The sequence below is a fragment of the Mitsuaria sp. PDC51 genome, from assembly GCF_900113225.1.
Classification (GTDB): Bacteria; Pseudomonadota; Gammaproteobacteria; order Burkholderiales; family Burkholderiaceae_C; genus Roseateles.
Map to the genome: position 1 here is coordinate 1,356,625 of NZ_FOZE01000002.1, position 55,278 is coordinate 1,411,902.

50 protein-coding genes and 1 tRNA gene (1 of these 51 only partly in view) are annotated in these 55,278 nt (G+C 70.7%); 19 read left to right on the forward strand and 32 right to left on the reverse strand.

Features of this window, described 5'->3' with window-relative positions; all coding sequences use genetic code 11:
- Positions 1-894, forward strand: partial view of a YheT family hydrolase gene (locus BM393_RS17370; RefSeq protein ID WP_091729144.1) — the 3' portion only. It extends 141 nt beyond the left edge of the window; 894 of the gene's 1,035 nt are visible here — the last part of the coding sequence; the start codon falls outside the window, past its left edge; it ends in the stop codon at positions 892-894.
- A 31-nt stretch (positions 895-925) separates the two neighbouring features.
- The gene (locus BM393_RS17375) at positions 926-1,465 is read left to right on the forward strand and encodes a DUF2946 family protein (protein ID WP_091729147.1); all 540 of its coding nucleotides are present in this window, start codon (positions 926-928) and stop codon (positions 1,463-1,465) included.
- A 63-nt stretch (positions 1,466-1,528) separates the two neighbouring features.
- Here BM393_RS17375 and BM393_RS17380 read toward each other — a convergent pair whose 3' ends face one another.
- A complete protein-coding gene (locus tag BM393_RS17380) occupies positions 1,529-2,116 on the reverse strand; it encodes a cytochrome c5 family protein (protein ID WP_091729152.1) in 588 nt (195 codons plus the stop codon).
- A 286-nt stretch (positions 2,117-2,402) separates the two neighbouring features.
- On the opposite strand from BM393_RS17380, the gene BM393_RS17385 reads away from it, so the two are divergent.
- Positions 2,403-2,477 (forward strand) — tRNA-Arg (locus BM393_RS17385).
- Positions 2,478-2,599: 122 nt separating this feature from the next.
- Positions 2,600-3,586: an NAD-dependent epimerase/dehydratase family protein gene (locus BM393_RS17390; RefSeq protein ID WP_091729155.1), complete on the forward strand. Its 987-nt coding sequence runs from the start codon at positions 2,600-2,602 to the stop codon at positions 3,584-3,586.
- Here the strand turns inward: BM393_RS17390 and BM393_RS17395 are convergent.
- The 7 genes from BM393_RS17395 to BM393_RS17425 form a co-directional block, all read right to left on the reverse strand.
- Complete coding sequence (locus BM393_RS17395) at positions 3,573-5,126, reverse strand: methyl-accepting chemotaxis protein (RefSeq protein WP_217648461.1); 1,554 nt, start codon at positions 5,124-5,126, stop codon at positions 3,573-3,575. The two genes, BM393_RS17390 and BM393_RS17395, sit on opposite strands and share 14 nt — an antisense overlap.
- Before the next feature lie 138 nt (positions 5,127-5,264).
- Positions 5,265-7,247: a patatin-like phospholipase family protein gene (locus BM393_RS17400; protein ID WP_175538387.1), complete on the reverse strand. Its 1,983-nt coding sequence runs from the start codon at positions 7,245-7,247 to the stop codon at positions 5,265-5,267.
- A gap of 35 nt (positions 7,248-7,282) precedes the next feature.
- Positions 7,283-7,981, reverse strand: a complete 699-nt coding sequence (locus BM393_RS17405; RefSeq protein WP_091729162.1) for a sulfate/molybdate ABC transporter ATP-binding protein — start codon at positions 7,979-7,981, stop codon at positions 7,283-7,285.
- Positions 7,978-8,646: a molybdate ABC transporter permease subunit gene (modB, locus tag BM393_RS17410; RefSeq protein ID WP_091729165.1), complete on the reverse strand. Its 669-nt coding sequence runs from the start codon at positions 8,644-8,646 to the stop codon at positions 7,978-7,980. Before modB ends, BM393_RS17405 begins: the two co-directional genes overlap by 4 nt.
- A 21-nt stretch (positions 8,647-8,667) precedes the next feature.
- Positions 8,668-9,435 carry a molybdate ABC transporter substrate-binding protein gene (gene modA, locus BM393_RS17415; protein WP_091729170.1) on the reverse strand — a complete coding sequence of 256 codons (768 nt, stop codon included), beginning with the start codon at positions 9,433-9,435 and terminating at the stop codon, positions 8,668-8,670.
- Between the two features lie 285 nt (positions 9,436-9,720).
- Entirely contained in the window at positions 9,721-10,098 is a 378-nt protein-coding gene (locus BM393_RS17420) for a winged helix-turn-helix domain-containing protein (RefSeq protein WP_404932654.1), read from the reverse strand.
- 56 nt (positions 10,099-10,154) lie between these two features.
- Positions 10,155-12,290: a diguanylate cyclase domain-containing protein gene (locus BM393_RS17425; RefSeq protein ID WP_175538388.1), complete on the reverse strand. Its 2,136-nt coding sequence runs from the start codon at positions 12,288-12,290 to the stop codon at positions 10,155-10,157.
- A gap of 234 nt (positions 12,291-12,524) precedes the next feature.
- Between BM393_RS17425 and BM393_RS17430 the strand changes: the two genes are divergently transcribed.
- The 4 genes from BM393_RS17430 to BM393_RS17445 all read left to right on the forward strand — a co-directional run bounded on the left by BM393_RS17430 (position 12,525) and on the right by BM393_RS17445 (position 16,699).
- Positions 12,525-13,955, forward strand: a complete 1,431-nt coding sequence (locus BM393_RS17430; protein ID WP_091731745.1) for a circularly permuted type 2 ATP-grasp protein — start codon at positions 12,525-12,527, stop codon at positions 13,953-13,955.
- A gap of 79 nt (positions 13,956-14,034) precedes the next feature.
- Positions 14,035-15,003, forward strand: coding sequence for an alpha-E domain-containing protein (locus BM393_RS17435; RefSeq protein ID WP_091729180.1), 969 nt, complete (start codon positions 14,035-14,037; stop codon positions 15,001-15,003).
- Positions 15,004-15,058: 55 nt separating this feature from the next.
- Positions 15,059-15,913, forward strand: coding sequence for a transglutaminase family protein (locus BM393_RS17440; protein WP_091729183.1), 855 nt, complete (start codon positions 15,059-15,061; stop codon positions 15,911-15,913).
- A 51-nt stretch (positions 15,914-15,964) separates the two neighbouring features.
- Positions 15,965-16,699: a proteasome-type protease gene (locus BM393_RS17445; protein ID WP_091729188.1), complete on the forward strand. Its 735-nt coding sequence runs from the start codon at positions 15,965-15,967 to the stop codon at positions 16,697-16,699.
- Positions 16,700-16,716: 17 nt separating this feature from the next.
- On the opposite strand, the gene BM393_RS17450 is transcribed toward BM393_RS17445, so the two are convergent.
- The 8 genes from BM393_RS17450 to BM393_RS17485 all read right to left on the reverse strand — a co-directional run bounded on the left by BM393_RS17450 (position 16,717) and on the right by BM393_RS17485 (position 22,858).
- On the reverse strand, positions 16,717-17,187 hold the full coding sequence (locus tag BM393_RS17450) for a DUF4440 domain-containing protein (RefSeq protein ID WP_091729191.1): 471 nt from the start codon (positions 17,185-17,187) through the stop codon (positions 16,717-16,719).
- A gap of 95 nt (positions 17,188-17,282) precedes the next feature.
- Entirely contained in the window at positions 17,283-18,101 is an 819-nt protein-coding gene (locus BM393_RS17455) for an amino acid ABC transporter ATP-binding protein (RefSeq protein ID WP_091729194.1), read from the reverse strand.
- Positions 18,085-18,738 carry an amino acid ABC transporter permease gene (locus BM393_RS17460; RefSeq protein ID WP_091729197.1) on the reverse strand — a complete coding sequence of 218 codons (654 nt, stop codon included), beginning with the start codon at positions 18,736-18,738 and terminating at the stop codon, positions 18,085-18,087. The genes BM393_RS17455 and BM393_RS17460 overlap by 17 nt, the downstream gene beginning before the upstream one ends.
- Positions 18,735-19,460, reverse strand: coding sequence for an amino acid ABC transporter permease (locus tag BM393_RS17465; protein WP_091729201.1), 726 nt, complete (start codon positions 19,458-19,460; stop codon positions 18,735-18,737). Before BM393_RS17465 ends, BM393_RS17460 begins: the two co-directional genes overlap by 4 nt.
- Positions 19,461-19,532: 72 nt before the next feature.
- Positions 19,533-20,342: a transporter substrate-binding domain-containing protein gene (locus tag BM393_RS17470; RefSeq protein WP_091729206.1), complete on the reverse strand. Its 810-nt coding sequence runs from the start codon at positions 20,340-20,342 to the stop codon at positions 19,533-19,535.
- Entirely contained in the window at positions 20,339-21,130 is a 792-nt protein-coding gene (locus BM393_RS17475; protein WP_091729210.1) for a GntR family transcriptional regulator, read from the reverse strand. Before BM393_RS17475 ends, BM393_RS17470 begins: the two co-directional genes overlap by 4 nt.
- A gap of 143 nt (positions 21,131-21,273) precedes the next feature.
- Positions 21,274-22,134 carry a carboxylating nicotinate-nucleotide diphosphorylase gene (gene nadC / locus BM393_RS17480; RefSeq protein WP_091729214.1) on the reverse strand — a complete coding sequence of 287 codons (861 nt, stop codon included), beginning with the start codon at positions 22,132-22,134 and terminating at the stop codon, positions 21,274-21,276.
- A gap of 25 nt (positions 22,135-22,159) precedes the next feature.
- Positions 22,160-22,858, reverse strand: a complete 699-nt coding sequence (locus BM393_RS17485; RefSeq protein ID WP_091729217.1) for a fumarylacetoacetate hydrolase family protein — start codon at positions 22,856-22,858, stop codon at positions 22,160-22,162.
- 98 nt (positions 22,859-22,956) lie between these two features.
- Between BM393_RS17485 and BM393_RS17490 the strand changes: the two genes are divergently transcribed.
- The 3 genes from BM393_RS17490 (at position 22,957) to BM393_RS17500 (ending at position 26,759) form a co-directional block, all read left to right on the forward strand.
- Positions 22,957-24,225: a septal ring lytic transglycosylase RlpA family protein gene (locus BM393_RS17490; RefSeq protein WP_091729220.1), complete on the forward strand. Its 1,269-nt coding sequence runs from the start codon at positions 22,957-22,959 to the stop codon at positions 24,223-24,225.
- A gap of 175 nt (positions 24,226-24,400) precedes the next feature.
- Positions 24,401-25,555 (forward strand): diguanylate cyclase, encoded by a 1,155-nt coding sequence (locus BM393_RS17495; protein ID WP_091729223.1) that lies wholly within the window; start codon positions 24,401-24,403, stop codon positions 25,553-25,555.
- Between the two features lie 25 nt (positions 25,556-25,580).
- On the forward strand, positions 25,581-26,759 hold the full coding sequence (locus tag BM393_RS17500; RefSeq protein ID WP_091729226.1) for a GGDEF domain-containing protein: 1,179 nt from the start codon (positions 25,581-25,583) through the stop codon (positions 26,757-26,759).
- Positions 26,760-26,766: 7 nt separating this feature from the next.
- Here BM393_RS17500 and BM393_RS17505 read toward each other — a convergent pair whose 3' ends face one another.
- The 5 genes from BM393_RS17505 to BM393_RS17525 form a co-directional block, all read right to left on the reverse strand.
- A complete protein-coding gene (locus BM393_RS17505) occupies positions 26,767-27,501 on the reverse strand; it encodes a hypothetical protein (protein WP_217648462.1) in 735 nt (244 codons plus the stop codon).
- Positions 27,485-29,155, reverse strand: a complete 1,671-nt coding sequence (locus BM393_RS17510) for an N-6 DNA methylase (protein ID WP_217648463.1) — start codon at positions 29,153-29,155, stop codon at positions 27,485-27,487. Before BM393_RS17510 ends, BM393_RS17505 begins: the two co-directional genes overlap by 17 nt.
- Positions 29,156-29,513: 358 nt before the next feature.
- A complete protein-coding gene (locus BM393_RS17515) occupies positions 29,514-31,784 on the reverse strand; it encodes a TonB-dependent siderophore receptor (RefSeq protein WP_175538389.1) in 2,271 nt (756 codons plus the stop codon).
- 268 nt (positions 31,785-32,052) lie between these two features.
- The gene (locus BM393_RS17520) at positions 32,053-33,708 is read right to left on the reverse strand and encodes a diguanylate cyclase (protein WP_175538390.1); all 1,656 of its coding nucleotides are present in this window, start codon (positions 33,706-33,708) and stop codon (positions 32,053-32,055) included.
- A gap of 101 nt (positions 33,709-33,809) precedes the next feature.
- Positions 33,810-35,345 carry a CoA-acylating methylmalonate-semialdehyde dehydrogenase gene (locus BM393_RS17525; RefSeq protein ID WP_091729235.1) on the reverse strand — a complete coding sequence of 512 codons (1,536 nt, stop codon included), beginning with the start codon at positions 35,343-35,345 and terminating at the stop codon, positions 33,810-33,812.
- A gap of 100 nt (positions 35,346-35,445) precedes the next feature.
- Between BM393_RS17525 and BM393_RS17530 the strand changes: the two genes are divergently transcribed.
- A complete protein-coding gene (locus BM393_RS17530; protein ID WP_091729238.1) occupies positions 35,446-36,408 on the forward strand; it encodes a LysR family transcriptional regulator in 963 nt (320 codons plus the stop codon).
- A gap of 4 nt (positions 36,409-36,412) precedes the next feature.
- Here BM393_RS17530 and BM393_RS17535 read toward each other — a convergent pair whose 3' ends face one another.
- Complete coding sequence (locus BM393_RS17535) at positions 36,413-37,576, reverse strand: MFS transporter (protein WP_091729242.1); 1,164 nt, start codon at positions 37,574-37,576, stop codon at positions 36,413-36,415.
- Positions 37,573-38,385 carry a DeoR/GlpR family DNA-binding transcription regulator gene (locus BM393_RS17540; RefSeq protein WP_404932656.1) on the reverse strand — a complete coding sequence of 271 codons (813 nt, stop codon included), beginning with the start codon at positions 38,383-38,385 and terminating at the stop codon, positions 37,573-37,575. Before BM393_RS17540 ends, BM393_RS17535 begins: the two co-directional genes overlap by 4 nt.
- A gap of 233 nt (positions 38,386-38,618) precedes the next feature.
- Between BM393_RS17540 and BM393_RS17545 the strand changes: the two genes are divergently transcribed.
- From BM393_RS17545 to BM393_RS17555, 3 genes are all read left to right on the forward strand, one after another.
- Complete coding sequence (locus BM393_RS17545; RefSeq protein WP_175538391.1) at positions 38,619-41,024, forward strand: S8 family serine peptidase; 2,406 nt, start codon at positions 38,619-38,621, stop codon at positions 41,022-41,024.
- The gene (locus BM393_RS17550) at positions 41,021-41,443 is read left to right on the forward strand and encodes a hypothetical protein (protein ID WP_217648464.1); all 423 of its coding nucleotides are present in this window, start codon (positions 41,021-41,023) and stop codon (positions 41,441-41,443) included. Before BM393_RS17545 ends, BM393_RS17550 begins: the two co-directional genes overlap by 4 nt.
- A gap of 79 nt (positions 41,444-41,522) precedes the next feature.
- Complete coding sequence (locus tag BM393_RS17555) at positions 41,523-42,032, forward strand: DinB family protein (RefSeq protein ID WP_091729258.1); 510 nt, start codon at positions 41,523-41,525, stop codon at positions 42,030-42,032.
- A gap of 9 nt (positions 42,033-42,041) precedes the next feature.
- On the opposite strand, the gene BM393_RS17560 is transcribed toward BM393_RS17555, so the two are convergent.
- A complete protein-coding gene (locus tag BM393_RS17560; RefSeq protein ID WP_091731754.1) occupies positions 42,042-42,500 on the reverse strand; it encodes a GNAT family N-acetyltransferase in 459 nt (152 codons plus the stop codon).
- A 422-nt stretch (positions 42,501-42,922) separates the two neighbouring features.
- On the opposite strand from BM393_RS17560, the gene BM393_RS17565 reads away from it, so the two are divergent.
- Positions 42,923-43,744: a YecA family protein gene (locus tag BM393_RS17565; RefSeq protein WP_091729261.1), complete on the forward strand. Its 822-nt coding sequence runs from the start codon at positions 42,923-42,925 to the stop codon at positions 43,742-43,744.
- A gap of 3 nt (positions 43,745-43,747) precedes the next feature.
- Here BM393_RS17565 and BM393_RS17570 read toward each other — a convergent pair whose 3' ends face one another.
- The 4 genes from BM393_RS17570 to BM393_RS17585 all read right to left on the reverse strand — a co-directional run bounded on the left by BM393_RS17570 (position 43,748) and on the right by BM393_RS17585 (position 49,845).
- Positions 43,748-46,309: a S9 family peptidase gene (locus BM393_RS17570; protein ID WP_091729265.1), complete on the reverse strand. Its 2,562-nt coding sequence runs from the start codon at positions 46,307-46,309 to the stop codon at positions 43,748-43,750.
- Between the two features lie 114 nt (positions 46,310-46,423).
- A complete protein-coding gene (locus BM393_RS17575) occupies positions 46,424-47,743 on the reverse strand; it encodes an Hsp70 family protein (RefSeq protein ID WP_091729270.1) in 1,320 nt (439 codons plus the stop codon).
- Positions 47,744-47,856: 113 nt separating this feature from the next.
- Positions 47,857-49,170, reverse strand: a complete 1,314-nt coding sequence (locus tag BM393_RS17580) for a D-amino acid dehydrogenase (RefSeq protein WP_091729274.1) — start codon at positions 49,168-49,170, stop codon at positions 47,857-47,859.
- A 54-nt stretch (positions 49,171-49,224) separates the two neighbouring features.
- Positions 49,225-49,845 (reverse strand): LysE/ArgO family amino acid transporter, encoded by a 621-nt coding sequence (locus tag BM393_RS17585; protein WP_091729280.1) that lies wholly within the window; start codon positions 49,843-49,845, stop codon positions 49,225-49,227.
- Positions 49,846-49,966: 121 nt separating this feature from the next.
- Between BM393_RS17585 and BM393_RS17590 the strand changes: the two genes are divergently transcribed.
- Positions 49,967-50,929, forward strand: coding sequence for a LysR family transcriptional regulator ArgP (locus BM393_RS17590; RefSeq protein WP_091729285.1), 963 nt, complete (start codon positions 49,967-49,969; stop codon positions 50,927-50,929).
- A gap of 31 nt (positions 50,930-50,960) precedes the next feature.
- Here BM393_RS17590 and BM393_RS17595 read toward each other — a convergent pair whose 3' ends face one another.
- Entirely contained in the window at positions 50,961-51,173 is a 213-nt protein-coding gene (locus BM393_RS17595; protein WP_091729289.1) for a hypothetical protein, read from the reverse strand.
- 274 nt (positions 51,174-51,447) lie between these two features.
- Between BM393_RS17595 and BM393_RS25325 the strand changes: the two genes are divergently transcribed.
- Positions 51,448-51,666, forward strand: a complete 219-nt coding sequence (locus tag BM393_RS25325) for a hypothetical protein (protein ID WP_141225378.1) — start codon at positions 51,448-51,450, stop codon at positions 51,664-51,666.
- 48 nt (positions 51,667-51,714) lie between these two features.
- Here the strand turns inward: BM393_RS25325 and BM393_RS17600 are convergent, their stop codons facing one another.
- Positions 51,715-52,137, reverse strand: coding sequence for a universal stress protein (locus BM393_RS17600; RefSeq protein WP_091729294.1), 423 nt, complete (start codon positions 52,135-52,137; stop codon positions 51,715-51,717).
- 195 nt (positions 52,138-52,332) lie between these two features.
- Between BM393_RS17600 and BM393_RS17605 the strand changes: the two genes are divergently transcribed.
- Positions 52,333-53,175: a metallophosphoesterase gene (locus BM393_RS17605; RefSeq protein ID WP_091729299.1), complete on the forward strand. Its 843-nt coding sequence runs from the start codon at positions 52,333-52,335 to the stop codon at positions 53,173-53,175.
- On the opposite strand, the gene BM393_RS17610 is transcribed toward BM393_RS17605, so the two are convergent.
- Both BM393_RS17610 and BM393_RS17615 read right to left on the reverse strand, forming a co-directional pair.
- Positions 53,162-54,022 (reverse strand): citryl-CoA lyase, encoded by an 861-nt coding sequence (locus tag BM393_RS17610; protein WP_091729304.1) that lies wholly within the window; start codon positions 54,020-54,022, stop codon positions 53,162-53,164. The two genes, BM393_RS17605 and BM393_RS17610, sit on opposite strands and share 14 nt — an antisense overlap.
- The gene (locus tag BM393_RS17615) at positions 54,019-55,221 is read right to left on the reverse strand and encodes a CaiB/BaiF CoA-transferase family protein (protein ID WP_091729308.1); all 1,203 of its coding nucleotides are present in this window, start codon (positions 55,219-55,221) and stop codon (positions 54,019-54,021) included. Before BM393_RS17615 ends, BM393_RS17610 begins: the two co-directional genes overlap by 4 nt.
- Positions 55,222-55,278 lie beyond the last annotated feature (57 nt).

Consider the following 55,278-nt stretch of genomic DNA (forward strand, 5'->3'; position numbering starts at 1 on the left):
GTCGAGTGGCTGGTCGATCCGGCCGCCCCCACCGATGCCACCCCTCCCGCCGCCACGGCTGCCGCGGGCACGACCGCTCCGCATGCCGCGGGACCGGAGCGGCCCTTGCTGGTGCTCTTCCACGGGCTGGAGGGCTCGGTCGACAGCCAGTACGTGCAGGCCTTCGCCGCCGTCGCGCAGCGCCGCGGCTGGGCCTTCGCGATGCCCTACTTCCGAGGGTGCTCGGGGGAGCTCAACCTCGCGCCGCGGGCCTACCACTCGGGGGACTACGTCGAGATCGGCTGGATGCTGTCCCAGTTCCGCGCGGCCCACCGCGGGCCGATGATCGCGGCCGGTGTCTCGCTGGGCGGCAATGCGCTGCTGCGCTGGGCGCAGGAGGCCGGCGACACGGCCGCGGACACCGTCAAGGCGGTCAGCTCGATCTGCTCGCCGCTGGACCTGACCGCCGCCGGCCATGCGATCGGCAAGGGCTTCAACAAGCTGGTCTACACCCGCATGTTCCTGCGCACGATGATGCCCAAGGCCATGAGCAAGCTGAAGCAGCATCCGGGGCTGTTCGATGCGGAGCGGATGCGGCGGGTGCGCAACCTCTACGAGTTCGACAACCTCTTCACCGGGCCGCTGCACGGCTTCCGGGATGTCGACGATTACTGGCTGCGCGCCTCCGCCAAGCCGCACCTGGCGCGCATCCGCGTGCCGGCGCTGGTGCTGAACGCGCGCAACGACCCGTTCGTGCCGGCCCACAGCCTGCCGGCGCAGAGCCATGTGGGCGCGCACGTGACGCTGTGGCAACCCCGCGAGGGGGGCCATGTCGGATTCCCGTCGGGTCGCCCGCCGGGCCACGTGCGCACGATGCCCGAACGGGTCACCGACTGGCTGGCGATGCGGCTCTGAGCCGCCCCGCACAAGGACCGAAGGAGCGCCCATGGATGCGATCGTCGAGGCCGCGCTGAAGAAGTGGCCCAACGTGCCGCACTGCTACGGCTGGCTGGCGCTGGATGCGCGCGGCGACTGGTACATGCGCGACGAGCGCATCCAGGCGGCGGGCCCGTTCCCGGCCGTCAAGGGCAGCCGCATCGTGCATGACAAGCTGATCGGCTTCATCGACCGCAATTACGGCGTCGACGACACGGGGGCATGGTTCTTCCAGAACGGACCGCAGCGGGTTTACGTGCAGCTGGAGGCGGCGCCCTGGATCTGGCGGCTGCAGCCCGACGGCCGCGTGCTGAGCCACACCGGCCGCGAGGCGCAGGTCACCGGCGCGGTGCTGGACGATGCCGATCGCCTGTTCCTCGAGACCGACCTCGGCCTGGGGCTGGTCCACACGCAGGACATGGGGCCGGCGGCGGACGCGATCGAAGCCGGTCGCTGGTCGATGACGAACGCGACGCACGCCGAGCTCGTCACCCGTCATGGGGTGGTGCTGTCCCCCCTCGACACGAAGGGGGCCGTCACCCGGGGGTAAGGCCGGCGACGCACGTGAAAAAGCCGACCCGCGGGTCGGCTTTCCTGTTGGCGCGCGGAGGGCTTACTGCGAGGCCGCGTTCGCCGGCGCCGAGGCGCCGGAAGCGGCCGCGGCGGGCAGCTTGGGGTCGTCGAACTTGGCGCCGCCCTGGTTGGCCATGTAGACCACCGCGCGGGAAATCTCGAAGTCGCTGAAGTCGCCGCCGCCTTGCGGGCCCATGTTGCCCTTGCCCTTCAGGGCGGAGTGCACCAGGGTGTCGAAACCGGACTTCACGCGCGGGCCCCAGGCGTCATGGTCGCCCAGCTTGGGCGCGCCGGCGGCGCCGGTGGCGTGGCAGGCGGCGCATTGCGCCTGGAAGACCTGCTCGCCGGACTTCATCGCGGCGGGGTTGGCCAGGTCCTTGAGTTCGATCGAGCCCACCGGCTGGATGCGGGCGGCGACGGCCTGCTCCTCGAGTCCGGTGCCGCCGGCGCCGGGCTTGATCTCGCTGGACACGTAGTTCGCGAGCATCACGATGATCACGATCGGGATCACGAACGCGAAGAAGACCGCGACGATCAACTGCTTGGGTGTCTTGATGGGCCCTTCGTGGGCGTCGTGACCGTCGGCGTGCGTGTCCTGGGCGTTGGCGTGGTCCTGGGTTCCGCTCATGAATTCCTCGTGAATCGAATCGACTACGGCAGAAGCGCGTCCGTGTTTCGCAGGGGGTTTCGCGGCTTGATCGGCCCTCGGGAAACCGGACGGGGGAACAGCAAATCGGCGCAGTATAGCCAGCCCCCTGGCGCCCCACCCTGGGGCTTTCGTCAAGGTCGGCACGAGGGCGGGCCAGGTGTTGCGCGAGGGTCGCGCAGCGGCTTCGCCCTGGTGCCGTTTCAACGACTTGAATCGGCTTGGATCGAGCGGGGCCAGAACGAGGCTAGAATGCGCGCTTCCCATGGCGACCGTGGTGAAGTGGATATCATTGGGCCCTCCGAAGGCCTAGTCGCAAGTTCGATTCTTGCCGGTCGCACCAGAACACCGAGAAGCCGGTTGTCACACGCGTGGCAACCGGCTTTTTCATTGCCACTCGTCGTTGCGAAGGCGTGCCGCCGGCGGCGGATACTGCGCCCTGTCCCATCGCGACGCGAGCTCCCCATGCGACTGCTCATCCTCGGCGGCACCGTCTTCCTCGGGCGCCACGTCATCGACGCCGCGCTTGCGCGAGGCCATGCGGTCACGATGCTGAACCGCGGCCGGCACGGCCGCGGGCTGTTCCCCGAAGTGGAGCGCTTCGTCGGCGATCGCGACGGCGACATGAGCGCCCTGCGCGGCCGCGCGTTCGACGCCGTCATCGACTGCACCGCCTTCACCCCCGCGCAGGTCGAGCGCAGCCTCGCCGCGCTCGACACCGGCGCACCGCATGTGGTCCTGGTCTCGTCGATCTCGGCCTACGGCGTGTTCCCGCCGCACCGGGTCTTCGACGAATCGGCGCCGCTCGCGCCGGGCCACGAGGGCTACGGCCCGCTCAAGGCCCGCGCCGAAGAGGCGCTCGCGCGCGCCCTGCCCGATCGTCACGCCATCGTCCGTCCCGGGCTGATCGTCGGCCCGCACGACCCGACCGGCCGCTTCACCTACTGGCCGACGCGCGTCGCGCGCGGTGGCGAGATCCTCGCGCCCGGCCGGCCGGAACGTCCGGTCCAGGTCATCGATGTCCGCGACCTCGCGGCGTTCTGCCTGGCCCTCGCCGAATCGCGCGTCACCGGCAGCTTCAACGCCGTCGGACCGCGGATGCCGATGCAGGCGCTGCTCGACGCCTGCGTCCAGGCCGCGCCGGAGGCCGGCGCGCGATTCACCTGGCTGCCGGACGACCAACTGCTGGTGCTGGGCATGGCGCCCTGGACCCAACTCCCGCTCTGGCTGCCGGAGAACGACCCGACCCATGGCGGCATGCTGCTCGGCGACGCCACCCGCGCGGCGGCGGCGGGCCTGACCTGCCGCGCCATCGAGGACACCGCCGCCGACACGCTGGCCTGGGCGCTGGCACCGCGCGAACCGGACCGGGACACCAGCAAGCTCGTCGCCACGCTGACCCCGGCGCGCGAGGCCGAGTGCCTCGGCGCCCGGCCGGTCACGCCAGCCTGAACACCGCGATCGCGGCCGACAGCCGCTTCGACTGGTCCTTGAGGCTCTCCGCCGCCGAGGCGGCCTGCTCCACCAGCGCCGCGTTCTGCTGCGTCATCTGGTCCAGGTGGCCCACCGCGGCGTTCACCTGGTTGATGCCGTCGCTCTGCTCCTGCGAGGCCGCGCGGATCTCCGCAATGATGTCGGTCACGCGCTGCACGCTGGTCACGATGTCGGTCATCGTCGTGCCCGCGTCGGTCACCAGGCGCGAGCCCGATTCCACGCGGTCCACGCTGGTCGCGATCAGCGACTTGATCTCCTTGGCCGCTTCCGCGCTGCGCTGCGCGAGCGAGCGCACCTCGCCCGCCACCACCGCGAAGCCGCGGCCCTGCTCGCCCGCGCGCGCCGCCTCCACCGCCGCGTTCAGCGCCAGGATGTTGGTCTGGAAGGCGATCCCGTCGATCACGCCGATGATGTCGGCGATGCGCCGCGAGCTGTCGCTGATCTCGCCCATCGTCGTGACCACCTGCCCCATCACCGAGCCGCCGCGCTGCGCTGTCTCCGCGGCCGAGCTCGCCAGCTGGTTGGCCGTCAGCGCCGCATCCGCCGTCTGCCGCACCGTGCCCGTCAGCTGCGTCAGCGAGGCCGCCGCCTGCTGCAGGTTGGACGCCGTCTGCTCGGTGCGCGCCGACAGGTCCATGTTGCCGCTGGCGATCTCGGCGCTGGCGGTGCCGATGCTGTCCGTCGAGCCGCGCACCTCGCCGATCAGCCGCAGCAGGGATCCCTGCATGGCATCCAGCGCGCGCAGCAGCTGCGCGGTCTCGTCGCTGCCGCGGGTCTCGATGCGTCCGGTCAGGTCGAAGCGCGCGATCGCGTCGGCCACCTGCGCCGCCTGGCCCAGCGGCCGGGTGATCGAACGCGTCAGCCACACCGCGAGCGCGCCGCCCGCCGCGAGCGCCACCAGCCCGAACACCACCAGCGCGATCCGGGCGCGTTCGTTGGTCGCGGCCAGCGCCTGGATCGCCTGGTCCAGCTGGTCGCGCTGCTGCTGCGCCACGGCGCGGATGCCGTCCAGGTAGGCGCTCGACGCCTTCTGGAACTGCTCGTCGAAGATCTGCTTGGCCTGCGCCATGTCGCCCTGTTTCTTCGCCGCGGTGATGGCGTCCCGCACCGTCAGGTAGGTCTTGCGCAGCTCGGCCACCTTGTCGAAGGTGGCGCGTTCCTCGGGCTTCGTCAGCAGCTTGTCGAGCCGCTGCTGCAGTTCGGTCGAGACCTTGGTCGCCTCGGCGGCGGCCTGGGTGAAGAAGGTCGCCAGGCCCGGGTCCGCGCTGACCGCGATCGCCGTGGTGCGCGTCGTGCCGTTGAACACGTTGCGGTACCAGTCGGACGCGGCGCGCTCGGTGACGATCGCGTCGGTGTACATCGCGGCGGTCTGCTCCGCGACGCGGTTCAGGCCCCAGTACCCCAGCGCCGATCCGATCAGCGCGATCACCAGGACGCCGGTCTGGACCATTCCCAGACGACGACCGATGGACCCCCGGGCGTTCGTGTTGGACATCATGTGGTTCTCCTCGGACGCCGGCCCGAAGGGAGATCGGACCTCGACGCGGCACGATGTGGCACGCGCAACCGTACTCCGATCTCCGGCCGGCGTTAAGAGGCCGGCGTCACGGCCCCGGCGGACCGGGGCGGCTGTCACTCAGACGCGTGGCACGAGGCGCACCTGCGGGATCGGCTTGAGCGAGCCGACCTCCAGCGTGCGCGGTTGTCCCGACTGCTTCAGCGGCACGGCCGCGCCCAGGCCCTGCAGCCCGGTGAGGAACCGGGTCGCCTCCGCCCGCATCGCCGACGAGCGCCGATACCGCGGATCGTCCTTGAGCAGCGCCAGCCAGTCCGCCGGCGCGCCGGCCGCCACCACCTCGAGCGTGGCCGGCTGCATCACGCCCAGGAAGGTCGTGAGCCGCGCGCGGCGATGGTCGTCCCAGCCCGCGCCGCCTTCCGCGCCCAGCGGATGGAAACGCGCGATCAGGCGCTGCGCCGCCAGGCCGCCCGCATCCGCCAGGGCCGCGATCGTTCCGGAGGCCATGGTCAGGTTGAGCCCGCCCTCGTCGGGCTTCTGGCTGATCTGCACGATGCGGTCGCGGAAGCCGGGCGTCGGGAACAGGATCTCGTCGCGCCAGTTCTGCATCGTCCCGACGATGCTCCAGAGGAAACCCGCCAGCCCCGCCAGCGGCGTCTTCTCGCGCGCGGCCGCCTCGCGCTCCTCCCAGTCGGGGACCAGGTCGGGCTCCGGCCAATAGCGCAACCGGCCGCCGCGATCGTCCTCGGGCAGGTAGACGCGGCCGCCCTCGTTGCCCGCGACGGCGGGCTGGATGCCATGGTCCGGATGCGGCGGCTTCAGGCTGACCGCGAAGGTCGGGTGCCGCGGCAGCATCGCGTCGAAGAGGTGCAGCGGCATGTTGCTGCCGATGCCGCCGTCGGAGAACCAGATCCGCGTGGCCCGCAGGCGCAGCTGGCGCCGGGCCTCGGCCGTCTCCGCGGCGCGCACCTGGGCCTGCGCGCGCTGGTTCGCGGTGCGCGACCAGTCCACCGCGTACAGCGGCACCGCCGACAGCAGCAGCGGGAAGCTCAGGCTCATCCGGACCGCGACGACGACCGGCAACTCGCCATGCCGCGGCAGCGGTCTCAACTCGCGCCCCTGCGCGTTCTCGATCACCGGCCCGTCGTTGCCGCCGGCGAAGGGCGCCGCCAGCGCGGCCATCACCGCGGGCGGGAACAGCCTCGACCACTCCTGGGGGTCGTAATAGAACATCGGCGTTCCCGGCCGGAACGGGATGCTGTAGACCATCTGCCGGCTCACCGCGCTGGTGATCACCTCCAGATGGATGCGCCGCGTCGTGGGGTCGGGCCCCCATAGATCGCCGAAGCTCAAGGGCGGCCCATCGATGCTTTTGCCCGCCAGTTGGTTGAAGTAGCCGTGCAGCCAGTCGGTGAGCGCGGTCCGGCCGCCCTGGTCCGGCTGCGTCAGGCCGCTGCACAGGCCGTAGCCGTTGTCGCGCAGGCCGCGCGCCAGCCCACGGACGAACAGCGCGGCCGTCGCCCCGACCGCGGCCGCGGCGGTCAGCGCGGCAATGCCCGCCACAGCCACCGCGGCCAGCCAGCGCAGGCCCGGCGACGCGCCAGTCCCGTCGATCAACAGATGCAGCGCCGGCCAGGCCAGCAGCAGCCCGCCCGCAGCCACCCCCAACGCGGCCCTCGCATGGACGGTGAGCATGCCGCCCACCACCGCGGCGACGGCCTGGCCGCGGGACTTGCCCAGCGCGCGCGACAGCACGTCGAAGTGGCGACGCAGTGCGGGCACCGGCTGGAACAGGGTGAACAAGCGGCTGCGGCCGGGCTGGCGCCGATCCGCGGCGACCTCCGCGCCCAGTTCCTCGGGCAGCTTCGCGAGCTGGTCGAAGGCGCCGACATGGCCGCGCTGGCGGCCGAGCTCCGCGGCCGCGCTCGCCCCGGCCGCGATCGCGCCGGCCGAGGTGCCGCCGATGTTCTTGAACCGGTACCGGTCGGCCAGCGCCGCCACCAGTCGCGGATAGATCACGCCACTGGTCACGCCGCCCTTCATGACGAGGTCGCAATGGCTGACGTCGTCCGCCTCCGGCTGCCGCTGGTCGTCGCTGTGCATGAGGCCGATTCTCGGCGCCCTGGCGACCATCGGTGTCAGGAGCGCTCCGACCCGTCCCCGGACGTCGCCAGCACCTGGACGACGCCTTCGCGCAGCATCACGCGCCGGTCGCCGAAGCGGGCCACGTCCTCCGGATCGTGCGTGATCATCAGCATCGGCATGCCGATGCGCGCCAGCAGCGTGTCCAGCTCCGCGCGCATGCGGCCGCGCAGTTCCGGATCGAGCGCCGAGAACGGCTCGTCCAGCAGCAGCGCACGCGGCTCGTTGACCAGCGCGCGGGCCAGCGCGGTGCGCTGCCGCTGGCCGCCGGACAGCTGGTGCGGCCGCTGCTGAGCGACGCGTTCCAGCTCGAAGGCTTGGATCCAGCGGTCCACCGCCTCGCCGCCCTCGTGGCGCGACGGATTCAGCCAGCCCCGCTTGAGCGCGAACGCGATGTTCTGCCGCACGGTCAGCTGCGGAAACAGCGCGTAGTCCTGAAAAAGGAAACCGAGGCGGCGCTCGCGGGCGGGCACGTCGATGCCCGACGCGCTGTCGAAGACCGGCTGGCCGTCGACGCGGATCGACCCCTCGTCCGGCTTGAGCAGCCCCGCGATCGCCAACAGCGTCAGGCTCTTGCCGGCGCCCGACGGGCCGTGGATCACCGTGCGGCGAGCGTCGGTGGTGAAGGCGACATCGAGCTCGAAGCGGCGGCCGCCGCCTTCCACGTGCTTGCGGATGCGCACCTCGAAACTCATGCGCCACTCCTTGGACCCGCCAGCCGGCCCGCCACCAGCAGCACCGCGACGCAGGTCAGCGACACGATCAGCACCAGCAGGTTGGCGGTGTCGTCCTGCCCGGCCTGCACCGCCTCATACACCGCCACGGACAGCGTCTGCGTCTTGCCCGGGATGCTGCCCGCGACCATCAGCGTCGCGCCGAACTCGCCCAGCGCGCGGGCGAAGGCCAGCAGCACGCCGGCCAGCACGCCGCGCCAGGCCATCGGCAGCGTCACGCGGAAGAACAGCGCCCACTCGCCCAGGCCGAGCACGCGGGCGGCGCGCTCGAGCTGCGGATCCACGCCCTCGAAGGCCGCGCGGGCCGACTTCATCACCAGTGGGAACGCCACGATCGTCGCCGCGATCACCGCGCCCTGCCAGGTGAAGATCAGGTTGATGCCGAAGCTCTCCCACAGCCAGGCGCCCAGCCAGCCGCGCTTGCCGATGATCACCAGCAGGTAGTAGCCCAGCACCGTCGGCGGCAGCACCATCGGCAGCGTCAGCACCGCGTCCAGCAGTTCTCGTCCCGGGAAGCGGAAGCGCGCCAGCGCGAAGCCGGTCCCCACGCCCAGCAGCAGGTTCAGCGCGGTCGCCCAGCCGGCGACTTTCAGCGACAGCGCGAGCGCGATCCAGGCGGGTTCCACGTGCGCTGCGCTCCCGGCCGATCAGGGCTTCTGGAAGCCGTGCCGGGCGAGCACCGCCTGGCCGGCCGCCGAGGTGACGAAGTCCAGGAAGCGCTTGCCGCCCTCGGCATTCGCGCCGCCGGAGGTCACGGCGATCGGGTAGGAAATCGGCGCTGGGGTCGGCACGCCGAACAGGACGCGCACCTTGTCCTTGAACACCAGCGCGTCGGTCATGTAGACGAAGCCGGCCTCGGTCTCGCCGCGCGACACGTAGTCCAGCGCCTGCCGCACGTTCTGCGCGAAGACCGCCTTGGGCTCGATGGCCGACCACAGCCCGGCCTGCTCCAGGGCGGCCTTGGCGTAGCGGCCGGCGGGCACGCCCTCGGGCCGCCCGACCGCGACGCGCTTCACGGCGGACTGCTGCAGGTCGGAAAGGGTCTTCAGCGCCACGCCGCCTTCCGCAGGCGTGATCACCACGAGTGCGTTGCTGACGAAGTTGCGCCGCGTGCCTTCGACCAGCAGCTTCTGTTGCTGGGCCTTGTCCATCGTCTCCTGGTCGGCGGAGGCGAAGACGTCGACTGGCGCGCCCTTGGCGATCTGGGCGAGGAGTGCGTCCGATGCGGCGAAGTTGAACTGGAGCTTCGTGCCCGGATGCGCGGCCTCGAAGGCTGGTGCCAGTTCCCTGAACGCGTTGGTCAGGCTGGCGGCTGCGGAGACGGTGATCTCGGCCGCCTGCGCCAGGCCCGAGGCCATCAGCGCGAGGGCCAGCGCGGCGACGCGTCGGGTGATCGAAAGGGAAGTCGAGCGCATGGCGATTCCTCGTAGGAGCCGTCGACAAAACGAGCCCCGCAATATATCCCAGGATATTGCGCCCCCTTCGCCGACCGACTCCCTCCCCCGCACTGCGCCTCGTTGAAGGGCTCCCCCACCGCACTGCGCTTCGTTGAATGGCTCGGTGTGTCGACGCTGGCGGCGCCGGTGCCCCTCCGAGCGATTGCCGAGCGTGCGGAGGCGCTTGAGCGAGGAGGGGCACCGGCGCTGCCAGCGTCTGCTCGGTCTGCGCCCAGCCTCCCCGCGCCGCGTCGGAGCCATGGCTCAAGTCGCCAGCAGCTTCATCAACTGCCGGATTTCCGGCTTGGCAGCTTGAAGTGCGGTGTCCTCGATCTGTCGATAGAGCGTGATCAGCGCCCGTCCCGAGTCGGTCAGCGCGCTGCCACCGCCTTTGGCGCCGCCGGCTGCGGTGGCGACGGCGGGCGTCTTCAGTGCGCGGTTGAGTTCATCGATCAGCAGCCAGGCGCGTCGATAGGACATGTCCAGCGACTTGGCGGCTGCCGTGATGGAGCCGGTTTCGTCGAGCGCCTGGAGCAAGGCGATTTTTCCGGGCCCGATGGCGATGATGTCTCCGACGGTCACGCGCATGCGGAGTTTGAGGCTTGGCTTGGGCGCGAGCTTGGGCGCCGGTTTGGGCTTCACGAGAGGAGGAGTCGAGCGGGCCACCATGCCGCGCATTAAACCTGATGCCGAGGCGCTCAATCGGCCAGCCGCCAGCAGCCGCGGCCGGCGGCCTTCGCCGCATAGAGCGCATCGTCCGCGCGGCCGAGCAGCGCCACTTCGCCTTCCTGGCCGCCGTCGTGGCAGGCGATGCCGATGCTGGTGGACAGCTGCAGCTGCTGCCCCTGCAGCGTCAGCGGCGCCTTCACCGCGTCCAGCACCTTGCGCGCGACACCGGTGGCTTCGTCCGGCGCGTTCAGGTTCTCGAGGATCAGCACGAACTCGTCGCCGGCCAGGCGGCAGAGCTGGTCGGTCTCGCGGATCGCGCCGCGCACCCGGTCGGCGAAGGCCCGCAGCACCGCGTCGCCGGCCGCATGCCCCAGCGAATCGTTCACCTGCTTGAAGTGGTCCAGGTCCAGGAACATCAGCGCCAGCGTCCGGCCGCTGCGGCGGTTGCGCGCCAGCGATTCCGACAGGCGGGACTCGAACTGCCGCCGGTTCGGCAGCCCCGTCAGCGGATCGACGCGGCTGAGCTGGTCCAGCTCCCGCTCGACCTGCTTGAACGCGGTGATGTCGGTGGCCAGCGTGTAGACGCCGGCCACGCGGCCATCGGGCTGCACGTCGGGCACGTATTCGGCCAGCAGGTCCCGCACCACGCCGTTGGCTTCGGAGCGCGTCTCGAAGCGCTGCCGCGCGCCGGCCAGCGCCGCCTTCAGGAAGGGCAGCCGCTGCTCGTGCAGCACCGGCCCGATGACGTCGGCCAGCGGCCGGTCCAGCGCCTCCTCCGGCGCCATGCCCATCCAGGCGCGGAAGGTCGCGTTGAGGAACCGGAGCCGGTGCTCCGAGTCGATGTAGGAGATCAGCACCGGCAGGTTGTCGGCGATGGTGCGCAGCCGGCGCTCGATGGATTCCTGGCGCAGCAGCGCGTCGTGCAGTTCCAGCGTGCGCGCCTGCACCCGCAGCTCCAGCGAGGCGTTCAGCTCGGCCAGCGAGCGGTCCTGATCGGCCTGGCGGTGCGCCAGGTCGTTCAGCGCCTGCGACAGCACCGCCGCCTCGCGGTAGCCGCCGACGGCGGGCAGGTGGTCCTCGCTGAGATGACGGCGCTGCGCGATCGCGGCGGCCAGCTCGCGCAGCGGCCGGCTCATGCGCCGGGCCAGCCACCAGCTCAGCGGCACCGCCAGCGCCAGCATCAGGATCGCGCTCAGCGCGATCTGACGCCGCAGGCCGTAGTAGTCGGCCAGCGCCACGGCCACCGGCTGGCGCACGAGCACCGTCCAGCCCAGTCCCGGATACGGGCCGTAGCCCTGGCTGGGCACGCTCACCGCGAAGTACTCGACGCCGCCGGCCTCATGGTGACGCAGGCCCTGCCCGCTCTCCGCGCCGATCGGCATCTTCCTGCCCTCCTGGTCCGAGGGTCCCAGGATCACCACCCCGTCCTTGCCCAGCACCAGCGCGTCGGCCTGGTGGGAGGCCATGGTCGCGTCGATCAGCTCGCTCTTGATCTGGCGCGCCCAGCCCCAGCTCAGGTGGACGCCGAACACGCCCTGCAACTGCCCGCGCCCATCCAGCAGCGGCACCGCGAAGTCGACGAAACGCCAGGGCTCGTTCTGGCGCGGCAGGAGTTTTTCCAGCAGCAGCGCCGCATGCACGTCGCCGACGAAGGGCTGACCGCTCCGCGCGCCCTGCCACCACGGTCGCTTGGAGACGTCCACCCCGTCCAGCAGGCCGCCGGCGGCGGCGAGCACCTTGCCTTGCGCGTCGGTCACACCCAGCCACGCAAAGTGGTCGAAACCGACCTGCACCTGATCCAGCGCGCGGCGCATCGCCTCGGGATCGTCGAAGCGGCGGAAGGGCTCCAGCTGCGCCAGCACCCGCACTTCCTTGAACTGCTGCGCCATGCCGCGATCGAGCGCGTCGCGGAAGTCGACGGCCACCTGCCGCAGCGACTCCACCGCGCGCCGCTCGGCGTGGGCGCGGGCGAAGTTCTCGATCAGCAGCGCGGTGATCAACAGCGCCGTCGCCACCGCGGCCAGCACCATCGCGGTGAGCCAGCGACCGAGCGAAGCCCGCGAGCCGCGCGGTGGAATGAAACCATCGTGACCGCCGGCGGCGGTGGAGCCGCCCGGTCGTCCGGGCGTGGGAGGCGGCGGGAGCGCCTGGGAGTGATCGTGCATCACGGAGTTGTATCGAGAGCGGCGACCGGCCGCAACGCGGGATAGTGCCACTGCACCAGCGGTGGGCGATGACGGAACCTGCCGAGGCACCGTCACGGGGCAGGCTTTGCAGGCGCACCAAAACCGGTCAAGCTCGGGCCCGTGCCGGCCCCACCAGGGCGTCGGGCTGGGCACGGGCCTTGCAACCTGCCCCGCCGGGCCGCCGCCCGGAGGCGGTCCGTCCCTGGAGACCCCATGCATGCGCTGACTTTGCCGGCCGCCGGCCATTACGACGAGATGCTGCTGCAAAGCGGCGCGATCCGGCCCAGCTACCAGGCCTTCGCGGACTGGCTGCACGCACAGACGCCGGAGGCGCTCGCGAAGAAGCGGGCCGAGGCCGACCTGCTGTTCCACAAGGTGGGCATCACCTTCGCCGTCTACGGCGACGAGGCCGGCGCGGAGCGCCTCATCCCCTTCGACACCGTCCCCCGGATCGTCCCGGCTGACGAGTGGCGGATGCTCGAACGCGGCCTGCGCCAGCGCGTCACCGCGCTCAACCGCTTCCTGTGGGACATCTATCACGAGCATGAGATCGTGAAGGCCGGCCTGATCCCGGCCGAGCAGGTCTTCGCGAATGCGCAGTATCAGCCGGCGATGCAGGGGCTGGACCTGCCGCTGGGCGTCTACGCCCACATCACCGGCGTCGACCTGATCCGGCACGCCGACGGCGGTTATTACGTGCTCGAGGACAACCTGCGCGTCCCCTCCGGCGTCAGCTACATGCTGGAGAACCGCAAGATGATGATGCGGCTCTTCCCCGAGCTGTTCGCCAAGTACGCGATCGCGCCGGTCGCGCACTATCCAGCGCTGCTGCTCAACACGCTGCGCCAGGCCAGCCCGGCGGACAACCCGACGGTCGTCGTGCTGACGCCGGGGCCGTTCAACTCGGCCTACTTCGAGCATGCCTTCCTCGCGCAGCAGATGGGCGTCGAGCTGGTCGAGGGCCAGGACCTGTTCGTCAAGGACGGCTTCGTGTTCATGCGCACCACCGTCGGCCCCAAGCGCGTGGACGTGATCTATCGCCGCATCGACGACGCCTTCCTCGACCCACTGGCCTTCCGCGCCGATTCGATGCTGGGCGTGCCGGGGCTGCTGTCGGTCTACAAGCAGGGGCACGTGGTGCTGGCCAACGCGATCGGCACCGGCGTCGCGGACGACAAGTCCATCTATCCCTACGTGCCGGACATGATCCGGTTCTACCTCGGCGAGGAGCCCATCCTGCACAACGTGCCCACCTGGCAATGCCGCAAGCCCGAGGACCTCGATCATGTGCTGAACCACATGGCGGACCTGGTGGTGAAGGAGGTCCACGGCGCCGGCGGCTACGGGATGCTGGTCGGGCCGGCGTCGACGGCGGCCGAGGTCGCCGACTTCAAGGAGCGGGTCAAGGCCAACCCGGCCAACTACATCGCGCAGCCGACGCTGTGCCTGTCGAGCTGCCCGACCTTCGTCGAGCGCGGCATCGCGCCCCGCCACATCGACCTGCGGCCCTTCGTGCTCTCGGGCCGCGAGGTCAACATGGTGGCCGGCGGCCTGACGCGCGTGGCGCTGAAGGCCGGCTCGCTGGTCGTCAATTCGTCGCAGGGCGGCGGGACGAAAGACACCTGGATCCTGGAGAGAACATGATGCGCGCACGCCCACTTCCTTCGCTGGCCGTCGACGCGGCGCCAGCATCCCTGGAGCGCGGCCCGGCGGGAGGCTCGACATGCTGAGCCGCACCGCCGCCCAGCTCTACTGGATGAGCCGCTACCTGGAGCGCGCCGAGAACCTCGTGCGGATGCTCGACGTGACGCATTCGCTGTCGCTGCTGCCGCAGTCGCGGGGCGCCGCGACGGAGCTGGCCGCGCCGCTCGCGGTGACCGGCACGCTGGAGGCCTACCAGGCGCGTCATCCCGGCCTGAGCGCCGAGCAGCTGTTCCGCTTCATGGGGCTGGACCTGGACAACCCGGCGTCGGTGCTGTCCTGCATCCGCCAGGCGCGGGAGAACGCGCACGCGGTGCGCGGCCAGATCACCGCCGAGATGTGGGAGGCCATCAACACCAGCTGGCTGGAAGCCCGAGGACTCGCGCGCAAGGGCTTCGCCGAGCCATCGTCCTTCTTCGACTGGGTGAAGGAACGCTCGCACCTCTTCCGCGGCGCCACCTACGGCACGCTGCAGCGCAACGACGCCTACTGCTTCATCCGGCTCGGCACCTTCGTCGAGCGCGCCGACAACACCGCGCGCTTGCTGGACGTGAAGTCCCAGCTGATCGCGCCGGCGGTGGACACGCTGGCGCCGGTCGACGCGCCCAGCGAGAGCGCGCCCGACTTCTACGCCTGGAACGCGCTGCTGCGCTCGCTCTCGGCCTTCGAGGCGTACCACGCCGCCTACCGCGACAGCCTCAACGGCCGCCGCGTGACGGAGCTGCTGATCCTGCGCCCGGACGTGCCGCGCTCGCTGCGCGCCTGCTGCGACGAGATCCGGTCCATCCTGCCGCAGATCGAGGCGCGCGGCGGCGCCGAGGACGCCGGCCGCACCGCCAAGCAGAGCGCCGGCCGGCTCGCGCTGCGCCTGGAGTACGGTGCGGTGGACGAGATCCTCGAGCAAGGTCTCCATCCGTGGCTGACGGGCTTCCTGGAAGACTCGGCGCGCCTGAGCCTGGACATCCAGCAGGCCTACTTCGAAGCGCAATGACCTCGGCGCCGACCGCGTCGTTCCGACGCGGCGGACGCCACCCGGAGACAAGGCCATGCACCTGCACATCTCGCACGAGACGGTCTACGACTACGACGCGCCGGTGGCGCGCAGCACGCAGTACCTGCGCCTCACGCCGCGCGCGGGCCGTGGCCTGCGCGTGCTGCACTGGCATCTGGAACTGCCGGCACCGGCAAGCGCCTGCAAGGACGCGTTCGGCAACACCATGCATGTGTTGAGCCTGGACGGTCCGCGGCGCGACATCGTCCTGCGCGCGGTCGGCGAGGTCGACACCAGCGATGCGCCCCCCACGCCCGATCCCGAGGATGAACTGCCCGCACCGCTGTTCCTGCGCGACAGCCCGCTGACGCGCGCGGACGAGCCGCTGCGGCAGTTCGCCGCGAGCTTCGCCGATGCCGCGACCGCCGATGCCCACGGCGCGCTGCTGGCGCTGATGGCGGCGCTGGGCGAGCGCATGCCCTACGTGCGGGGCTACACCGACGCGGCCACGCCGGCGGCGCAGGCCTTCGCCACCGGCCACGGCGTCTGCCAGGACCATGCGCAGGTCTTCGTCTGCTGCGCGCGGCTGCTGGGGCTGCCGGCGCGATATGTGTCGGGTTACCTGGCCACCGACTTCGAGCACGTGGCCAGCCATGCCTGGGCCGAGGTGCGCCTGCCCGAGGCCGCGACGACGGCGGCGGACGGTCGTGACGCATCACACGGCATGGCGGGCGGCTGGCTGGGTTACGACATCAGCAACCAGTGCCTGGCCGATGGTCGCTACGTGAAGCTGGCGATCGGCGCGGACTATCTGGACGCCTGTCCCGTGCGCGGCGTACGAACAGGCGGCGGGCTCGAAACCATGCGGGCCGAAGTGCTCGTGAAGCCCGGCACGGCCGATCAGCAATGACGAAGGGCGCCTCGCCCACAAGCGCGGATTGATCGGCTACGCTCGCGTCCCATGACTTACTGTGTTGCCATGCGGCTGCGTGCCGGCCTGCTGTTCGCGTCGGATTCCCGCACCAACGCGGGCGTGGATCACATCGCCACCTTCCGCAAGATGAATGTGTTCGAGCAGCCTGGCGAACGCCTGATCACGCTGCTCAACGCCGGCAACCTGGCGACGACGCAGAGCGTGGTGAGCCTGCTGCGCCAGCGCGCGGTCGGCCAGGGCGCGCACCTGATGAACCTGACCTCGATGTACGACGTCGCGGAGCTGGTGGGCAAGACCCTCAAGGAAGTGGTCGCGCGCGACAGCGATGGTCCCGGCCAGCTCAACCAGGGCGTGGACTTCGGCGCCAACTTCATCGTTGGCGGCCAGATCCGGGGCGAGGCGCCGCGGATTTTCCATGTCTATCCGCAGGGCAACTTCATCGAGGCCACGGAAGACACGCCCTACCTGCAGATCGGCGAATCCAAGTACGGCAAGCCCATCATCGACCGCGTGATCGATTTCGACAGCTCGCTGGCCGAGGCCACCAAGTGCGCGCTGATCTCGTTCGACTCGACGATCCGCAGCAATTTGTCGGTGGGCCTGCCGATCGACATGCTGCTCTACAAGACCGACAGCTTCGCGCCCGCGCAGCCCCACCGCATCACGCGGGAGGACCCCTACTTCATGAAGGTGAGCCAGGGCTGGGGCGGCGGCCTCAAGCGCGTCTTCGAGCAGTTGCCGGACGAGGACTGGTTCGCGTGAGCGAGCCCGGCTGACGCTCAGCGCTTGCAGTCGCAGACGTCGCTGCCGTTGTCGAAGACGACGCGCCAGCGGCCATCGGGATCGAGTCGCCAGGTCGATGCGAAGCGCGCGACCAGCTTGCCCTTCGCATGCACCGGTCCGGTCGAATAGGCGAGCGTGCCGTCCGGCAGCGCCTCGACGAGATCGGGCGCCCATGAGAACGGCGCCTCGGCGCCATCGAAGAAGCGCTTCCATTCCGCGAGCACGGCTGCCCGGCCGCGCAGCGGCTTGCTGCCGTTGATGAAGATCGCGTCCTCCGCGACGAATTCGGCGAATGCCTTGAAGTCGCGTTTGGCCATGGTCGCGGCGAAGGCGATCTCGGCCTCGCGCACCGCGGACGCGCCACTCGGCGCCACCGCCTGCGCCTGCAACGGCGCCATGAACGAAACCGCCAGCATGCCGGCGGTCAATGCCAAGGGGGATCGAAGGATCGAGCGGCGGTCGGGCATGGCGAGGCTCCTGGTGACGTAGGCCGAGGAGTCTAGGCCGCGCGCGCCCTCATGCCGATGGACACGCCCCTTTCGATGGCCCCCTCCCGAGCGACTCACTCATCCAGCGACTTCAGGAACTGCCTCAGCTCCGGCGTCCTCGGCGCGCCGAAGATCTCGGCGGGCGGTCCGATCTCGTGCACGCGGCCCTGGTGCATGAAGATCACCCGGTCCGCCACCTTGCGCGCGAAGCTCATCTCGTGCGTGACCATCAACAGGGTCATGCCCTCCTCGGCCAGCGACTCCACCACGCGCAGCACTTCGCCCACCAGCTCGGGGTCCAGCGCCGAGGTGATCTCATCGCACAGCAGCACCTGCGGCTCCATCGCCAGCGCCCGCGCGATCGCCACGCGCTGCTGCTGACCGCCGGACAGCTGGTCCGGCATCGCGTCGAACTTCTCCGCCAATCCCACGCGCGCCAGCAGCACCCGCGCCTGCTCGGCGGCGTCCTGGTCGGAGCGCTTCTTCACCAGCGTCGGCGCCAGCATCACGTTGCGCCCCACGCTCAGGTGCGGGAACAGGTTGAAGCCCTGGAAGATCATGCCCACCTGCTGCCGCAGCGCGCGCATCGCCATCGCGCTGTCGTGCAGCAGCGGCTTGTCGGCCACGCGCAGGGAGCCGTCCTGGAACTGCTCCAGGCCGTTGATGCAACGCAGCAGCGTGCTCTTGCCCGAGCCGCTCTTGCCGATCAGCGCGATCACCTCGCCGCGCATCACGTCCAGGTCGATGCCCTTGAGCACCTCGTTGGTCCCGTAGGACTTGCGAAGCGCGGTGATGCGCACGATGGGCACGCCCGGCACGGGCGTGGAAGCGGCGGTCGCGACGTCGGCGGCGTTGGCGGTATCGGCGCTCACGGTCTCAGGCAGCACGGCCATGTTGCTTCCTCTCCAGATGTTGGGCAGCCAGGCTCACGGGGAAGCACAGCGCGAAATAGAACAGCGCCACGCAGCCGAAGACCAGGAAGGGCTTGAAGCTCGCGTTGGCGATCATCCCGCCCGCCTTGGTCAGCTCCACGAATCCGATCACCGAGGCCAGCGCGGTCCCCTTGATCACCTGCACCAGGAACCCGACCGTCGGCGCGATCGCCAGGCGCGCGGCCTGCGGCAGGATCACGTGCCGCAGCTGCTCGCCGAAGCTCATGGCCAGGCTGCGCGCGGCCTCCCACTGGCCGCGCGGCACGGCCTCGACGCAGCCCCGCCAGATCTCGACCAGGTAGGCGCTCGTGTAGAGCGTCAGCGCCAGCGACGCCGCCGTCCACGCCGACACCTCGATGCCCAGCAGCGCCAGCCCGAAGTAGGCGAGGAACAGCTGCATCAGCAGCGGCGTGCCCTGGAACAGCGCGACGTACGCGCCGATCAGGCGCTGCGTCTTGCGGCCCAGGCCGATGCGCAGGCACAGCAGGGTGCCGCCGACCAGGCCACCGCCGATGAAGGCGATCAGCGACAGCGCCACCGTCCAGCGCAGCGCGAGCGCCAGGTTGCGCAGGATGTCCCAGAGGGTGAACTCGATCATGGACGGCTCCCCGTGCCGGTGCCGGCCAGGCGTCGCCACAGCGCCGGCCGTGTCGGCGCCGGTGCGCCGCCGAAGAACCACCGCGGCCCGGCCCACAGCAGCAGGCGCCGCACCAGCACGGACAGCGCCAGGTAGATCAGCGTCGCGACGATGAAGGCCTCGAACGCGCGGAAGTTGCGGCTCTGGATCAGGTTGGCGGCGTAGCTGAGCTCCTCGGTGGAGATCTGCCCGCACACCGCCGAGCCCAGCATCACGATCACGATCTGGCTCGTCATCGCCGGCCACACCCGCTTGAACGCCGGCGGCAGGATCACGCGCGTGAAGACCTGCGTCGGCCCGAGCGCCAGGCTCTGCGCCGCTTCCCACTGGCCCTTGGGCGCGGCCTGGATGCCGGCGCGCAGGATCTCGGTGCCGTAGGCGCCCAGGTTCAGCGTCATCGCGATCAGCGAGGCGCTGGTCGGCGACAGCTTCACGCCCAGCGACGGCAGGCCGAAGAACACGAAGAACAGCTGCACGATGAACGGCGTGTTGCGCAGCAGCTCGACGTAGACGCCGACCAGGCGCCGCGCCCAGGCCGGGCCGCAGGCGCGCGTCCAGGCGCCCAGCGTCGCGATCGCCAGGCCCAGCGGCACCGCGATCACGGTCAGGCCCACGGTCCACGCCAGGCCGCGCAGCAGCAGCGGCCATTCGGCAAGGACGGCGCCGAAGTCGAACTCGATCATGGGCGGCTCCAGGAGGGACCAGCGAACGGCGCGGTCGGTCTCACGTCAGGCACGGTGGCGATCCGCGTCCGCTCAGAGCGGCAGCTCGCCGGCGCCGCGGCCCAGCCACTTCTTGGACAGCGCCTCGAGCTCGCCCGCCTGCTTGGCCGCCGCGATGATCGCGTTGACCTTGGCCAGCAGCGCGTCCTCGCCCTTGGCGACGCCGATGAAGCAGGGGCTGTCCTTGAGCAGCAGCTTGTATTCGACATTCAGGCCGGGCTGGCGCTGCATCAGGTTGCCGGCGACCGCGGCGCTGGTGGCCAGCACCTGCGTCTGGCCGGCGGCGAATGCGGCGATGGTCGCGTTGTTGTCCTCGAAGCGCTTGAACTCCAGCGTCGACGGCGCGACCTTGGCCAGCTCCTGGTCCTCCATCGCGCCGCGCGTGACCGCGACGCTCTTGCCGGCGAGGTCGGCGAAGCTCTTGATCGCCAGGCTTTTGGGCGCGAAGACCGCCTGATAGAAGGGTGCGTAGGCCGAGCTGAAGGCGATCACCTTCTCGCGCTCCGGGTTCTTGCCGAGCGTGGAGATGACCAGGTCGGCCTTCTTCGTCTGCAGGTAGGGAATGCGGTTGGCGCTGGTCACCGGCACCAGCTCGACCTTCACGCCGAGCCTGGCGGCGATCAGCTCGGCCATCGCGACGTCCAGGCCCTGCGGCTTCATGTCGGGACCGACGAAGCCGTAGGGCGGGTAGTCGGTCGGGATGGCGATCTTGATGGTCTTGGCCTTGGTGATCGTGTCCAGCGCGGTCTGCGCCTGGGCGCCCAGCGCGAGCAGGCCCAGGCCCGCGGCCAGCAGCAGGCGGCGCGGCAGCGCGCGGACGGAGGAACGGACGGCGTGGCTCATAACAAGGCTCCTAGGTAGGCGGGGGCGGGATCGGCGGGGTCGGACCCGTCGCGGCGCGCGGCGCGCGGGCGGCGGGAGGTCGAGGGAGCGACGGATGCGGCGGTGGCGGCCGGCGACGCGAGCGGCGTCAGCGCCTGCCGCAGCTGGTGCAGCGGGTCGTCGGTCTGCGTGTCGAGTTGAAGGCCCGACTGCACGCTGGCCAGGTGGGCGGCCATCAGCGCTTCGGCGCCCGCGGCGTCGCCGCGCTCGAGCGCCGCGACGATCGCGACATGCTCCTGGCAGGACTGCGCCGCCTCGTGCGACGACTGGTAGAGCATCGCGATCAGCGTGGTGCGCGCGGTGTAGTCGCGCAGCGTGTCGGCGAGCAGGCTGTTGCCCAGGCACTCGGCCAGGCAGACATGGAAGTCGCCGAGCAGGAAGCTGCGCGCGCCGACGTCGTCGCCGCGCAGCGCGGCCTTCTCCTGCGCCAGGTGTTTCTTCAGCCGCGTCAGCGCCGGCTTGTCCAGGGCGCGGCGGCCGCGCAGCAGGCCGAGCTCGATGACGCGGCGCGCCTCGAAGGCTTCACGGGCCTCCTCGCGCGAGGGCGCGATCAGGTACCAGCCGCGCCGCGCGCTGACCGTGACGATGCCCCGCGCGGCCAGGCGCGTCAGCGCCTCGCGGACGATGGTGCGGCTGCAGTCGAAGAGCAGCGCCAGCGGCTGCTCGCCGAGCCGCGTGCCCGGCGCCAGCTTCTGCGCGAGCACGGCGTCGATGATCCGTTGGCTGATGTCGGTGGCGGTGATGCCCATGCCCAGGGCATTGCAGCTTCCGTGCCAGCGGCCGCCACGCGTGCCTCACTGGCGCATCTGTCTTGTATGCAAGCCAGGACGACACACGCGTGCCGCCGTTGCGCACAAGCTTGGTGTGCGAGGCACCGTCCCGGTGCCTGGCCTCAGCCCTCGACCCGCATCGAGTAGTCCACCGCCTTGGCGTCCTTGGTGAGGCGCCCGACCGAGATGCGGTCGACGCCGGTGGCCGCGATCCAGCGCAGCTGGTCGATGGCCACGCCGCCCGACACCTCCAGCAGCGCCCGGCCGCCGGCGATGGCCACCGCCTCGCGCATCATCGGCTCGCTGAAGTTGTCCAGCAGCACGCTGACCGCGCCGGCGGCCAGCGCCTCGCGCAGCTGCTCCAGGGTCTCGACCTCGACCTGGATGGACACGCCGGCGTTCAGCGCCTGCGCCTGCCGCAGCGCCTGCGTCACGCCGCCGGCCGCGGCGATGTGGTTTTCCTTGATCAGGATGCCGTCGTACAGCGCCAGGCGCTGGTTCGCGCCGCCGCCCACGCGCACCGCGTACTTCTGCGCCAGGCGCAGCCCGGGCAGGGTCTTGCGCGTGTCCAGCACCGCGCAGCCGCGCGGGTTCGGACTGGCGCCCTCGATGGCGCGGGCATGGGCGCGCGTCGCCGTCGCGGTGCCCGACAGCAGCTGCAGGAAGTTCAGCGCCGGCCGCTCGGCCGAGAGCAGCGAGCGGCCCTCGGCCTCGATGCGGCAGACGAGGGTGTCGGGCGCCATGTCGGCACCCTCGTCGTACAGCCACTCGATCCGCGACGAGCCGTCCAGCGCCAGGAACACGCCCTCGAACCAGTCGCGGCCGCACAGCACCGCCGCCTCGCGCACCCGCACATGGGCCTGCACGCGCCGGCCCGCCGGCACCAGCCGCGCGGTCCAGTCGCTAATGCCGATGTCCTCGAACAGCGCGTCGCGGATGTTGCGCGCGCGGGCCTCGTCCAGGGTCTCGTTGTGGTCGAACATCGTCGCGGTCCCGGCTGCCTCTGGATTACTCGGCGTCGCCGATGGTGATCGACAGCTCGCCGAAGCCCTCGATGACGCCGGTGATCACGTCGCCCGGCTTCACCGGGCCGACGCCTTCGGGCGTGCCGGTGTAGATCAGGTCGCCCGGCGCCAGGTGATAGAACTGCGACAGGTTGGCCACCAGCTCCGGAATGCTCCAGATCATGTCGGACAGGTCACCGCGCTGCTTCTCGACGCCGTTCACCGCCAGCGTGATCGCGCCCTGGGACAACTCGCCCAGCTCCGAACGCGGCACCAGCGGCGTGATGACGGCCGAATGCTCGAAGCCCTTGCCCAGGTCCCAGGGCCGGCCGATGGCCTTGGCCTCGTTCTGCAGGTCGCGGCGCGTCATGTCCAGGCCGGCGGCGTAACCCCAGACCGCGTCGGCGGCCTGCTCGGGCGTGGCCTTGAAGACCGGCTTGCCGATCGCCACGACCAGTTCCATCTCGTAATGCAGGTTCTTCGTGCCGGGCGCGTAGGGGATGGTGCCGCCCGACGGCGCCAGCGCGCTGGCCGGCTTGGTGAAGTAGAACGGCGGCTCGCGGTCCGGATCGCTGCCCATCTCGCGGGCATGCGCCGCGTAGTTGCGACCGACGCAGAAGATGCGGCTCACGGCATAGCGCGCATCGCTGCCGCGCACGGCCACGGCGGCCTGCGGCGCTGGGGGGAAGACATAAGTGCTCATGGCGTGCGGAGGTAACGATCGCAACGATCGTGCAAGGAAGGAGGGGAGCGCGGAGCATAACCTTGGCAAATCCACGCGGCATTGCTAGGGTTGCGGCCATGTTTGAAGCCCGCCCCGCCGGCCAGCGCCTGGCCGTCCTGACGTGTGCCCTGATCCTGGCCGCCTGCGCCAGCCGCGGTCCCACCCCCAGCCGCCCCGCCCCGGGCGGCCCCAAGCCCTCCTCCTGGCCCGACCGCGACGGCCCCGACGCCGTCGTCCCGCCCGACCTGCAGAAGGTGCCCGACGCGGTGCCGCGGCTGGAATCCATCCGCAAGGGCGGCCCCAACAAGCCCTACGAGGTGCTGGGCGAGCGCTACGAGCCGATCGCCGACGACAAGCCGCTGGTCCAGAAGGGCCTGGCGTCCTGGTACGGCCGCAAGTTCCACGGCCGGCCGACGTCCAGCGGCGAGATCTACAACATGTACGCGATGACCGCCGCCCACGCGACCATCCCGATCCCGAGCTACGCGCGCGTGCGCAATCCCAAGAATGGCCGCGAGGTCATCGTCCGCATCAATGACCGCGGACCGTTCCACAAGGGCCGGATCATCGACCTGAGCTACACCGCCGCGCTCAAGCTGGGCGTGCTGAACGGCGTGGCGCCGGTCGAGATCGAGCGCATCACCTACGAGGACATCCGCACCGGCGCCTGGACCCGCGACCGCGACACGCTGTCGCCCGATCCCAAGGTCGCGCCCGACACGCCGGTCTATGCCGCCGCGACGCCCAGCGGCGCGCCCGATCCGACGACGACCGCGCAGCTGCGTCCGCCGGCCGCGCCGGTGACCGTGCCGGCGCAGGTGCCGCTGCCGGTGCCGGTGGTTCCGGCGGTGGCGCGCGCCGACAAGCCGGGAACGTCGACCGGCGCGGCGACGGGCACGGGCACGGCAACGGGCACGACGCCGTCCGCCAATCCGGACGCCGGGCCGGATGCCAGCCTGACGCCGATCCCCATCACCGCGCTGCCGCCCGGCAGCGACCTGCCGCCGTCCGGCCAGTCCAAGGCCGAGGCCATGGCGGTCGCCACCGCCGGCGCCATCGCCGCGGCCGATCCGCAGGCGCCGGTACCCGCGCTCAAGATCGCCGCGGCGGCGCAGGGCTTCTGGCTGCAGTTCGGCGCCTTCTCGCGGCTCGAAGGCGCGGAGCAGCTGCGCGAGCAGTTCACCCGCGGCATGGAGGAGATCGCGCCGATGCTGACGATCTTCAAGGACCGCAACCTGCACCGCCTGCAGGCCGGCCCCTTCGCGAGCCGCGAGGACGCGCGCGCCGCCGCCGACCGGGTGCGCACCGCGATGTCGCTGACGCCGGTGCTGGTCGAGCGCCGCTGAGCGCCGCGGAACACCGGCGAGCGCCCGTCGGTCACCCTGACCGGGCGCGGCCCGCACGCCGATTGCCCCGTTCCAGGCGGGGCGCCGTGGGGCGCTTCGTCCCTGGGAGAGGAAGCCGGGGCCGGTGACGACGGCGCGATGGTGCGCCGCGCATCGCCCTGCGAAGATGACCCGCATGCCGCCGCTCGACGCCGCCACGCTGCTGATGGTGATCGCCGTCATCGATACCGTCGCGTGCATCGTCTGGCTCGCGCTGGGCGAGGTGCTGCGCATCGCGCCGCGCGCGGCGCGTCGGCTCTCCGCCTATCACGGCGTGTGCGCGCTGGCCTGGTGGCCCGCCTTGCCGGCCGCGATGGAGCGCCTGGTCGCGCTGCCGCTGGACGTGATCGCGGCGGGACTGCTCGCCGCCGGCGTGCGCGGGCTGATGCGGGTGCGCTACGGCGCCCCGGACATCCTCGCGATCGTGGCGCTGGGGCTGGTGGCGACCGCCCTCACCGCGGGCGATCCGGACCTGTCCTCGGCGCGGGCCGTCTCCAACATCGCCGGCGGCGTGCTCGCGCTGATGGCCGCCTGGGACGTCGCCCTCGGCGCCGGCTTCCGCGCCGGCTTGACCGCCATCGTCGTGACGCCCTACCTCGTGCTGGCCGGCGGCTGCCTCTGGCGCGCCGGCGGGCTGCTGGGCTGGACGCCGGCGGGACTGGGCGTCGCCGGGCTGGGCGCCAACGCGCCGCTGGCGATGCTGCGGCTGGTCGTCGACCTGACCATCGCCACCGGCCTGATCGCGCTGGTGATGCAGCGCCTGATCGCGCGCGTGCGCCACCTGACGCGGCGCGACGCCTTGACCGGCCTGCTGAACCGGCGCGCGATCGAGGACCATCTCGCACGCCTGCAGGCGCTGACCGAACGCGGCTGCGCCAACGCGGTGATGGTGCTGGACGTGGACCATTTCAAGCGCATCAACGACGAACTGGGACATGCCGGCGGCGACGCCGCGCTGCAGCACCTGGCCGCCGTGCTGGGCGCGACGCTGCGCGACACCGACTGCTTCGGCCGGCTCGGCGGCGAGGAGTTCGCCGTGCTGCTGCCCGACACCGAGCTCGACGGCGCGATGCTGGTCGCGGAGCGCCTGCGCGAGCTGCTGCAGAAACACCCGCTGGCCTGGGGCGACAAGCTCTGGCCGATCAGCGCGAGCTTCGGCGTCGCCACCATGCGCGCCGGCGACACCCATGGCCACGGTGCGCTGTCGCGGGCCGACGCGGCGATGTATGCCGCGAAGGCGCGTGGCCGCAACCGCGTCCTGCGCGCCGCCGGCGAAGCGGAGTTCGCGTGAGTCCCCCGACGATGGAGCCCGCCTGATGCTGCCCGCCGCCGATCCGGTCTCGCTGATCGCCGCACTGGTGGTGCTGTTCGGCATCGCCGCGGTGGTCTGGCTGATGATCGCCGCCGGCCTGCGCGAATCGCCCGGCGCCTGTGCCTGCCTGTCGGGCGCCAACGCGGCGCTGGGCGCTTCGTTCCTGCTCCACGAGGCGCTCGGGCTGGTGTCGCCGCAGCATTACTGGTGGTCGGACCTGCTGTCGCTGATCGCCTTCGCGCTGATCCGGCTGGCGGTGCCGGTGGTGGGCGAGCGGCCCGCGCCCTGGCGCTCGGTCGGCGGCGCGACGATCGCCGTGGGCATCGTCGTCGCGCGCTTCACCGGCGGGCCGGACACGCTCGGGCACAAGCTGCTGATCTACGGCGCGATGGCGGCGCTGGCGGTGCTGGCGGCGGTCGATGCCTGGCGCCTGCTGCGCGCGCGCGGCCTGGCCCCGCGCGCGGCGCTGACGCTGGCCGCGCCGCTGATGGCGGTCGGCCTGCTGCTGCTGGCGCGGCCGGTGGAGGCGCTGCTCGCGCCGGGCCGCACCGCGGACATCGACGTTGCTTCCGACTTCAACATCGCCTGGTTGTGGGCGTCGCTGGTGCTGGCGCTGCTGATCAACGGCTGGATCGCCTTCCTGCTGCTGATGAAGCTGGTGCTGGAGATCCGCCGCCTCACCGAGCGCGACCCGCTGACCGACGCGCTGAACCGGCGCGCGCTGTCCGAGGCGGTCGATGCCGAGCACTCGCGCCAGATGCGCGGCCACGGCTACGCGCTGGTGCTGCTGGACATGGACCGCTTCAAGCAGCTCAACGACACGCTGGGGCATGCAGCCGGCGACGCGGCCTTGAAGGCACTGGTGCGGGTGCTGCGGCCCTGCCTGCGCGAGGTCGACCGCCTCGCGCGTCTGGGCGGCGAGGAGTTCTGCGTGCTGCTGCCCCACACCGGCATCGCGGGCGCGGCGCTGGTGGCGGAGCGCATGCGCGCGCTGCTGGCCGGACACGCCTTCGCCTGGGAAGGGCAGGCCTGGACGCTGACGGCCAGCTTCGGCATCGCGGAGTCCTCGGCCGCCGACGTCAGCGCCGCCGAGGTCCTGCGACGCGCCGACCAGGCGCTCTACCGCGCCAAGGCGCAGGGCCGCAACGTCGTACAGGCGGTGGAGCAGGAACCGGCGCGTTGATGGCGCGTCACGATGCGCGCTTTAGCTTGCCGTCGTCGAACTCGTAGAAGTCGGGGTTGCGTTGTGCAACTAGCTTCAGAAGATCATCCAGGACATCGCTGAGCGGAACCTCTTCTTTCGGTGCACCGACGGCGAACGCTCGCAACCCAACATTCATGGGAGAGGCATCAAGCAGGATCAAGTAGAACCGCTCAAACTGCTCTTCGCGACCCGCCGGATCACTACGCCCTGAAAACAACTGAAGGCGAGCGTGTGCATTCAGGAAGGTCGACCGGCGCTGAAGCGTCCCGTCGTGCTCGGCACCATGATCCAGAAAGAAGAAGCCGGCGAGCACCGCATAGGGAAAACGTCGATGCAACGTGACAGCTTCCATCAGCATGTCGCCGCGCCGATTGATCAGATTCTTCTGGTAGTTCTTCGTTCTACTGTCCCTGAAATTGATCGTCTTGACGGAGACAGCACAGAGCAGACCCGACTCTTCCGTCGCCCACGTGACGTCAACCTTCTTGGCGCCGAGGCCCCCAGCCATGCGTCGCTCTGCGCCGGAGTCACCCGATTTGTCAGAGGCATATGGGCGAGCTTCCTTCAGCCCTCGATGACGCAGCTCATCTGCAATTGCCAACGCCACTTGCTGAGACACCAGCTCGCTATAGCGCTTCTTGGACTCCTGCTTCGCGTCATCCGTTGGCTTCTCAGGCAATTGCCGCAACGCAGCGGCGAGCACGTCATCGATCCGAGCCATTCTTTCCCTTCCCCCTGGTAAGGCGTCGCTGCACCAAGGTCGCCCTAGCCTCACGGATTGCCTTCAGACGCGATTCGGTCCAACCTAGTCGTTTTCGGAGGAAGACATCGTCAACGACTGAGGCGGCCGCCTCGACTTCGTTGCGCTCCAGTAGCGAGTTCACGCAATCTTGGACGCTCTTCAATGGATCCGCCATTGCTTCCAGGGCTGCATGTGAGGGCAGCGGAATCTTTCCTGCTTCCGTGGGCTCGTGTTTGAGCATGCCGCCACCATAAGCGCGCCCTACGATCTCTGAGCCAAGCAACGTAAGGCTATTGAGCATCGCCAGCGGAAGCAGCTCCTGGCCAAGCTTGCGCCGAGTAGCTTCCAGCTTGACTCCGTAGATCGAGTTGAGCAGTTGTATGCCTGCTCCGTTCCGCACCAGACGCGGACGATCATGATTCATGTAAGGCATCAGCAGATCGGGCTTGGCCACGACCGGCACGACCCACCATGGCTCTCGCACCCGACACTTGTAGGCGTTGTGTACCCCAAGGGATTCGCCGTACGCAATGTAGTCGCGAGCCGCCTTCGAAGGCTCAGATCCAGGCTTGAAGAGATAGCAGCGCTCTCCGCCCTTGACCATGCTTCGCCAAGCCTGCGCAGAGAAGTTCAATCCCCGCAAATGGCGTGCGCCCGGCGGCGATATCTTCATGAGCTCAGCGGATCCCAACTTCATCCGCTCGACGTCAACTTCGCTCAGGGTAAAGAAGTCATTGTTGCCTGTGACCGCTCCAAGATAGGTAGAGCCCCATGCCGACATCGTCTCGATGTCAGCACTGCCTACTGCCTCGTCATACAGGCGATAGGCGTCGGTTGAAAGCAGTGCTCCCGTCCACTTGTCGTCGGTCGCCGGTTTGAACTTCAACCACTGTGCAGGAAGTTTGGTCGCCAAGTCAGCCGCAGAGCGCGCTTGAAAGACTTCAAATGATTGAGCGCCGCCACTGCCTTCCGCGAGCAAAAGCACTACATCCTCTAGGACACCAGGAAAGACAAGTGTTTCAAACAACACGAGCCTGACGCTTGCGAAGCGATCGAGCAGAAAACGTCGAATCTGGGTTGCGTACTTGACCGACAGTAGCTCAGCGGGAATGACAAGCGCCAGTCGGCCTTCAGGCCGGAGAAACGCAGATGCATGGACCGTAAACGCAGCCCACGAGCTCGCCAACTGCGTCAGGCGCACTCCCTGCCGTAGCGCTGCCTGTAGAGACGCCGCGCGCGATGCCCCACCGAACTGTTGGTACCGCACGTAGGGTGGATTGCCAACAACTGCGTCGAAACTGGGGGACGCAGACTTCAAAAAGAAGTCACCCACGTCGGTCTTCGCTCCAAAGCCCTCGCGCGCGAGGACTTTCTGCGCTTCTTCGACAGACGCCTGGTGAATGTCTCCCGCCTCCAATTGCTGACTGATTGCACGCTTTGTCGCTCCCAAGGCATGGAGACGTCGCGCAGCAGGCAGAAGAAAGGCTGCCTCCCCACACGAAGGCTCCAACACTGCGTCGCCTTTGGAGCGCACGGCCCAGTCGACCATGAAGCGTGCGATCTCAGGAGGCGTGAAGAAGGCTCCACGAGCCTTTCGATCCTCCAGCCCATCCAGACTCAATTGCTGTAACACGCTTCCGCCCCTCGCCTTGCATCGAGCGACGCATCATCCCGATGCGGAGCGCCCCTTGAAAGCTGTGGATATTAACAGTGGCCTCTGAAACGCCCCGGCGCTGAGAGGCGATTTCAGCGAAGAGACAACAAACTTGACGGTCAGCGTGGCATCAGGTCAGCGGCATCAGAATCAGCAGCGCCGCCAGTCAGCCCCCTCCGCCCGGCGGCCTTCCAGGGATCTGTTGGCTCTGCTGCGCCGAGCGCAGCTCGAGTGGAAGCCGTAAGAGAACTCGCCCGCGCCGAAGGTGTTGTACGCACCTTCGGTTCTCCGGCCTTCGCGGATCCGGCATTCGCCGTGGCGGCATTCCCAGCCATGGTCAGAAGCGGCCGCGCACGCTCAGCATCACGCTGCGCGGATCGCCGTAGTTGGGATAGTCCAGGTTGGTCCAGTAGGTCTTGTCGAGCGCATTGCGGATCGACAGGCCCAGGCTGAAGCGCTCGTTGAGCTGGTAGGTCGCATGCAGGTTCAGCAGCGCATAGGCGCCCTGGGTGACGGTGGTCGTGCCCAGGGTCGGATGCGCGATGCCGTAGCCGGTGACGGTGCTCTGGTAGTTCACGCCGCCGCCGACGCTCAGCCGCTCCCAGGCGCCGCCGAAGCGGTAGCTGGTGCTCAGCTGCAGCGTGTGGCGCGGCAGGTTCGCGTAGATCAGGTCCAGCGCGTGGCGGGTGATGCGCGTGTTGGCGTAACCGGCGCTCAGCGTCCAGCCCGGCGCGATCTGGCCGGCGACGTCGACTTCGAAGCCCCGCGTGCGGGTGCCGTTCACGCCGACGTAGGCGGAGCTGCCGTCCGGCAGCGAGCCCTCCGGCACCGCGACGTCGCGCACCGCGTAGTTGTCCTGCTTGGCCTCGAAGACCGCGGCCGACATCGCCAGGCGCTTGTCGAGAAACTCGCCCTTGATGCCGAACTCGGTGTTGCTGCCGCGGATCGGCGAGAGCAGGTTGTCGTTGCGGTCCTTGTAGTTCTGCGGCTTGAACAGATCGGTGTAGCTCGCATAGAGCGACAGCGCATCGCTCAGGTCGTAGACGATGCCCACATACGGCGAGACCTCGTTGCTGACCTTGTAGGCGCCGGTCGTGCCGGTGTAGGTGCCCGCCGTGTTGAAGGCGTCGGTGGCGGTCTTCCAGTAGCTCAGCCGCGCGCCGGTCACCAGCGACAGCGGCTCCAGCAGCTTCCATCGGCCCATCGCGAAGAGGCCGCTCTGCTCGGTCTCGGCGACGCGCTTGGCGCCGGTGGCGCTGAAGGTCGGCGCCGGCGCGCTGCCATCCCAGCTGCGGATGTCGGGGATGGCGTAGCTCCAGGCGGCCACCGAGGTGAGCGTGGGCGTGACGGTCGTGGTCTTCACGCCGTTGGCGCCGATCACCAGGTCATGCTTGCGGCCGAACAGCGACAGCGTGCCCGCGGCGTAGACGTCCAGGCTGTCGCGACGCTCCCAGCTCTTGCCAACGGCCGCCAGCAGCTTCAGCCCGGCGCCGGTGACCGGGTCCGGATAACCGCTGGCGTAGGTGGCCAGCCGGAAGGTGTCGCCTTCGCTGTGGTTGGCGATGGCCTTGAGCGTCCAGTCGTCGCCGAGCTTCTGCTCCAGCTGCGCGTAGAAGGTGCCGTTCTGGCGCGACCAGCGGGTCCAGGACGGCGAGAAGCTCGTCTCGCGCGGCAGGCCCGCGAGCGAGCCGTCCGAGGCAAAGCGCGGGATCGTGCCCCAGATCGGGCCCTGCGGCACGTTGTTCTGGTCCTGGTAGCCGAGCGTGACGGTGGTGCTGGCGCCCAGGTCGGCCTCGATGGTGGCCATGAAGGCCGTCTTGGTCTCGCTGTGGCGCTGGCGGAAGCCGTCACGCTCCTGCGCCGCCGCGATGAGGCGCGCGCGCACGCGGCCGTCCTGGGTCAGCGGCGTGTTGACGTCGGCCTCGATGCGGTGGAAGTCGTCGGTGCCCATCACCAGCCCGCCGTAGGCGGAGAAGGCCTTCTCGGGCCGCTTGCGGATCATGTTGACGGTCGCGGACGGGACGCCCGCGCCGGTGGTCAGCCCGTTGGCGCCGCGCACGACATCGATGCGCGAGTAGAAGACGGTGTCGAACTCCTGCTGCGTGTTGCCGCTGTAGGTGGGAATGCCGTCGATCTGGAAATCGGTGATCTGGAATCCGCGCGCGAAGTACAGCGGGCGCTGCGTGTCGTAGAAGGACACGTTCACGCCGGTGATGTTCTGCATCACGTCGTTGATGCTGATCAGCGTCTCGTTCTCGAGCCGGCTCGCGTCGATGCTGCTCATCGACTGCGGCGTCTCGCGCGCGCTCAGCGGCAGGCGCGTGCTGGCGCCCTCGAGCTTCTTGCGCGCGGCGCTGATGGTCACGCGGTCCAGCGCGTTGCGGCGACCGGCGCGCGGGCCGTCTTCGGCCGCGGATGAGGACGACGGCTCCGCCGCGTCGGGGGCGATCGCGACGGCGGCGTCCGCGGAGACGGTGGACCCGGCGGGTTCAGCCGCCGGCGCGTCGGCGGCGCGGACGGCCAGGGGGTGGGACTCGGCCAGTGCCAGGCCGGTGGACATCAGCAGCGCGACGGCGGCCGCGATGGGGGACAGGGAAGAACGCGACATGGGAAAGAGCAGCAGCAGGCGGGCGCAAGCCCGCACACCGGCGCGCACGGGCGCACCGGCCCCGAAGGGAGGTGGAGGGGATGGGCTTGCGGGTCCGGCTCCGGCATCGCGCGGGGCGCGCGACCAAGGTCGCGGGGCGCGGTGGAGCGTGGGAATCAGGCTGGCGCGAGGCTCAACCGCGCCGGTTTACCGGCCAGATGAGAACTCTTCTCATTGTAGAAACAGGCGCGGAGGCGCCACAGGCAAAGCCTGCCCCTGTGTGCGGTCTTCAGGCCAGCGCGACGCGGTTGCGCCCCAGGTGCTTGGCCCGCTCGACCGCAGCGTTGGCGCGCGCGATCAGCAGGTCGGTCGCATAGGGCGGCGCGTTTGCCAGGCCCATGCTGAGGGTCACGTCCAGGCCCGCCGCGAGCTGGTGCCAGGGATGCACCGACACGCTGGCGCGGATGCGCTCGCAGACCTCGAAGGCGCGGTCCGCCACGGTGTCGGGGAAGACCACCAGGAACTCCTCGCCGCTCCAGCGCAGCAGCAGGTCGGAGCCGCGCGTGTTCTCGCGCAGCAGCTGCGCCAGTTCCTGCAGCACGCGGTCGCCGGTCTCGTGGCCATGCCGCTCGTTGATGTTGCGCAGGCCGTCGGCGTCGATCAGGGCGACCGTCAGCGGCCGCGCTTCCTGCTCCGCCGCGCGCAGCAGCGGCGGCATGCGGGCCTCCAGGCAGCGGCGGTTGCCCAGCCCGGTGAGCGGATCCTTGAACTCGGCCGTGTCGCGCGTGTCGCCGCTCGTCGCGCCGCTGGCGAATTCCGCTTCCATCCGCGAGACGAAGTACTGCGACTGCGCCATCAGCTGCCCGACCGCGCGGCGTCGCTCCAGCGTGCGCGCCTGCTCCAGGTGGAACAGCGACGGCCCGAGCAGCGCCAGCGCCCGGGCCGCGCGGTAGCTGGCGTGATGCAGACGCAGGCTCAGGAACAGCGGCACCTGCGAAGGCGCGGCGGGCGCGGTCGCTGCGGCGTGCGGATCGGCACCGGCGTTCGCGCCGAGCGCCACCGTCTCCTCATGCAGCGCCTGCAGCTGCTGCCACGCGGCGCTGGACTGGCCGCGCGCCAGTTGCAGCTCGGCCAGCATGCAGCGCAGGCGCCAGTCGAGCAGGCGGAAGCCGGCGCGCTGGCTGTCGTCGCGGGCCTCGGTCAGCAGCGGCTCGGCTTCGTCGAGGCGGCCCATCAGCAGCAGCACCTCGCCGAAGTTGGAGGCGGTCAGCGCGATGCCGTAGCGGTCGCCGAGTTGCAGCGAATGCGGGCGCGCCTCGCGGGCGAGTTCCAGCGCGCGCTCGAGCGTGCGGGGCGCCTGCTCCGGCGCGGCGCCGTCGCGCTGCAGGTGGTACGCGCCGAGCGCGACGGTGCACAGGTTGGTCAGCGTGACCACGCGCTCGTAGGGCGTGGGGTTGGTGCGCAGCAGGCCGGCCGCCTCGCTCATCAGGCGCTCGGCCTGCCACGGGTCGCCCATGCGCTCGAAGCAGGCGCCCAGGCCGTTCAGCGCGACGGCATGCAGCCGCAGGTCACCCAGCTCGCCGGCGAGCTTGAGCGCCTCATGCGCGCAGGCCAGGCCTTGCTCGTAGGCGCCGAGCTCACAGGCGGCCAGGCTCATCCAGCGCAGCAGTTCGCAGGCGGCGGGACTGGCGCCAAGCGGCCGCATCAATCGCAATGCGCGCTCGCCGACGTCCAGCATGCCCGGCAGGTCGCCCATGCGCAGGCGGAAGAAGCTGCGCAGCTTGCCGGCTTCGGCCTGCTCGTTGATGAAGCCTTCGGCATCGGCGCGATGCCAGACGGCATCGGCCAGCGCGAGGCCGTCGTCCAGGCGCGCCTGCTGCTGCGCGAGACGGGCGCGCGCCAGCAGCTCGCTCAGCGGCACGCCGTCGAGGGCTGCCGGGGACATCGGATCGGAGGAGGGATCGCCGCTCGGAAACATCCGGCAAGCGTAGCCGATCGGGCGGCGCGCTCACCACCGGCCCAGCGGCGATGGCAGTCCCGACCCGTCTACTTGCTGGTGGGCATCACGAACTCGGCGCCCTTGGCGATGCTCGCCGGCCAGCGCTGCATGACGCTCTTCTGCTTCGTATAGAAGCGCACGCCCTCCTCGCCATAGGCATGCATGTCGCCGAAGAGGCTCTTCTTCCACCCGCCGAAGCCATGCCAGGCCATCGGCACCGGGATCGGCACATTGATGCCGACCATGCCGACCTGCACGCGACGCGCGAACTCGCGCGCCACGTTGCCATCGCTGGTGAAGCAGGCGACGCCGTTGCCGAATTCATGCCCGTTGACCAGCTCCAGCGCCTCGCCGAAGTCCTTCACCCGCACGCAGGCCAGCACCGGCCCGAAAATCTCTTCCTTGTAGAGGCGCATCGACGGCCGCACGTGGTCGAACAGCGTGCCGCCGGTGAAGAAGCCGTCCGGCAGGCCCTCCACCTGATGGCCCCGGCCGTCGACGACCAGCGTCGCGCCTTCCTCGACCCCGTGGGCGATCGCGCCCTCGATGCGGTCACGCGCCTCGCGCGTGACGATCGGTCCCATCTCCGCATCCAGCGACATGCCGTTCTTGATCTTGAGCGCCTTCGCCCGCTCCGCCAGCTTGGGCACGATGCGGTCCGCGACGTCGCCGACCAGCACCGCCACCGAGATCGCCATGCAGCGCTCGCCCGCCGAGCCGTAGGCGGCGCCGATCAGCGCGTCGACGGCCTGGTCGATGTCGGCGTCGGGCATGACGACCATGTGGTTCTTCGCGCCGCCCAGCGCCTGCACGCGCTTGCCGTGGCGGGCGCCGGTCTCGTAGATGTACTGCGCGATCGGCGTGGAGCCGACGAAGCTGAGCGCGCGCACGTCGGGGTGGTGCAGCAGCGCGTCGACGACCTGCTTGTCGCCCTGCACGACCTGGAAGATGCCGTCCGGCAGGCCGGCCTGCTGGAACAGCTCGGCGATGGCCAGGCTGGGCGACGGATCGCGCTCGCTGGGCTTGAGGATGAAGGCGTTGCCGGTGGCGATGGCGATCGGCGCCATCCACATCGGGACCATGAAGGGGAAGTTGAAGGGCGTGATGCCCGCGACCACGCCCAGCGGCTGGCGGGTGGTCCAGTTGTCGATGCCGGTGGAGACCTGCTCGGTGAAGTCGCCCTTGAGCAGCTGCGGCACGCCGCAGGCGAACTCGACGACGTCGATGCCGCGCGAGACCTCGCCCTGGGCGTCGGTGAAGACCTTGCCGTGCTCGGCGGTGATCATCGCGGCGAGGCGGTCGCGGTGCTGGTTCAGCAGCTCCAGGAACTTGAACATCACCCGCGCCCGGCGCAGCGGCGGCGCGTCGGCCCAGGCCGGGAAGGCGGCCTGCGCGGCGGCGACGGCGGCATCGACGTCCGCCGCGCTGCCCAGCTGCAGTTGCCGCGCCACCTGGCCGGTCGCCGGGTTGAAGACCGCCTGGCTGCGTCCCGAGCTCGCCGGGCGACGCTCGCCGGCGATGAAGTGGGTGATGTCGGCGTTGTCGGTGAAAGCGACGGGGGCGACGGGGGCGCTCTGGCTCATGGCGGTCTCCTGCTTCTTGGGGGATCGCCGTGAGTCTAGGCAGCGCGCCCTGCCCCGCCTAGGCCAGATCGCCGATCACATTGTTCGATAGACTGAACAAATGGCCCCGCGCTCCCCTGCCTCCTCCCCCGTCCGGGCCGAAGTCCGGGACGAACTGCTGTGGTCACAGCTGCAGGCGCTGATCGCGGTCGCGCGGCTGGGCAGCTTCACGAAGGCGGCGCAGCGGCTCAACCTGTCGAAGGCGGCGGTGAGCCAGCGGATCGCCGACCTGGAACGCCACCTGGACCAGCAGCTGGTGCAGCGCACGACGCGCTCGGTGCGGCTGAGCGAAGCGGGCTCGCGCCTGGTCGAGCAGGCCGAGCCCGGCCTGGCCCTGCTCAGCCGCAGCCTGGGCGAGGCCCGCGAGTCCGCCGGCGCGCCGCGCGGCCTGCTGCGTGTGACCGCGCCGGTGGCGCTCGGGCGGCAGCATGTGGCGCCCGCGCTGCCGGCCTTCTTCGAACGGTATCCGGAGCTGCGCATCGAGCTCGACCTGTCCGACCGGCTGGTGCCGCTGGCGCAGGAGGGCTTCGACCTGGCGATCCGCCACACCAGCGCGCCGCCGGACACCCATGTCGCGTTCAAGCTCTGCCCGTCGCGCGCGCTGCTGACGGCCAGCCCGGCCTACCTCGCGCGCGCGGGCCGGCCCCAGCATCCGGCGGAACTGGCGCAGCATCACTGCCTGCCCTACCTGCGCCCGGGGCCAGCGCAATGGTTCTTCGAGCGCGCCGCCAGCGCGCCGGCGCCCGAGCGCCTGCGCGTGCCGGTGCAAGGCCTCTTCCGCGCGAGCAACAGCGAGGTGCTGCGCGACGCGGCGCTGTCGGGGCTTGGCATCGCGCTGCTGCCGGACTTCAGCGCCCGCGACGCGATGCGCGACGGCCGTCTGGTGGAGGTGCTGCCGGACTGGCGCGCCATCGGCTTCTTCGGCGACGCGATCTACGCCATCCATCCGTGGAGCAGCCACACGCCGCAGGGCGTGCGGCTGCTGGTGGATCACCTCAAGGGCGTGATGGGCGGCGGCTACTGAAGGCTCAGCGCGTGACCTTCACCGCGCTCAAGGGCACCAGCGCGAGCAGCGCAGCCAGCAGCCAGAACGCGGTCGACAGTCCGACGCCCGCCGCGAGGAAGCCGATCAACGCCGGCCCGAGCAGCACGCCCGCATAACCCGCCGTCGTCACCGCCGAGACGGCGAACGCGGCGGGCATCACGGTCTGCTGGCCGGCGCGCCGGAACAGCACCGGCACGAGGTTGGACGCGCCCAGGCCGATCAGCACGAAGCCCGCGAAGGCCACCGCGCGGACCGGCGCGAGCAGCAAGGCGGCCACGCCCAGCACCGCGACCACGCCGCCCACGACCAGCGTCCGCCGATCGCCCAGGCGCGCGACCACCGCGTCGCCGGTGAGCCGTCCCGCCGTCATCGCGATCGAGAACAGCATGAAGCCGATGCCGCCCTGCGCCGGCGCGACCAGCTTGGCCTCGGTCAGCAGCAGCGCGCTCCAGTCCAGCACGGCGCCCTCCGCGAGGAAGGTCACCGCGGCGAGCAGCGCCATCAGCCACACCAGGCCGCGCGGCATCACGAACAGCGGCCCGCTGGACGAGCGCGCCGTCTCCAGCACATAGGGCCAGGCGACGACGACCGCCAGCGCCATCAGCGCGGCGCCCAGCAGCGTCGCGTGCAGCGGCTCGAAGTCCATCGACAGCAGCAGCGTCATGAAGGCCGCGCCGATGAAGCCGCCCACGCTGTAGAGCCCATGGAATCCGGACATCAGCGGCTTGCCCGCCGCGCGCTCGACCTCCAGCGCGTTGATGTTCATCGCGACGTCGAGCGATCCCAGGCATGCGCCGAAGGCCGCCAGCGCCAGGCCCAAAGTCGAGGGCGAGCCCGCGAAGGCCAGCAAGGGCAGCAGCGCCGCCATGCCGAAGCCGCTGCAGACCATCACCAACCGCGTGCCGAAGCGCGTGCTCAGCATGCCGGCGGCGACCATCGCCACGACCGAGCCCAGGCCCAGGCACAGCAGCAGCACGCCGAGCGCGCCTTCATCGACGCCCAGCCGCTGCCGCGCGAAAGGCACCAGCGGCGCCCAGCAGGCGACGCCGAAGCCCGCCACCAGGAAGGCCAGGCGCACGGCGAGGCGATGCTCGGGTTTCTCGACCACGGGCTCGGCGCCCGTGAGGTTCTGCGGCGCGGCGCTCATGCCGCGGTCTCCACGGCGATCACGTCGACCCCGGCTTCGCGCAGGCCGCGCACCACGCCGGCATCGAGGTCCTGCTCGATCACCGCCGTCTTGAGCATCGCGAAGTCGGCGATGTGGTGCGGCGCCGCGGCGCGCGCCTTGTCGCTGGTCAGCAGCGCCACGACCTCGCGGCTGTTCCGGACCAGCGTGCGCTTGAAGGCGGCCTCGCTGAACTGCATCGTCATGACGCCATCCGCCACCGACAGCGAACAGACGCCGATGAAGCAGCGATCGATGCGCATCCGGGACAGCGCGTCGACCGCGGCCGCGTCCACGCAGCCGCCAAGGTGACGATCGACCTCGCCGCCCAGCATCAGCAGCCGCAGGTCCTGGCGGCGCAGCACCGCCGCCGCCACGTCGACCGCGTTGGTGGCGATGGTCAGCTCAGCGTCTTCCGGCAGGAACTCGATCAGCGCGAGATTGGTGCTCCCGGTGTCGATGAACACCAGCTCGCCGGGCCGGACCGTCGCGGCGCCCGCCTGCGCGAGCGCCGACTTGCGCCCCGGCGCCTCGCGCAACCTCGCCGCCAGCGGGCGGTCGCTGTCCTGGAGCGGCACCGCGCCGCCATAGACGCGGCGGCACAGACCATCGGCCGCGAGCGCGCGCAGGTCGCGGCGGATCGCGTCCTCGGACAGCTTGAACTCGGCGGCGAGATCCGCCGCCACCACGGAGTGGCCGGCCGAGAGGCGCTCGGCGATGAGCTGCCGGCGGGCTTGGGGAAGGTCGGGTTGCGTCATATCGCGCCTCGGTTGAAGCGCCGCAGTATGCATGATTGATCTCGTTTTTGCACGTTCATGCACGATTTATCGACCGCTGCTCGCACCGGGGCAGGCCGCCGTTTCACCCCCCTGCCGCCTCCCCCGCTGTGGGGAAACATCCCTGATCCGAGGGGCCTCGCCTTCCCTCCCATGGGGGTCGGCCTCCCTAGTCCATGGGTTTTTTCGTGAAGCGCCGCCGCCGAAAGTCGCCCCGGGCGGTCGATGTTGGCCGTCAGGAGACAGGTATGACTTTGTTGACTGTGATGCGTCGTCGCATGGCCGCCTGGGCGGCCCTATGCGGCGCGACCGCTGCGCTGCTGGGCATGACGCCCGCCGCGGCACAAACCCTCAAGCCCGAGACCGACGTGGTCCAGGGCGTGACCCTGCGCACCGGCGAGGCGCTGCGCGTGGGCGGCTACTCGGCGCTGCGCGCGAAGGCGCTGCAATCGCCGCGCAAGCTGCGGTTGATCGCGCGGCTGTCGGCCTACGCGACCGGGGCCGGTCCCGCCGGCGAGCCCTTGCGCGCGATCGGCGAGACGCCCGCGATCCGCGGCGCACGCGACCAGCTGGTGCTGCGCCTGCGAGCCCGCGGCGCCGACGCGGTGGAAGGCCTGCCCGACACCGCGCTGGTGGTGATGGAGGTCGATGCGGCCCAGCTCGATGCGCTGGTCGCCAACGGCGAGATCGCCGAGCTGACCGAGGACGTGCCGGTGCCGGCGACGCTGGCCGAGTCCGGCCCGCTGGTGCGGGCGCCGCAGGCCCATGCGCTGGGCGCGCGCGGCGCCGGCACGACGGTGGCCATCCTCGACACCGGCGTGCAGGCCAATCATCCGTTCCTGAACGGGCGCGTCGTCGAGGAGGCCTGCTTCTCGACGACCTCGGCGGCCAACAACTCGACCTCGGTCTGCCCGGGCGGCGCGTCCAGCAGCACGGCGGTCGGCTCCGGCGCGGCCTGCGCGATCAGCGGCTGCGACCATGGCACCCACGTGGCCGGCATCGCCGCCGGCCGCGCCACCGGCGCCACCACCTTCAACGGCATGGCGCCCGACGCCAACCTCATGGCGGTGCAGGTGTTCTCGCGCTTCACCGACTCGCCGGGCAACACGCCCTGCGCGAACTCGAACAAGGCCTCGCCCTGCATCCTGAGCTTCACCTCGGACCAGATCCGCGGCCTGCAGCGGGTGCTGGAGCGGCGCGCGGCGCGCAACATCGTCTCGGCCAACATGAGCCTGGGCGGCGGCGTCAACGCCGCGGCCTGCGATGCCGATGCCCGCAAGGACGTCATCGACGACCTGCTGGCCGTGCGCGTGGCCACGGTGATCGCGTCGGGCAACAACGGCTCGGCCACCGGCGTCAGCGCGCCGGGCTGCATCTCGACCGCGGTGACGGTGGGCTCGACGACCAAGAGCGACCTCGTCTCCAGCTTCTCCAACAGCGCGGCGCTGGTTGACCTGCTGGCGCCGGGATCGGGCATCACCTCGTCGGTGACCGGCAGCGGCTTCGGCGCGAAGAACGGCACCTCGATGGCGACGCCCCATGTGGCGGGCGCCTTCGCGGCGATCCGCTCGGTCGTGCCGAGCGCCAACGTCGGCGACATCCTCGGCGCGCTGCAGGTCACCGGCGTGGCGATCACCGACACGCGCAACAACCTCACGCGCCGGCGCATCAACCTGGAAGCGGCGGTGAACCAGCTCGCGCCGCAGCCCTTCGCGCTGTCCAGCGGCATGCTGTTCCAGATGCATGCCGACGGTCGCATCTGGGCCCACACCGGCGTGGCCTGCAACGGCGCCGGCTGCCCGGGCTGGGTGCTGCTCGACGCCAACCCGGCGACGCGCGCGATCGCGGCCGGCGGCAACGCGCTGTACCAGCTGCACGCGGACGGGAAGGTCTGGCGCTATACCGGCATCCGCTGCGGCGGCAATGCCTGCCCGGGCTGGCAGATGCTGGACAACAACCCGGCGACGAAGCAGATCGCGGCGGGCGGCACCTCGCTCTACCAGCGGCATGCGGACGGGAAGATCTGGCGCTCGACCGGCGCGGCCTGCTCGGGCAACAGCTGCCCGGGCTGGACGATGCTGGACAACAACCCGGCCACGGTCGACATCGTCGCGGACGGCACGCGGCTCTACCAGCTGCACAACACCGGCGCGATCTGGCGCTCGACCGGCGCGGCCTGCTCCGGCAACAGCTGCCCCGGCTGGACCCAGCTGGACAACAACCCGCATGCCAAGGCGCTGGCCGCGGCGGGCGGCCAGCTGTACCAGCGGCATGACACCGGCGCGATCTGGCGTTCGACCGGCGTGGCCTGCTCCGGCAACAGCTGCCCCGGCTGGACGATGCTGGACAACAACCCGGCGGCGCGCGAGATCGCGGCCAATGTCGGCGGGCTGTTCCAGCGCCATGCGGACGGCAAGATCTGGCGCTTCACCGGCCAGGTGTGTTCCGGCAACAGCTGCCCGGGCTGGACGATGCTCGACAACAACGGCGCGACCGTGCAGATCGAGGCGGCCACCAGCGGGCTCTACCAGCGCCATGGCAATGGCCGCATCTGGCGCTCGACGGGCGCGGCCTGCTCCGGCAACAGCTGCCCGGGCTGGGTGATGCTGGACAACAATCCGGCGACCAGCACCATCGTGACGGCCCAGCCATGAGGGCCCGGTCACCGCGTCTGTCGCGCCTGCGCATGCCGGCGTGCATCGCCGCCGCCCTGATGGGCACGGCCTGCGCGCTGATGGGCGGCGACGGCGCGGTGGCTGGCTCACCGGGTGCGCCGCTGTTTTCTTCCACCGTGGAGTGCCCCGCCATGGAGGCCATCGAAGGCGCCGCGGCGCTGCTCGCGTCGCTGGACCGCAGCCCGGACCGCACGGCCCGCGTGCTGCTGCGGCTCAAGCCGGGGCCGGCCGCGATGGCCGGCGCACGGCGCGCGCTCGACGCGGCAAAGGTCGTGGGCGAGCCGGTCGGCGGCCGGCCGCTGCTGGTCGCCGAGCTCACCGCGGCGCAGCTGCGGACGGTGCTCGCGAGTTGCGAGGTGATTGCCGTCCAGCCGGACGAGGCCGTGCCACCGAGCTGACCTTCGGCGAGGCGGAAGCGGCGCTGTCATGATGTCGCCCAGCCGAGGCCCATCCCGGGCCGATTGCCAAGGAGCGCCCATGAGCACCGCATCGATGCTGTCGACCCTGTTCCGCTACCAGGCCTGGGCCCACGACGGGTTCCTGCGGGCGATCGAGGACCTCGATGCCGAGCGGTTCGGGGAGGCGCGCCACCTGGCGCTGCGCGTGCTGAATCACGTCTACGTGGTCAACCAGATCTTCACCGGCCATCTGACCGGCCAGCCGCACGGCTACGAGGCCAACAACACCGTCGACACGCCCACGCCGCAGGCGCTGCGCGCGGCGCATGCGGCATCGGACCGTTGGTTGCTGGAGTACGTCGCGGCCATCACGCCCGAGCAACTGGCCGAGCGCATCGCGTTCACCTTCACCGACGGCGGCCGCGGCGCGATGACGCGCGAGGAGATGCTCTTCCACGTGGTGACCCACGACGGGTACCACCGTGGCGAGGTGGGACGGATGCTCAAGCAGATCCAGTCACCGCTGCCGTGGGACACCTTCGCGGTGTTCCTGCATCAGGATCAGCCGGAGCGGCGCGGGCAGGGCTGAGGGCGGACCTCAGTCCGCGGGCCTCACGTAGTAGAGATCGAACTCGCCCTCTTCCACCAACTCGAATCCGTGCCGCTGATAGAAGCGGTTGGAGTCGCTCTGTTTCAGCGCGCCGACACGCACCGGCAGGTGGAGTGCTCGCGCTTCGCGGAAGACTTCGGCGAGCACGCCGGCGCCGATGCCGCGTCCCTGCCAGGCCGGATCGATATAGAGATGATCCAGCGCCAGCCAGCCGGGCTGCTGCGTCGTGACGACGAAGCCAAGGCGCTGCCCGTCGACGACGATGTGGCGCGTGCGCTCGGGATCGAAGCTGGAGAGAAAGCGCTCGCGCGCCCGCTGCGGATCGAAGCGGCCGATGCGTTCGAGGCTCTCGCGCATCGCGGCGATGCGCAGCGCCACAAGGGCTTCGGCGTCGTCCAGGACGGCGGCGTCGAACCGGAGAACGGCGGGGCTTGGCACGGTCGGCATGGCGCGCATCGTAAGCGCGGTGCCGATTGATTCGGACCCACAAAAAAGGACGCCCGACCAGCGGAGCTGACCGGGCGTTGCAAGTCCTAGAAAGGACGTCGTTGGGATCGGTGCCGTCCATCGGGGCCGAAGGCCGCGCCGTTGGAAGGCGTGAGGTGGACTCTAGGGCGAACCCTGAGGACGCGGCATCCCCTCAAGGTGGGATACCTGGGGAAATTGGTCAGCAGGTGTAAGGAGCACTCCGCATTACGGAAAACCGCAGCGGGTCTCACGCCGCGACCCATGACTTCCGTTCGCCGGCGCACACAAGGCATCCCGGCCGCCGTGCCCAGGCGCGGATCCTGCCGCTGCTGTCGTGGACAACGCGGTTGCGCCGCGGGTCGCTTCAAGCGGCGTACACGCGCGCCGGATAATCCCGCCCCATGACCGCGCCCAAGCCTCCCAAGAAGTCCGCGCCCCGGCCGCCTGCAAGCAAGACCTCGGGCTCGCCCGCGAGGGCCGGCACGCCGTCGCACGGGCCGCGTCCGCAGCCTCACCGCCCTGCGATCGACGCGCCCAGCGCGCCGCCGGAGCCCTGGAGCGACGACGACCTCGACGAGCTGCAGTCGCTGCTCGACGAAGTCCCGGCGCCGCTGGAGCCGCTCGATGCCTCGATGCTCGACGGCTTCCTGGTCGCGCTGATCCTGCAGCCCAAGCCGGTGCCGCTGTCCGACTGGTGGCGCTGGGTGCTCGATGCCGAGGAGGGTCGGCCCGCCCCGGCGCGCTACGACGCCCAGCCGCTGCTGCAGCTGGTCCAGCGCCGCGAGCATCAGCTCAAGCAGGCCATCGCCGATCGGCAGTGGTTCGACCCCTGGGTCTTCGAGCTGGACGAGGACGCGTCCCCGTCGGAGACCGTGCTGCCCTGGGTCGCCGGTTTCGCGCTGGCCGCCGACCTGTTCCCGGCGCTGATGAACCTGGACGAGTCCGAGCTCAACGAGCCGCTCGCCCAGCTCTACATGCATCTGGATCCCGAGGACCTCGAGGACGCGGATGCGCTGCTCGAGGAGATCGAGAGCCTGGAGCCGCCCGAGGAACTGGACGAGGCGGTCGAGAGCCTGGTGCGGGCCAGCCTGCTGCTGGCGGACATCTCGCGGCCGCGCCCCGCGCCGAAACCGCAGCGGTCGGGTGGCCCCGGCGGACCGAGGGGTTCGGGCGGCCCCGCCGGTCCGCGCCGCGGCGGACCGCCGCCCCGCCGGCCCCGGTGAGGCTCAGCGCGCGGCGGGCGCCTTGGGCTCGGCGTCCGCGGCTTCCGCAGTGGTCGGCGTCGCGATCGGCGCGCCGGGCCCCACCTGCCGCTTCATCCACTCGCTCATCTCCCACAGCGTGTGCCCCACCGACTCGCGCGCCGAGTAGCCGTGCGATTCGAAGGGCAGCGTGACGTAGCGCACCGAGCCGCCGGTGCCCGCGAGCGCCTGGTACAGCCGCGCGCTCTGCATCGGGAAGGTGCCGGGGTTGTTGTCCAGCTCGCCGTGGATCAGCAGCAGCGGCTCCTTGAGCCGGTCGGCGTAGTTGAACGGCGAGAGCTTCTGGTAGACCTCCTGCGCCTCCCAGTAGGTCCGGCGCTCGCTCTGGAAACCGAAGGGCGTGAGGCTGCGGTTGTAGGCGCCGCTGCGCGCGATGCCCGCCTTGAACAGCCGCGTGTGGGCCAGCAGGTTGGCCGTCATGAAGGCGCCGTAGCTGTGGCCGCCCACCACCATGTGGTCGCGATCGCTGACGCCAAGGTCCACCGCCTTGTCGATGATGGCCTGCGCGTTGGCGGTGATCTGCGCGATGAAGCTGTCGTTCACCGTCTTGGGATCGCCCACCACCGGCATCGTCGCGTCCATCAGCACGACGTAGCCGTCCAGCAGCAGCATCAGCGGGCTGGTGCCCGGGAAGACGTTGAAGCGGTTGCTGGAGCCGCTGACCTGGCCCGCGGTCGAGGCGTCGGTGTACTCCAGCGGATAGGCCCAGACGACGGTCGGCCGGCGCTCGCCGGGCTGGTAGCCGGGCGGCTTGTACAGCCAGAACGACAGCGCCACGCCGTCCTCGCGCTTGAAGCGCACGAACTCGCGCTGGATCTCGCGCAGCTGCGGCGCCGGGTCCTTGACGTCCGTCAGCGGCGTCAGCTCGGCCAGTGACGGACCGCCGCGCAGCACCACGTTGCCTGGCTCGCTGACGCTCTCGCGCACCGTCAGCACGCGGCGGCCCTCGCCATCGAACACCGCCAGCGGACGCTCATGGTGCGCGGCGTCGCCGCCGTTGACCGGCGCGCCGGACTGGAACACCCGCGACTTCTTGTTGTCGGCGAGCCCCAGGCGATCGATGAAGGGCTTGTCGCCCTCGGGGCTGGCGCCGGTGCCGAAGTACCAGAGCGCGCCCTCGTCGACCCGCACGACCGCGCGGCCGGTGGGCAACATCCGCTGCAGCGGCGTACCGGGATCGCGATAGCGGTCGCGCACCGAGCGCTCGATCAGCCGCTGCGCGGCCGCGCCGCCGTCCATCGTGACCAGCTCGGTCGAGGTGCGCATCTTCGCCAGGTCGAAGTCCTGCACCAGCGCCTGCCGGCCGCCCTCGAGGAAATCGAGCCGGCTCAGCCGCTGCGCGACGCGGTGCACCTCGCGCGCCTCGCCGGTGTAGGGCGGGTCCAGCCGCATCAGGCGGTCGCGGTGCGGCGCGGGCACGCGGGTGTCGCCGCCATCGAGCGCCTCGACCCAGTAGACGGCGCCGTCCGCGCCCGGCGAGGCGAAGAAGTGACGCGGTCCGGTGATGACGCCCTCGACCGGCACGCCTTCCTTCAGCCGCGTGCGGCCGATGGGCACGACCTTGCCGTCGACGCCGCGCACCTCGGCCTGGGCCGCGAAGTCGTCCCAGCCGACCTGGTAGCTGAACGGCTCCAGCAGCCGCATCGTCAGCAGCTGGCCCGGCGTACCGAGCGCCTCGATATGGCTGAACAGGCCGGGCTCTCCGATCGGCCGCACCGCGCCGGTGTTCAGGTCGACGCGCGCCAGCTGCGAGCTCGCGTGATGCGCGAAGACGGCCGCCTCCTGCGCGTTGCCCAGCAGGTCCTGCTGCGTGCGCTCCGGCGAGTTGCGGCCGATGGATTCCTGGATCGACGGCCCCGACGGCGCGTTGAACACCGGCGCCGGCCCGCGCTTGGCGGGCACCGTCAGCGTGACCAGCTCATGGTCGTTGAGCCACACGACGTCGTTCTCCAGCATCGTGTGCAGCTTGAGCCGGGGCACCGCCTTGAGCTTGCCGGTCGCGACCTCGCCCACCCACAGCTCGACCGCGGTGTCGGTGCGGCGGTTCAGCAGGAAGCGCTTGCCGTCGGGCGAGAAGCGCAACTGATGGAAGGCGCCGCCGGCCGGCAGCGCGACGGGGCGCTCGGTCCCCTCGGCACCGCCTTGCAGCGGGCGTAGCGACAGCGACTCGATCGCGGTGATCAGCTGCGGGCTGTCGGTCGCCGGGTCGTAGCGCAGGCCGGCGTGGCGCAGCACCGGCCGGGCCAACTCGGCAACGGTGCGCAGCTTGCGCGGCACCACGATGGCCAGCGTGCGCTGGTCGGGTGAGACCAGGTAGCTCGGCAGCGCCTTGGCATCGAGCACCGCGCGGATCGCCGGCGACGGCTGCTGGTAGATCTGCGCGAGCGTCGCAGCCGAGGTCAGCGCCGAGGTGGCGGCCGGCTCGTCCGCCGACGCGGCGCGGGCGGCGCTCGCGGCAAGCCCGCCCAACGCGGCGGCCAGGGACAGGGTGAGCGGGATCAGCGACGGGACGCGCGCTTGGGACATGGATGGACACCGTGAAGCGAAGGAAGGCGGCAATCTAGCAGCGCCCTCCGCCGCTGTCGGGGCGTGTCGCTCGGGGTGATCCCGAGGTTTCAGGCCCGCTCGCTCAGGTCCGGATCACGCAGCGAACAGACGCGCGGCGTGCAGTCCGAGCCCGGTGGCGACGGAGGCGAAGCGGTCGCCGCGCACGGGCCGCGCCGCGGGGAAATCGGCGGCGATGCGGTCGGCCAGCACCGTCAGGCCGGTCGAGCCGCCGGTGAAGTACAGCGCGTCGACGTCCGAAGGCTGGAGCCCCGCCCGCTCGACGGTCTCGCGGCCCGCCTGCGCGATGCGCTCGATGTCGTCGCGCAGCGCGCCCATCGCGGCCGTCTCGGACAAGGCGACCGACAGGCCCGATTCGATCAACCCCAGGTCGATCGTGCAGTCGCCACCGGCCGCGACCTCGATCTTGGCCTCCTCGGCCCGATGGGCGAGCTCATGGCCCAGGCGCTCCTCCAGCACCGTCATCAGGCGCTGGTGATGGCGCGGGTCGCCGTAGAAGCCCTTCATGTTGCGCAGCTCGATCACCCGCTGCGGGCTGTAGCAGGTGTTGATCAGGTGCCAGGTCGCCAGGTCGAAGTAGACGCCGCTGGGCACCTCGCGCGGCGTCTGGCCCGGCTTGGCGGGACCGAGGGCGCGATAGCCGAATTCGCGCAGGATGCCGGTCAGCTCGATGTGGCGGTCGAAGTCGGTGCCGGCGATGTGGACGCCGTGGTTGGCGAGGATGTCGTCGCGGCGGTCCAGTCGCCGGATGCGCTCCGGCCCGACGCGCACCAGCGAGAAGTCGGAGGTGCCGCCGCCAATGTCGGCCACCAGCACCAGCTGCTCGCGGTCGGCCTGCTGCTCGAAGTCGAAGGCCGCGGCGATCGGCTCGAACTGGAAGTGCACGTCCTCGAAGCCCACCGCCCGCGCCGCCGCGGCCAGCGAGGCCTGCGCGGCCGCATCGCGCTCGGGCTCGCCGTCGACGAAGTAGACCGGGCGGCCCAGCACCACGCGGCGCGGCTCGTGCCCGCCCCGCGCCGCCTGCCGGCGCAGGCGCTTGAGGTAGCCGGCGAGCATGTCGGCGTACTTCACGCCCCGCCCGCCGCCGACGTCGGTGACCTGGTCGATCAGGCTGGAGCCGAGGATGCTCTTCATCGAGCGCATCAAGCGCCCGTCGACGCCTTCCTCGTACGCGGCCATCGCCGCGCGGCCGAAGGCGCGCGGCGGGCCGTCGGCATCGTGGCGGCCCTCGGCGTAATAGAAGACCGCGGTCGGCATCGTGACCTTGTCGTCCTCCAGCGGCACCAGGCGCATCGCGCCGGGGCGCGCGGCGTCCGGCACGGCGACGGCCGAGTTGGAGGTGCCGAAGTCGATGGCGCAGAAGTCGCGCGGCAGGTCGGTGGACGGGGAGGACATGGCGCGGCGGTCGGAAATGCGAAAAGGGCGCGGATTCTAGCCGCGCCCTTTTTTCGGCGTCCCGGCGTGCCGATGACGCCGGCAGGGGCTCCGCCGGTCGGGCGGGCCGGCGCTCAGGCGGCCTGGAGGCTGCGCACCGCGCGCGCCGGCAACGCGTCGCCGTAGAAACCGAAGTCCAGGTCCGGACGCTTGCCGCTCATCAGCTCGGCCAGCGCGCGGCCGGAGCCCGCGCCGTGCGTCCATCCCAGCGTGCCGTGGCCGGCGTTGATCCACAGGTTCGAGGCCTTCTGGCTGCGCCCGATGTAGGGCACGTTGGTCGGCGTGCTCGGTCGCAGGCCGGTCCAGTAGTTGGGCTCGGACAGGTCGGCGACGCCGGGGAACAGCTCCTCGTAGCGGCGCACCAGCGACTCGCAGCGCACCTTGGACGTCGGGCTGTCGAGGCTGGTGTCCAGGCCCACCAGCTCGGCGGTGCCGGCGATGCGGACGAAGTCGCCCAGCCGCGAGATCGCGATCTTGCGCGCGTCGTCCAGCAGGCTGACGCTGCTGGCCTGCTCCGGCCGCTTCAGCCGCAGCGTGGCCGAGTAGCCCTTGGCCGGATAGATGTTGAGGTGCTCGCCCAGCGACTTGGTCAGGCCGGGCGCGTAGGAGGCCAGCGCCACGACGTAGGCATCGCCCTTGAGCCATTGCGTCTGGCCGGTCTCGCGGGACTGGACCTGCACGCCGGCGACTTCGTCGCCCTGCGGCTGCAGCGTCACGATGTCGTGGTTCCACAGGAACTGCGCGCCGCGACGTTCGGCCAGCTTGGCCAGCGCCTGGGTGAAGACGCGCGCGTCGCCGGATTCATCGCTGGGCGTGTAGGTGCCGCCGAAGACCGCGTGCTGGGCCGAGCGCAGCGCCGGCTCGATCGCCAGGACCTCGTCGCGGCTCAGCACCCGGCGGTCGACGCCGTGACGGCGCATGATCTCGGCGCCCTGCGCGCCGGCCTCGAAGTCGGCCTCGCTGCCGAAGAAGTGCAGGATGCCCTTCTGCAGGCGGTTGTACTGGATGCCGGTCTCGGCGACGAGCGCCTGCAGCGACTCGTGGCTGTAGCGGCCCAGGCGCACCAGCTGCTCGACGTTGCGCTCGAAGGCGGCCGTCGTGCACTGGCCCAGGAAGGACAGGCCCCAGCGCCACTGCGCCGGATCCAGCCGCGGGCGGAACAGCAGCGGGGCGTCGTCCTTCAGCAGCCACTTGGCGACCTTGAACGGCGCGCCGGCATTGGCCCAGGGCTCGCAGAAGCAGACCGAGATCTGCGCGCCGTTGGCGAAGCTGGTTTCCAGCGCTGCATCCGGTTGGCGGTCGACGACGACGACATCGTGACCCTGGTCCAGCAGGTACCAGGCGGTGTGGATGCCGATGATGCCGGCGCCGAGGACGATGACCTTCATGGGAGAGCTCCAGGTGAACTTGTGGTTCCGCTTCGATGCAGCGTGGGGCGGGCTTCAGGCCAGCGGGCGCAGGATCAGCTGCAGTCCCAGGATGGCCATCACGAGGGCGATCAAGGCATCGATGCTGCGCCAGACCGCCGGGCGGCGCAACGGCACCGCCACCGCCGCCGCGCCGAAGCCCAGCAGCGAGAACCACATCCACGACGCCACCGAGGCGCCGGCCGCGAAGGGCAGCTGCATGCCGGCCGGCTGCTGCGCGCCGACGGTGCCCAGCAGCACCACGGTGTCCAGGTAGACGTGGGGATTCAGGTAGGTCATCGCCAGCGTGCTGCCCAGCACCGCCGTGAGCGAGCCACTGCCCGCCTGCGCCTGCAGGCCGGCCTGGGGCGACATCGCCCGCAGCGCGGCCTTGAGGCCGTAAGCCAGCAGGAAGGCCGCGCCGCCCCAGCGGAAGACCTCCATCAGCAGCGGGCTCGCGGCGATCAGCCGGCCCAGCCCGAATACGCCCAGCCAGATCAGCAGCATGTCCGACAGCGCGCACACCAGGACCACCGGCGCCACGTGCTGTCGCATCAGGCCCTGGCGCAGCACCAGCGCGTTCTGCGCGCCGATGGCGACGATCAGGCCGGCTCCGGTGAGCCAGCCTTGCAACAGGGCTGCGCTGGGGGACGACATCGGGGGTGTTTGGGCGGGCGGGTGGAGCAGCGGATTGTGGTGAGCCGCCGTCATTCCATGAAGCGGGATTAATATCTCAGCGCATACATTAGGACCGCTAATAGAGCTCTTGGAGGCCTCGATGAAGGATCTGGACGCCGCGGGGCTGGACTGCCTGGCCGCGCTGGCCGACGAGCGCAGCTTCGAGCGCGCCGCGGAGACGCTGGCGATCACGCAGAGCGCCGTCTCGCAGCGCCTGCGCAATCTCGAAGCGCAGGTGGGCCAGTTGCTGGTCGTGCGATCCCGGCCGCTGCGGCTGACCGAGCCCGGCAAGCGCCTGCTGCGCTATGCCCGCCAACTGGCGGCGCTGCGCTCGGACGTGGTGCGGGAACTGGGCGTGCAGTCGGCCCAGGCGGAACGCTTGCCGATCGCGGTGAACGCCGACAGCCTGGCGACCTGGGTGCTGCCGGCGCTCGATCCGCTGGTGCAGCGCGGCCTGCGGGAGGGCTTCGGGCTGGAGCTGGTCGTCGACGACCAGGACTTCACCCACGACTGGCTGCGGCAGGGCGAGGTGCTGGGCTGCGTCACCACCGTGCCGCAGGCGCTGCGCGGCTGCATCGCGCAGCCGCTGGGCGTGATGCGCTACATCGCCATCGCCAGCCCCGATTTCATCGCGCGGATGCTGCCCCATGGGCTGGGCGAGGCTAACTTCGCGCAGGTGCCCTTCCTGGTCTTCAACCGCAAGGACGACGCGCAGCGGCAGTGGGTCCGCCAGGCGATGGGCCTGCGCTCGGCGCGGCTGAACGCGCGCTATGTGCCGTCCAGCGAGGGCTACGTGAACGCGGTGCGGATGGGCTGGGGGGTGGGCGTGGCGCCGGAGCTGCAGGTGCGGCCGCTGCTCGCGAGCGGCGAGCTGGTGGCGCTGCGGCCGGAGGTGCAGGTGGCCGTGGCCCTGTACTGGCACCAGTGGAAGCTGGGCGGCGAGACGGCCGTCGGGGGAGAGCCCCGGCGCGCGGCCCCTGAAGGAGGGACACCGCCGGCCTTGCTGGATCAGATTGGCGAGGCCTTGGCGCGGGGCGCGCGGGAAGCGTTGATGCCGGCCTGAGGTCGGCGGGTCGATGCGTTGACGCAGCGCGTCAGCGCTTGACCGCGGCCAGCTGGATCTTGGTCTGGGGCTGGAGCTGGGCGGCCGGGACGGCCGAGGCCGGCGCGGCGCCTTGCTGGGCCAGGTGCAGGCGGAAACCGCCACGCTCGTGCTTGTCCTGGACGGAGCTCGCCAGCCACGCCGAGGTCAGCACGACGCTGCTGACGATGGCCCAGGTCATCGACTTGTGGATCAGCGGGGACATGAGGGGGGCCAGGCGGCGGAGGTATTAGGGAAGGCCCGGAGCATAGTCACCCCCGATTGAGGGGGGGATCACACCTAAGTGGGGTGCGTGGTTATTCCGCCTCAGCTGTGGCGGGGTCACCCCAATCTGTGTGTATTTGTGAACACGATTCCGGAGCACCCGCGATCTGGGGATTCTCCCGAAGACGAAGGCGCGCAAACTGGGGCTCACCGCGCGGCGCTCCGCATCGGCACCGGGCGGCGGAACCACCCCGTGCTTTTCGACGAGGTCCATCATGCGCATCACCTCCGCCCTGAGCCTTTTCCGTCGCCCCAGTGCCGCGCGAGAGCCGGAACCGGCCGACATGGGGACCGCGTTCGGCATGGAAGCGAGCTTCGGCGACGACAGCGAGTACGAGGACTTCCGGCGCAGCGACTACGGCCTGGAGTCCGAAGCCGCACCGCCCGCGACGGTCACCTCGCCGCTGTCCTGGATGGCGGCCCGCCGCGGATGAATCGACAAGGCGCCCCGTCGGGCGCCTTTTTCGTTGGGCCAGGCGGTGTCAGCGGATCAGCAGCACCGGCACGTCGCTGTGGGCCATCACCTTGGTGGCGACCGAGCCCAGTACCAGCTTGCCCAGCGCCGTGTGGCCGTGCGAGCCCATCATCAGCAGGTCGAAGCGGCCCTTCTCCGCCACGGCGGTGATTGCATCCGACGCGTGACCGGTCTTGACGACGTACTGGGCCTTGATGCCGCGCTTGTCCATGAAGGCACGGATCGGCTTGAGCACCTTCTCCGCCTCTTCCTGGTAGTAATCGGCCAGCACGGCCTTGTCGAGCACCGCGGCCGCGCGGGGCGGCACGCCGGCCACCACGTGCACCACCGTGTAGTCGTGGGCTCCGCCCAGCCATTCGTCGTGGGCGGAGAGATAAGCCAGCATGCGCTTGGAATAGGTGCTGCCATCGACGGCGACCAGGATCTTCATGATGGTGTCCCTCTCTGTCGGCCGACGACCGGCCGCGGGGCAGTGTGGCACAGAGCGCTCTCTGGAAAGCCGCACCCTTGGCGCAGGCCGCGGCTGAATTGACGTTGGACAATGCGGGCTTCCCGGCCGGTCGCGAGCCGCCCGGGCCGCGTTCCCGGACCCTTCCTCCGCCATCCGCCAAACCGTCCCTCCGCCGTGCGCCTGCAACTGATCTCCGACCTCCACCTCGAGCGCCAGACCGACTTCCAGACCGTCGCCGCGCCCGATGTCGATCTGCTGGTGCTGGCGGGCGACGTCGGCTCGTACCAGGCGGGCTCGCGGCTGGTGACCGACGACTTCGGCCTGGGCCGCTTCTCGCCGCGGCGCGCGGACGCGCCATGGCGGCGCGTGCTCTACGTGCCGGGCAACCACGAGTACGACGGCCTCGAGTTCACCACCGCCCAGGCGCGGCTGCGCCAGACCTGTGCCGACCTCGGCATCGAGTGGCTGGACCGCGAGCAGATCGTCATCGGCGACGTGCGCTTCATCGGCACCACGCTGTGGGCCGACTTCGACGCGCTGGCCGCGCGCGAAGCCACCGTGACGAAACAGCTGGCGGCGCGGGAGAAGGCCTTCCGCGCCGCGAATTTCTACCTGCGCCGCTACTCGACGCTGGTCGACGGTCAGCACTTGCTGGCCGAGGGCCAGCGGGAACTCGCGCTGGACTGCCAGGCCTGGCTGCGCGCGGCGCTGGCCGTCCCGTTCGACGGCAAGACGGTGGCCGTCACGCACTACGCGCCCAGCCTGCGCAGCGCCGATCCCCGCTATGGCTTGACGCCGGGCACCGCGGGTTTCTGCAACTCGCTCGACGAGCTGCTCCCCTTCGCCGACCTGTGGCTGCACGGCCACCTGCACTGCGCCCACGACTATGTCGTCGAGTCGCCCTCCGGCCCGCGCGGCGAGCTGCCGCACCGCTGCCGGGTCGTCGCGAACCCGCTGGGTTACGCGAGCAAGGGCGAGCAGGAAGACTACCGGCCCGAGCTGGTCATCGAGGTCTGACGGGCGGCGGGCCGTCGTAGGTCCAGAGGTAGTCGCGCGGCATCGGACCCTTGTTGCGGCCGCCCTGCTGCGTCTGCTCCCACGCGTGGGCCAGGATGCCGACCGAGCGCGACAGGCAGAACAGGCCGCGCGCCAGCGGCGCCGGGAAGCCGAGCTCGGCGTAGATCACCGCTGTCGCGCCGTCGATGTTCATCGGGATGCGCCGGCCGTCCTTGCGCCGTTGCAGTTCAGCCTCGACCGCGCGCCCGATCGCCGCGAAACGGCCCGACACCACGCCGAGCTGCGCGGCTTCGTCCACCAGCGCCAGCAGCCGCGGCGCCCGCGGATCCACCGGGTGGAAGCGGTGGCCGAAGCCCGAGACGAACTTGCCCCGCAGCGCGATGGCCTCGTCCAGGCCCGCGGCGACGGCCGCCTCCAGCGTCGCGCCGTCGTCCATCCGCGCCGCGATCGACTGCAGCATCTCCACGCATTGCTCGCCCGCGCCGCCATGCACGTCGCCCAGCACGTTCATCGCCGACGCCATCGCGTTGTTCAGGCCCACGCCGCAGGTGGCCGCCATGCGCGCGATCGCGACGCTCGGCGCCTGCGGCCCGTGGTCGACCGCCGCCATCAGCGCCATGTCCAGCAACTGGGCCTGCTCCGCGCCGGGCAGCTCGCCGCGCGTCATCAGCCAGATCATCTGCGCGAAGCTGACCTGCCCGATCAGGTCCTCGATCGCATGACCGCGGTAACGGATCACGCCGGGCGACATCTCGATGATCGACGTCCGCCACCAGTCCGCCACGCGCGGATCGCGAGCGGGCGCCTGCGCGTCGCCATCCGCCGCCGGAAATTCCTGCCCGCTCATACCGCCTTCTCCTCGATCAATGCCGCCCGCTCGGCGGCGCCGTAGCCCAGTTCCTCCAGGATCGCGCCGGTGTGCTCGCCGAGCCGCGGCGGCGGCCGGTCCACCGACGGCGCCTCGCCATTGAGCTTGAAGCCGGTGCGCAGCACGTGGATGTCGCGGCCGACGCCGGGCACGTCCTCGAAGCGCTCGACCAGGCCGCGCTGCGCGATCTGCGGCTGCTCGAGCGCCGCCTTCACCGACAGCACCGGCCCCGCCGGCACGCCGGCCGCGTTGAGGCGCTGCCACCACTCGCTGGCCGGCCGGGCGGCCAATGCGGCCTCGAGCCGCTGCTTGAGTTCGGCCCGATGCTGCAGCCGCGCCTGGCGATCGACGAAGCGCGGATCGGTCTTCCACTCGGGATGGCCGGCCACGTCGCAGACGGCCTCGAACTGCTCCTGCTTGTTGGCCGCGATGTTCAGCAGCCCGTCGCCGGTGCGGAAGGCGCCGGACGGACTGGCCGTCGCGTTGTCGTTGCCCATCGGGCGCGGCTCCTGGCCCGCGACCAGCAGGTTCGACACCGCCCAGCCCATCGTCGCTATCGCGGCCTCGAGCATGGAGACGTCGATGAAGACGGCCTCATCGCGGTCGCGGTCGGCCAACGCCGCGGCGATCGCCATCGCGGCGGTCAGGCCGCCGATCGTGTCGGCGACCGGATGGCCGACGCGCAGCGGCGCCGTCGCCGCGTCGCCGGTGATGCTCATCATCCCGGACATGCCCTGGATGATCTGGTCGTAGGCCGGCAGGTCGCGCAACGGGCCGTCCTGGCCGAAACCGGAGATCGCGCAGTAGACGAGCCGCGGCTGGATCAGGCGAAGCGCCTCGAAACCGACGCCCAGCCGCTGCATCACGCCGGGACGGAAGTTCTCGACCACCACGTCGGCGGTCGCCACCAGATTGCGAAACACCGCCTGGCCGGCCGGGCGCTTGAGGTCGATGGTGATCGAGCGCTTGCCCGGGTTCTGGGCCAGGAAGGACGCGCCCATCCGCGCCTCGTTGAGCGCGGGGTCGGCACCGAGTTGCCTGGCCAGGTCACCGGTCTCGCGCGCCTCGACCTTGATGACGTCGGCGCCGAGGTGGGCCAGTTGGTGGCAGGCGAACGGGCCCGCGAGGACGTTCGTCAGGTCCAGGACGCGGACGCCGCGCAGCGGGGAAAGGCTCATGGGGGCTCCGTCGCGCATGCTTGCGTCGTGTCCGCATGCGTCAGTGAAGGTTCTATC

What these genes read in the sequence shown, in the direction of transcription:
- BM393_RS17565 (WP_091729261.1), top strand. Translation starts at nt 42,923, where the DNA reads ATGACCGCGCCCAAGCCTCCCAAGAAGTCCGCGCCCCGGCCGCCTGCA.
- BM393_RS17450 (WP_091729191.1), bottom strand. Translation starts at nt 17,187, where the DNA reads ATGCCCGACCGCCGCTCGATCCTTCGATCCCCCTTGGCATTGACCGCC.
- BM393_RS17430 (WP_091731745.1), top strand. Translation starts at nt 12,525, where the DNA reads ATGCATGCGCTGACTTTGCCGGCCGCCGGCCATTACGACGAGATGCTG.
- BM393_RS17595 (WP_091729289.1), bottom strand. Translation starts at nt 51,173, where the DNA reads ATGTCCCCGCTGATCCACAAGTCGATGACCTGGGCCATCGTCAGCAGC.
- BM393_RS17600 (WP_091729294.1), bottom strand. Translation starts at nt 52,137, where the DNA reads ATGAAGATCCTGGTCGCCGTCGATGGCAGCACCTATTCCAAGCGCATG.
- modA (WP_091729170.1), bottom strand. Translation starts at nt 9,435, where the DNA reads ATGCGCTCGACTTCCCTTTCGATCACCCGACGCGTCGCCGCGCTGGCC.
- BM393_RS17500 (WP_091729226.1), top strand. Translation starts at nt 25,581, where the DNA reads ATGCTGCCCGCCGCCGATCCGGTCTCGCTGATCGCCGCACTGGTGGTG.
- BM393_RS17490 (WP_091729220.1), top strand. Translation starts at nt 22,957, where the DNA reads ATGTTTGAAGCCCGCCCCGCCGGCCAGCGCCTGGCCGTCCTGACGTGT.
- nadC (WP_091729214.1), bottom strand. Translation starts at nt 22,134, where the DNA reads ATGTTCGACCACAACGAGACCCTGGACGAGGCCCGCGCGCGCAACATC.
- BM393_RS17400 (WP_175538387.1), bottom strand. Translation starts at nt 7,247, where the DNA reads ATGCACAGCGACGACCAGCGGCAGCCGGAGGCGGACGACGTCAGCCAT.
- BM393_RS17585 (WP_091729280.1), bottom strand. Translation starts at nt 49,845, where the DNA reads ATGTCGTCCCCCAGCGCAGCCCTGTTGCAAGGCTGGCTCACCGGAGCC.
- BM393_RS17535 (WP_091729242.1), bottom strand. Translation starts at nt 37,576, where the DNA reads ATGAGCGCCGCGCCGCAGAACCTCACGGGCGCCGAGCCCGTGGTCGAG.
- BM393_RS17615 (WP_091729308.1), bottom strand. Translation starts at nt 55,221, where the DNA reads ATGAGCCTTTCCCCGCTGCGCGGCGTCCGCGTCCTGGACCTGACGAAC.
- BM393_RS17560 (WP_091731754.1), bottom strand. Translation starts at nt 42,500, where the DNA reads ATGCCGACCGTGCCAAGCCCCGCCGTTCTCCGGTTCGACGCCGCCGTC.
- BM393_RS17485 (WP_091729217.1), bottom strand. Translation starts at nt 22,858, where the DNA reads ATGAGCACTTATGTCTTCCCCCCAGCGCCGCAGGCCGCCGTGGCCGTG.
- BM393_RS17570 (WP_091729265.1), bottom strand. Translation starts at nt 46,309, where the DNA reads ATGTCCCAAGCGCGCGTCCCGTCGCTGATCCCGCTCACCCTGTCCCTG.
- BM393_RS17465 (WP_091729201.1), bottom strand. Translation starts at nt 19,460, where the DNA reads ATGATCGAGTTCGACTTCGGCGCCGTCCTTGCCGAATGGCCGCTGCTG.
- BM393_RS17530 (WP_091729238.1), top strand. Translation starts at nt 35,446, where the DNA reads ATGGCCCCGCGCTCCCCTGCCTCCTCCCCCGTCCGGGCCGAAGTCCGG.
- BM393_RS17475 (WP_091729210.1), bottom strand. Translation starts at nt 21,130, where the DNA reads ATGGGCATCACCGCCACCGACATCAGCCAACGGATCATCGACGCCGTG.
- BM393_RS17545 (WP_175538391.1), top strand. Translation starts at nt 38,619, where the DNA reads ATGACTTTGTTGACTGTGATGCGTCGTCGCATGGCCGCCTGGGCGGCC.
- BM393_RS17375 (WP_091729147.1), top strand. Translation starts at nt 926, where the DNA reads ATGGATGCGATCGTCGAGGCCGCGCTGAAGAAGTGGCCCAACGTGCCG.
- BM393_RS17580 (WP_091729274.1), bottom strand. Translation starts at nt 49,170, where the DNA reads ATGAAGGTCATCGTCCTCGGCGCCGGCATCATCGGCATCCACACCGCC.
- BM393_RS17460 (WP_091729197.1), bottom strand. Translation starts at nt 18,738, where the DNA reads ATGATCGAGTTCACCCTCTGGGACATCCTGCGCAACCTGGCGCTCGCG.
- BM393_RS17440 (WP_091729183.1), top strand. Translation starts at nt 15,059, where the DNA reads ATGCACCTGCACATCTCGCACGAGACGGTCTACGACTACGACGCGCCG.
- BM393_RS17390 (WP_091729155.1), top strand. Translation starts at nt 2,600, where the DNA reads ATGCGACTGCTCATCCTCGGCGGCACCGTCTTCCTCGGGCGCCACGTC.
- BM393_RS17445 (WP_091729188.1), top strand. Translation starts at nt 15,965, where the DNA reads ATGACTTACTGTGTTGCCATGCGGCTGCGTGCCGGCCTGCTGTTCGCG.
- BM393_RS17495 (WP_091729223.1), top strand. Translation starts at nt 24,401, where the DNA reads ATGCCGCCGCTCGACGCCGCCACGCTGCTGATGGTGATCGCCGTCATC.
- BM393_RS17405 (WP_091729162.1), bottom strand. Translation starts at nt 7,981, where the DNA reads ATGAGTTTCGAGGTGCGCATCCGCAAGCACGTGGAAGGCGGCGGCCGC.
- BM393_RS17540 (WP_404932656.1), bottom strand. Translation starts at nt 38,385, where the DNA reads ATGCATACTGCGGCGCTTCAACCGAGGCGCGATATGACGCAACCCGAC.
- BM393_RS17395 (WP_217648461.1), bottom strand. Translation starts at nt 5,126, where the DNA reads ATGATGTCCAACACGAACGCCCGGGGGTCCATCGGTCGTCGTCTGGGA.
- BM393_RS17380 (WP_091729152.1), bottom strand. Translation starts at nt 2,116, where the DNA reads ATGAGCGGAACCCAGGACCACGCCAACGCCCAGGACACGCACGCCGAC.
- BM393_RS17590 (WP_091729285.1), top strand. Translation starts at nt 49,967, where the DNA reads ATGAAGGATCTGGACGCCGCGGGGCTGGACTGCCTGGCCGCGCTGGCC.
- BM393_RS17575 (WP_091729270.1), bottom strand. Translation starts at nt 47,743, where the DNA reads ATGTCCTCCCCGTCCACCGACCTGCCGCGCGACTTCTGCGCCATCGAC.
- BM393_RS17550 (WP_217648464.1), top strand. Translation starts at nt 41,021, where the DNA reads ATGAGGGCCCGGTCACCGCGTCTGTCGCGCCTGCGCATGCCGGCGTGC.
- BM393_RS17425 (WP_175538388.1), bottom strand. Translation starts at nt 12,290, where the DNA reads ATGCACGATCACTCCCAGGCGCTCCCGCCGCCTCCCACGCCCGGACGA.
- BM393_RS17520 (WP_175538390.1), bottom strand. Translation starts at nt 33,708, where the DNA reads ATGTCCCCGGCAGCCCTCGACGGCGTGCCGCTGAGCGAGCTGCTGGCG.
- BM393_RS17555 (WP_091729258.1), top strand. Translation starts at nt 41,523, where the DNA reads ATGAGCACCGCATCGATGCTGTCGACCCTGTTCCGCTACCAGGCCTGG.
- BM393_RS17435 (WP_091729180.1), top strand. Translation starts at nt 14,035, where the DNA reads ATGCTGAGCCGCACCGCCGCCCAGCTCTACTGGATGAGCCGCTACCTG.
- BM393_RS17610 (WP_091729304.1), bottom strand. Translation starts at nt 54,022, where the DNA reads ATGAGCGGGCAGGAATTTCCGGCGGCGGATGGCGACGCGCAGGCGCCC.
- BM393_RS17515 (WP_175538389.1), bottom strand. Translation starts at nt 31,784, where the DNA reads ATGTCGCGTTCTTCCCTGTCCCCCATCGCGGCCGCCGTCGCGCTGCTG.
- BM393_RS25325 (WP_141225378.1), top strand. Translation starts at nt 51,448, where the DNA reads ATGCGCATCACCTCCGCCCTGAGCCTTTTCCGTCGCCCCAGTGCCGCG.
- BM393_RS17525 (WP_091729235.1), bottom strand. Translation starts at nt 35,345, where the DNA reads ATGAGCCAGAGCGCCCCCGTCGCCCCCGTCGCTTTCACCGACAACGCC.
- BM393_RS17455 (WP_091729194.1), bottom strand. Translation starts at nt 18,101, where the DNA reads ATGGCCGTGCTGCCTGAGACCGTGAGCGCCGATACCGCCAACGCCGCC.
- BM393_RS17505 (WP_217648462.1), bottom strand. Translation starts at nt 27,501, where the DNA reads ATGGCTCGGATCGATGACGTGCTCGCCGCTGCGTTGCGGCAATTGCCT.
- BM393_RS17470 (WP_091729206.1), bottom strand. Translation starts at nt 20,342, where the DNA reads ATGAGCCACGCCGTCCGTTCCTCCGTCCGCGCGCTGCCGCGCCGCCTG.